Below are 57671 nucleotides of genomic sequence, written 5' to 3' on the forward strand. Positions count from 1 at the left end.
TTAATATATTGAGAGTTAATGATATGAAGCAATAACTAAACCTATAAAAAAATGCCTTTCACGAAAATGAAAGGCATTAATAGTTAAAACACTTAGTTTTCCAATCTAATATTATTGATCTAAAGTTAACTCATAAAAACTAACCTTGGCATAGTCACCAGCATCAATACCATTGTTTGTGCATTCCGATGAACCAACATTACACTGATTATAATTACCTGCTTTAAAATACATCCAAGAGTTTGCATAACCTTCGTCATACTCCTCTCCCTGATAGTGAGGTTTAGATAAATCAATAGAGAATGTTTTTACGACCTCATCTGCTTCACCAATATTTTTAATAAAGGTAAGGTTCATCATATTGCCTTCTACATTAACGTCGTAGGAGAATACTTCCCCTAATTTTATACCATCAATTGGGTCAACTGATCCTGCTCTTAAATTATATTGTCCAAACACATTATGATAGATATCTTTTCGTTTACTATAGTTATCACCAGTCGCGTTGATTTCATAACGCCAATATAACGAACCATGCTCATGTCCTGGTAATTTACGATAAGCAATTTTTAACGGCTCATTTTTCTGAGCATGAATTTGACCGATAACAGACGAGAAAGCACCATTCTTTTCAGCGTTACCGCTAGTGCTTACCCAATCTACAGATAAGGTTGCAGATAATTCACCACCTATAGAGCCATAATCTGCTGCATCAAGATTAGCAGCTATTGCAAAATTGTTTTTGGGATCTTTATAAGATTTAGCCAGCATTGCGCGTAATTCACTTCTGGCATTTTTGCTATTAGGCGTTGTCATTGCTTTATTTGGTGTAGCAAAAACCATTGCACCTGTTCTTGCATCTGTATAAAACCAATCGGGATGTGTATATGGATTAGTGGTACTACCCAATGTTTGAGCTGAAATTTCCATCACTTTACCTGCTCGGTTAGGCTTATCATCTTCCATTGGAATATTGATTTTCCATTTAGTCAGATCGAAATTTTGTGATGGTGCTTTATTTGGATCTAAATTAGCAATTAATGTCGCTGTATGTGCAGTCGCTGGTAAAGGTGTCGTCGAATTAGCTACTTTGCCTGTTTCATATGTGACTTGGTTATTCGACGTTGATTCGGTATTTGCACAGCCCACCAGCAAAGTGGCAACGATCGCACTTAAATATACTTTTTTCATTAGAGTACCCGCTTATCTTCATTGATCATTTTCATGGATAATACTAATCATAATAAGTCACTGATTATTGTCTTAATATGATTGGTAGATAGTTAACGGACGCCAATTTATAATAATATTGTATGATTAATTGTGATCTTCTTGGAATTAATAGAGTTAAGTTGTTAAGTATGAAATGATTTTGTTAACTAAATAACATTTGTGGCGAATACTGAAAACTAGCTATCAGCTTACGATTTTTGATCGGTATTAAAAAAGGAGCCTAAGCTCCTTACTCTATTATTGCTCGTTTACCTTAGTAAACTTTATGCTTTGTATAAACAAAGGTAAGCAGTTTGTACAACGACTTTCACATCGAAGCTTGAGTTTGCTTCGACTTCAAATGTTTCACCTGCTTTGTAGGTTTTCCATTCAGTTGTATCTACAAGACGCACTGTTAGGCTGCCACTTACTACTGTCATGTATTCGTAAGCACTAGTACCAAATGTGTACTCACCAACTTCCATTACACCTACTGTTGCAGGTAATGTTTCACTTTGGAATGCGATTGATTTAACGTTACCATCGAAATATTCATTTGCTTCAAAACTCATTTTAATCCCTTTTTATTTCATGTATTGGTGAATCATTGCGCACAGAGTATGGCGAAGCTGCACCTAAAACTCAACCCTCGAATTCAGATTGCAGCGTTTCTATTTGCTCCTGTGCATCCATCCAGAGCATCTCATTTTCCTCTAAAAGGTCTTTTACTTCGCCTTGTTCCTTTAACAAATCAGTTAGTTTCTTTTTGTTTTCTTGCTCATAGAGCTCGCTTTCGCTCAACTGTTGTTCTATTTCAGTTAAACGTTCAGAAGCAGTGTCCATGGCTTTTTCCGCTGTGCTTAATTGCTTTTTGAACGGCGTTAGTTTTTTACGAAACTCAGCTTCTAATCTTTTTTGATCTTTTCGGTTGGCACTCGCTGATACAACTTTTTCTTCTCCTTGCTCAGCTTGTTTTTCTATACGCTGTTGATCCGATAACCATTGATGATAATCATCTAGATCACCCGAAAACGGTTGTACTTTTTTATCATGCACCAAGTAAAGGTCATCAATCGTAGTGCGTAATAAATGTCTATCGTGTGATACAACCACCATTGCACCTTCGAATGCTTGTAGCGCAACCGTTAGAGCGTGACGCATCTCTAAATCTAAATGGTTAGTTGGTTCATCGAGTAACAGTAAATTAGGTTTTTGCCATACGAGTAAGGCTAAGACTAAACGCGCTTTTTCTCCACCTGAAAAGGGGCCAACAAGATCAAAGGCTTTATCACCTTGGAAACCAAAGCTACCTAAAAAGTTACGTAAAGGTAATTCTTTTTCATCTGGTGCTAGACGAGCCAAGTGTTGCATTGGACTTTCATCTAGATTTAGAAACTCTAATTGGTGCTGCGCAAAGTAACCTACTTTTGCATTAGTGTTGACCTCTAGCTTGCCTGATTTAGGTTTCATTTGATCAGAGAGCAATTTAATTAAGGTTGATTTACCTGCGCCATTACGTCCAAGTAAACCAATACGGCTACCAGGTACTAGATTTAGCTCGATTTTGTCTAGGATTAGTAAGTCATCATAACCAGCACTCACTTGGTCTAATGTTAACAACGGCATGGGTAAGGCTTCAGGCTCTCTGAATGAAAAGCTAAATTGGTTATCCACGTGTGCAGGTAAGATCTGCTCCATCTTCTCAAGAGCTTTAATACGACTTTGTGCTTGTTTGGCTTTATTCGCCTTATAACGGAAACGATCAATATAGCTCTGCATATGATCCATTTGCGCCTGTTGCTTTTCATAGGAAGATTGTTGCTGTACTAATTTTTCAGCACGTTGGCGTTCAAAGCTAGTATAGTTACCTGTGTATTCGAATAATTTGTTTTGTTCAATGTGAATAATTTTATCCACAATGCTATCGATAAAATCACGGTCATGAGAGATTAATATCAATGTGCCTTGATATTGATGTAACCATTTTTCTAACCAAATCACCGCATCTAAGTCTAAGTGGTTGGTCGGTTCATCGAGTAATAATAGATCTGATGGACAAAGTAGTGCTTGTGCTAAGTTAAGGCGCATACGCCAGCCACCTGAAAAGTCGCTAACAGGACGTCCTTGTGCTTGCTCGGTAAACCCTAAACCCGCTAACAATTCTGCAGCACGGGATTCAATGGTATAACCACCCGCATTATCTAAGAGAATATGCATCTCTGCGATTTTAGTCCCATCATCAGCCTCCTCAGCTTGCTTTAATCTAGCCTGTAACGCACGAAACTCATGGTCTCCGTCAATCACATATTGCAACGCATTCATGTCTAACGCAGGGGTTTCCTGTGCAACACTAGCTAAACGCCAATGATGTGGAATGGTCAATTCACCGGCATCAACTTGATGCTGTTGTTTAAGTAGCGTGAAGAAACTAGATTTCCCACAACCATTAGCACCGACTAAGCCAACTTTCTGTTTTGGGTTAATTGTTGCACTGGCATTTTCCAGTAGAGGTTTTCCGCCGCGGATAAATTCGATATTAGAAGCAACAATCATAAATTCAGAGTCTCAATGTCAATCAGATAAAATTAGAGCAAGATGATAACGAAATTTGTAATGTTCAGCCATCACTACTAGCCTTTACTTGATAATGCGTTACTTCAAGTTATTTTAGCAAGCTTTGCATCTGCAACTATCATCAGTATATGATGTCGTACTTTTGGTTAATTGTGATTGGACTATGTCAGTATCTAAAAATAAAAAACGCTTCATCGCCGGAGCAGAATGCCCACAATGTAAGACGATTGATAGTATTGCGTTGACATTAGAAAACGCAGTTGAGACATTAACGTGTGTTAGCTGTGGGTACACACAAACACAAACGCCTAACCAGGCTAAATCAGCAACACGTCAATTTGAACAAATAATTGGTGTTTTTGATCCATCTGAACCCGATAAAGAATAAAGAGAGAAAATAATGAAAATTGAAAAGAACTCAGTAGTTGCCATCCACTTTGGTGTGGCTGAAGTTGACGGTAATGCACTAGATAGCACAGAAAACGGTAGTCCTCTTGAGTTTATTCAAGGTGCACAATACTTAGTACCAGGTTTAGAAAAAGAGCTAGAAGGCAAAGAAGCCGGCTACAAGTTTGATGTAAAACTTGAAGCAGAAGATGCTTACGGTCCTTTCCAAGAAGCACTAGTACAAGAAGTACCTCGCTCTTTATTTGAAGGTGTTGATGAAATTGAAGTAGGCATGTCATTCCAAGCTGAAACAGATCAAGGCCCACGTACTGTTGAAGTAACTGCCGTTACTGCAGAAAATGTAAGTATTGATGCAAACCATCCTCTAGCAGGCATGGCTCTGCAATTTGTAGGTGAAGTAGTATCAGTTCGAGCTGCAACAGCTGAAGAGTTATCTCACGGCCATGTTCATGCTGCTGGCGGTTGTGGTTCAGAAGCACATAGCCATGATCATAAAGAAGAAAGTGATTGTTGTAACAGTGGTAGCTGTCAAACTCACTAATTAAAAGATTGCTATAGCCAATATTCATATAATTGGTATTAGACTGACAAAAAAACGCCGTAATCATTGTAATGACTACGGCGTTTTTTTATTGATGGAGACTACACATTGTAATTAACTGATGGCTGTGGATAAGGTGAAACCGCATCTTTGTATTTAGCCTGTATCACTGAAATAACCTCATTAAAATCAGTAATCCCCTTCAGTTCAACATTCAACGCTTCTACTTCGTGCGGTAATAGCTTTAATTTTGCAGCAAAGAAAAAGTTACGTCTTTGTTGAGAGTGGGACGATTGTTCCTGCTGATGTGAACTCCCCTTCCCCTGCTCATTATTCTGAATAATCTCTCGTGATTGATAAGCTGTATCTTCACGCTCTTGCTCACCACGTATTTTTGCGTAAGCATGTGCTTCTTCGGTTTTGGGAATAGCAGATTGCAGAAGATTTTCACGATGTAAGCCTTCTGCAGCCTGAGGGAAAGGGGCTGCAACAACAGGAGGAAGTTGAACATTTACATTAACCATAATGGTTAGGGTTAAACAGACACATCGATTAGTGAGCCAACCATGTCGTCTGCCGTAGTGATCACCTTAGCAGCTGATTGAGCTTGAATTTCCGCTAACTTCATATTCACTAATTCAGTAGTTACCGGACCCGACACATAGCTATGAGGATTAACTCCTTCTGGGTTTTGCACACTATTTTGATTACTGGTTGTTTGCTTAGCAATACGATCGCTGGATTCAGTAATTTGTTGTGACGCTTTGTTTAAGCTATTCACACCTGAAGAAAATGCTGAATTTATTTCCATAGATCCTCCCAATAAAAATGTAATAACCACACCATTATGGTTAATTTTTAATCAAAAATAAAGTTTATTCACGATTTTTAAGCATCAATGAACGATATTAAGACCTGGTTAAATAAAATAGGTTCACTAATAAAGGGGGCATGAGATGACTGTTGCAAAATAACCTGTTGATTCATTGGAGACAACTCAGATAATTTTGTTTTATTCGCCACAGACACTAAATTATCGTGTTCGCCTAATAGGCTCAAGGATGGCATAGTCAATTGACTAAACTCATCACGTAAATCCACTTCATCGAGTAATATTAATCCACCTAACAAAGCAGATGGTTTAGCTTCTATCTGATCTGACATGAGCTGCTTTATTGTTGTTATATCCGTTTTAACTGTCTCGCTGCCCATGGCTAATAGAGACAAAAAGCGATTCAAGGTTTTCTGTGGTTGTTTAGTTACACCCAATTTAAAGGCACTAAAAACCTCTTTTTTAACCCCTTGCCATGACGCCGCTTCTACAAATTTAAGTGCCGCACATACCTGTATTAACTTATCCACACGCTCTGGGTAATGATGAGCAATGTAAGTTGCAATTAATCCACCTAAAGACCAACCACACCAAACTGCTTTTTCGGGTAGATAAGCTAATAACGTTTCAGCAACATTCTCTAAACTATAAGTCTCTAACTCTGGTTCTCCAGCAAAGCCAGGTAGATTCACTAAATGCACGCAATAATGTTCACTTAATTGCTTAACAACAGGCTCCCAAATAGCACTACTGACACCCCAACCATGAATTAATACCAGATCTTGGCCTGTGCCAATAGTTTGATAGGTCAGCGGACCTGTCATTGCAATATTTTGTTCTATACTCACTCTTACCTCGTTAATCTGTAGGGGCTTATGTGCAATATTTTCTCGAGCGACTAATGCAACAAAGCCAAGCTTTATGTACAGCTTGTTTACCTAGCCATTGCCTTTTATGTGGGCTGCACAGTGCTAACCAATTAATCTGCCAATATTGTTATCAAGCAATATTAACAGAGCGTCCTTGTTGTTTACATTGTGGTTATGGTTTACCACAAACACAAAATGTTTGCGGAGAATGTTTGAAGCACCCCTTCAAATTTGATCAGTTAGTGGCTGTTTCAGGTTATCAAGCGCCCTTTCCAAGTTTAATCAAAAAGCTCAAATATAATCATCAGCTGATCTATGCAGACCTGTTAGGGCAACTTCTCGCAACCAGAGTTAAACAAAGTTACACAAACCAACAACTACAACAATTTGATTACCTAATCGCAGTGCCTTTACATAAAGCAAAACATCGAGCACGCGGTTTTAATCAAGCGCAGTTAATTGCACAAGTACTATTACAATACTTACCGCTGAACGCTCAAGTAGTGATGCCAATAAACCGCATAAAAGTAACCACTGCACAGGAAGGTTTAACGCGTACACAACGTAACTTAAACCTCAAGCAAGCGTTTTCCTTAGATAGTTCACAGCTTAATTTACAGGATAAACAGATTGTTTTAATTGATGATGTGGTAACAACTGGCGCAACTGTTAATAGCATTTGTGAATGTTTACTGAATGCAGGCGTTAGTAAAGTAGATGTGTGGTGCATTAGCAGAACTGAATTAGGAGACCGAGCTAACTAGCTGTATTCATAGGTTATCTTCTCTAGTGAAAGTATAAGCAGTTCTATCATATGCTTATTATTTTTAGCAATTTTACTGTTTTCATTATTATTATAGGGAATTGTCGTTATAATGCCCAAGTAAATTACTCAAGCATAAAGGTTTAACATGATCGAAATTACTCCAGTTGCACAAGCACACTTTGCAAAATTACTAGCGCCGCAAAAAGAAGGCACTAACATCCGAGTGTTTGTTATCAACCCGGGCACACCAAAAGCAGAATGTGGTGTATCTTACTGCCCACCAGAAGCAGTTGAAGAGAGCGATACACGTTTAAGCTTTGAAGGTTTTGATGCTTTAGTGGATGAAGTAAGCTTGCCTTTCTTAGAAGATGCATTTGTTGATCTAGTAGAAGAAGATACTGGTACACAGTTAACGCTAAAAGCGCCAAACGCTAAAATGCGTAAAGTGAATGATGATGCACCACTTATTGAACGTGTTGAGTACGTTATTCAAGTACAAATCAACCCGCAGCTTGCGAGCCACGGTGGTTTTATCAAACTAATCGAAGTGACTGAAGATCAAGTGGCTATCATCGAATTTGGTGGTGGTTGTAACGGTTGTTCACAAGTAGATTTAACCTTGAAAGAAGGTATCGAGAAAGAGCTATTAGAAGAGTTCTCGGGTGAGCTAAACGCAGTACGTGATGTAACTGAACATGCTCAAGGCGATCACTCTTTCTATAAATAGTCTGATTAGCTAATCTTAATACGGTTATCTGCAGAGTAGATAGCCGTATAATAAACACTTAAAACAGCCACTAAACACAACGCAAATAACATCTCTTTCCCCAAGGCAATAAACAACACTAAACAGGTTACACTAGCAATCATAGCTAAATACTTTCCTTTACCTGTTAATAACTTCACGCCTGCAATACCCGCCGCTAAGTAAATTAAGATAAATAAACCATTCGCATAAGCGATCAGATTATCTATTGCTAACTGCATTGAGTCTGCAACCAACAACATACTTAAACATAACACGACAGCAAAGCTTAATCCCCAGTAAGCAACCTTGTGTGAGTTAATAGATTGGAATGAACTGTGGATCTGTTGTTGTTTTGCCATACTTTGTAATAAACGAGAAAATCCTACAAAATATAAACTGACAGAGATAAAGCAGGTACAAAACCCTACTAGGTTCACTAATAGATAACCTTTACTGCCTAAGCTTGCTTCAACAAGGTGTACTACAGAGTTTAAGTTCTTCTCTTGATCACCATAAAACCCCATCTTCAATAAACTAATACTAATCAAGGCGTACACCACAAGCGCAATAGTGATACCGATAAAAATAGTTAATGGGAAATCACGTTCAGGATGCCTAAAGTCATCAGCAATATGGGTGATTGCTTCTATACCTAAAAAGCACCACAGAATAAAGGTAGCTGTTAATGCGACTTTACTTACACTAAATTCAGAAGTAGGTAAGGGTAAGTTTTGTTGTAACTGCACATCTACCGATGCAAATAATAAAGTACTAACAATCACCACACTTAATACGGATTGAATAATCGCAGCGGTCTTTAAGCCTAATAAATTAATTACAAATACTAAGCATAAAATACCAATCGCAATCATTAAGCGGTAATCAACAACCTCACTCAGTAATTTCATTTCAACTAACGCATTTTGTAAAAAGTTGGCTGCTGTAATAGTGATCACTGGAGTGCCCAATGCCACCACCCAAATAAATAACCAACTCACTAACCGCCCACTTCGTTCTCCAAATGCTTGCTGTACATAATAAGCAGTACCACCGGCATGAGGGTAAAACTTACCAAGCTGTGCAAAGGTGAAAACAATTGGGGCAATTAATACCCCCATAATCGCCCACGCTAATAATGACCAACTACCAGATACTTGTGAGGCAATAGCAGGAATAATAAAGACACCAGACCCCAATAAAGCAGACACCAAGATAGCAACGCCTTGCATTACCGATAATTTTTCTGATTTTGCCATTATTTACTCATCCTAGTTACACATTACATCTTGCGCACCGTTATAACCTAAGTAATAGAAAAGTTAAATAAAATAAAAATCAAAAGCTAAATCACTTAATATTTAAGATAACAAGAGAATCTTCTATATTTCTTACGCTCAGCATAATAAATTTGTAAAAAACGTGCTGTTTGTCAAAATAACGCGAGCATTTTATACACAAATACAGTAGAATGCGCCTCCCTCGCAAAATGATCCATCTAAAGCGAAGCAAAATATTCAGAGTAACACCTACTACGCGATTGATATCGCGAAAAGTTAATGGACCACGTTTAACAATTTTAGTTGTTAGGCTGATGTAGGTATAGGCTGAATTTAACGCACATTCGAGTAATGTGCAGCATTTTATAAACTCAAGAGGCCACTTATGTCAGAGTCAGAAAACCAAGTAGCAGGACCAACTTTCCAAGATTTAAACTTACCAGAGTCAATCGTAAAAGTTGTTACTGAAATGGGTTACGAATCACCATCTCCAATTCAAGCACAAACTATCCCGCACCTATTAAACGGTGAAGACGTATTAGGTCTTGCACAAACAGGTACAGGTAAAACAGCGGCATTCGCATTACCATTATTAGCTAATATCGATGTATCTAAAAACCATCCACAAGTATTGGTTTTAGCACCAACACGTGAATTAGCAATCCAAGTAGCAGAAGCATTCCAATCGTACTCACGTCATCTACGTGGTTTCCACGTTATGCCTATCTACGGTGGTCAAAGCTACAACATTCAGTTCAAACAATTAGCTCGTGGACCACAAGTTGTTGTTGGTACACCTGGTCGTATAATGGACCACCTGAAACGTAAAACGTTAGACCTTTCAAACCTGCAAGCATTAGTATTAGATGAAGCAGATGAAATGTTACGTATGGGTTTCATTGATGATGTAGAAACGATCATGAAAGAGATGCCAGAAAAGCGCCAAACAGCGCTTTTCTCAGCAACAATGCCTGATCAAATTAAACGCATTACTAAGCGTTACATGAACAACCCAACAGAAGTTAAGATCAAAGCAAAAACATCAACGGTTTCAAACATTGAACAAAAATGTTGGATCGTACGTGGTGTAAACAAGCTAGATGCATTAACACGTATGTTAGAAACTGAAGAGTTTGATGGTGTCATCATCTTTGCTCGTACTAAAACAGCAACAGTTGAATTAGCTGAACGTTTAGAAGCACGCGGTTACCGCAGTGCTGCACTAAACGGTGATATGAACCAACAAACACGTGAACGCGCAATTGCACGTCTTAAATCAGGTAGCCTAGACATTCTAGTAGCAACTGATGTTGCAGCACGTGGTCTAGACGTTGAGCGTATCAGCCTAGTAGTAAACTACGATATCCCAACAGATACTGAATCTTACGTTCACCGTATCGGTCGTACTGGTCGTGCTGGCCGTACTGGTAAAGCAATCTTATTTGCTGCACCACGTGAGCGTCGTTTATTACAAGCAATTGAACGTGCAACTCGCCAACCAATTACTATTATGGACTTACCAACACGTGATGAAGTAACACAAACACGTATTGATAACTTCCAAAAGCAATTGTTCTCTGTATGTGAAAGTGAAGACTTAACGTTCTTCCGTACATTGTTCGAACAAATTCAAAATAACACTGATCTTGATGATTTAGATCTTGCTGCTGCATTATTACTAATGGCGCAAAAAGAGAAACCATTGCAACCAGTAGAAGAAAAATTTGTTGAGCCACGTAGCAATGACCGTGAATTCTCTCGTGGTGATCGCCCTCGTCGTGACCGTAATGATCGTTCTCGTGGTGACCGTCCAGATCGTTCACGTAGCGAAGACAAACCACGTGGTCGTGGCCGCCCTACTGACGTTGAACTAGAAATGTTCCGTTTAGATGTAGGTCGTGAGCACGGTGTACAAGTTAAAAACATCGTAGGTGCAATCGCAAACGAAGCAAACATCAATAGTCGCTTCATTGGTGATATTCGTCTAAACAACGATCACTCAACGATTGAATTACCAAAAGGTATGCCAGCTGAAACACTAACGCATTTAAAAAATGTACAAGTGTGTAAACGCCCACTAAACCTTAAAAAATGCTAATCCATTAGGCATTAACGGAAAGGAGGCTTAGGCCTCCTTTTTTGTATCTGAAATTTGACCCGTCCTAAATAAGACTATCGCCTTAAGACAATAAAAAAGGCCGGGAACCTGAGTAACCGACCTTTCTAGACCATCATTAAGATGAGATTTATTTTTTCTTAACTGGGCGTTTCCAACCGTCGATATTTCGTTGCTTAGTACGTGAAATACATAATGCATTATCAGGTACATCATTAACCACTGTCGTTCCTGCACCTGTTGTCGCACCATGACCAATTGTCACTGGAGCAACAATTTGGCAATCACTTCCCACAAATACATCATTGCCAATGATAGTTTGATGCTTATTCGCACCATCATAATTACAAGTGATCACACCAGCACCCACATTAACACCACTACCTACTTGGCTATCACCAATGTAGCTTAGATGTCCGCACTTAGTGCCTTCGCCTAATGACGACTTCTTCACTTCAACAAAGTTACCAATATGTACTTCGTTTGCTATCTCTGTATCAGGGCGAATTCGAGCAAATGGACCAATTGATGCGTTTTCGCCAATGTTTGCACCTTCAATGATAGAGTTAGCTTTGATTTCTGTATTATCAGCAATAGTACAATTAGTTAAGATACAACCTGCGCCAATTTTAACGCCATAACCTAGACTGACTTTACCTTCGATAATAACGTTGATATCAATATCTACATCTTGACCGCAGGTTAACTCACCACGTAGGTCAAAACGGCTTGGGTCACGCAACATCACACCACTTAACAGTAGTTGATTTGCTTTATCAGCTTGATATGCACGCTCTAGGTTAGCCAGTTGCAAACGGTTATTTACCCCTTCCACTTCAAATGCATTTTCTGGTTGAACCGTTTCAATGGATAACCCTTCTTGATAAGCCATCTGGATAATATCCGTTAAGTAAAATTCACCCGCAGCATTGTTATTAGATAACGCTGGCAACCAACGATTTAACGCATCGGCATCAGCCACTAAAATACCCGTATTAACTTCATTAATGGCTAATTGCTCCGGGTTAGCATCTTTTTGCTCTACAATCCCAACTACTTGGCCATTAGCACGTTCGATACGACCGTAACCTGTTGGGTCATCTAATTTAATGGTTAATAAACCAATACCGCCAGCAGGTTGAATATCCACTAATTTGGCTAACGTTGTTTCAGATAATAAAGGCACATCACCGTAAACGATTAAAATTTTCTCGCCTGAGTTGAAGTGCGGTTGTGCCATTTGCATTGCATGGCCAGTTCCCAACTGCTCAGTTTGCTCAATCCAATTTAAACGAGCATCTTGAATATTTTGTTTCATGATGTCTCCACCATGACCATATATTAAGTGAATGTTATCAGCACCAATTCCTTTAACCGTATCAATAACATGTTGCACCATTGGCTTATCTGCAATTTTATGAAGTACTTTAGGTAGGAGAGAGCACATGCGTGTGCCTTTGCCAGCAGCAAGAATAACAACACTTAACGACATAATAGAAACCTTAATATCTGAAGAATAAAACATTATTTTAACGGAGTTTTAGATAAGAACGTATAAGAAAAGTAGTTGTTTAAGAGATTAGCCTCAGATAGAGGCTAATTTAAAGTAATCAACAAGAAAAATTAAGTACGTCTAACAGGAAAGGTCATACAGTGTGGTCCGCCGCCGGTTTTTAAAATTTCAGTGGAATTTAATTCAAATACAGTGAAACCTCTGTCTCTCAGTGCTTGATTCACCTTGATATTAGTGGCTAATGAAATCACCTTTTTATTACCTAATGCCTGCAGGTTACAAAAGTGCTTAAATACGCCGGCTTCTTCAATCTTAATTAAATCGTAACCTGCTTTATCCAAATACTCCTGAAAGGCTGTTGGCAAACCTTCGTAATAAGTGACTGCGGTTTTTTCACCAATAATATTAAAGATCATATCTAAATGCAGATACTCAGGTTTTGATTGCACCGATAGCACTTGATAACCCAGTGGAGCTAATTGTGCTCTAATGCTCTCAATACCTTGTTCGTTAGAACGTTGTAGCACGCCTATGGCTAAGGTTTTATCGTCTAATTGCCAAAAATCACCGCCTTCAACTACACCTTCCTCACAAGTTGCAATCAAAGGTACACCTAACTCTCTCATTTTGGCGGCGTATTTTTGTGACTCTTCCTGCCTTACTTTTTCTTTAAAGCGACCTAGGACATAACCTTCTTTTAAGTTAAAGCCAAAATCACGTGCAAACACTTGACTGTCTAAGGCTTTAGTTGCTTCTAGTAACTCTACTTTGACACCATTGCTTTCATAAATAGAGATAAGCTGCTGATGTTCTGCAGCACATTTTTCAAGGTCAATTTTTTGCCCTTGGTCTAGCCAGTCTTCGGCTATTTTATTAATAGGGTTCAGGTCAAGATGGGTAGGCGGGCATAGTAAAACTTGCTGCAATACACCAGTTGCCGATCTAACATAACATTGAGTCATAACACTCCCTTTATTTTGTACGTCGTTTCAGATGAACTCCTGCTAACATACAACGTACTGAACCACCTGCTAATTCAATGGTTGGAATTGAGATTGGCAGTAACATGGCTGATTTTTCAATGGTCGTAATTTGTGCTGCTTTTAATACGTCATAAGCTTTCTGCGATAAAGCCAAAACAGACTTACCATCAGCATTAGTTAGCTCTAGCGCATTACCTGCAAATTGATCAATTTGTTCAAAGCTTAAATCAATCACCTCTCGGCCACTCTCTTCAAGGCGTAACTTAATTTCAGCTCGGCGCTCATGGTCAACAATCATATCCAAACAAACCATCGCATAATCAGTACCAATCGCCATCATGACGTTGGTGTGGTAAATCGGCGTACCATTTTTATCTGCACTTTCAAAAGCCATCGGCTCATAACCAAACATGGTACAAAACCTTTCTAAACAAATGTCATTAGCACGGTTAGATTTAGCCGTATAAGCAACACGCTCAATATGGTCTAATACCATCGCACCAGTTCCTTCGAGGAAGATATCATCCCATTCAAGACCTGAAAAATCGACCACTGACTGAACACGATATTCACGCTTCAATAGTTCAATCACATCACTGCGGCGCTCTCTTCGTCTACTTGGTGAATACATAGAGTGAATCGCAATATTTCCACCTGAATGAGTTGAAAACCAATTATTGGGAAAAACACTATCTGGTGTTTCATTCTCTCCATAATCATTAAAGACATGGACTATCACGCCATTCGACTCTAATTTATCGACCATTAAGTCGAACTCTTTTTTAGCTAAACCGCTAATATCCTTATCATCATTGTTAGTGATATTTTGAAACGCATTATCACGCGATGTTTCAGGATTTGAATAGAAATTCCAAGGGCAGATCATCACTACCGCATTAGGAGATTGAACTAATGACATTAATTACCTCATAAAATACAACAACATCTACAGGGTTATAGAATGTTGGATAAGAACTTTTGTAACCTAGGATGATTCGCCACTGTGCCAAAGATGTTTTCAGGAATGTCATCAACAAGCAATGAACCGTCCTCCATAAACAACACACGATCCGCCACTTCGTTGGCAAAGCCCATTTCATGGGTTACTACGATCATGGTCATCCCTTCTGCTGCTAATGACTTCATTACATCTAACACTTCACCTACCATTTCAGGATCCAGTGCAGACGTTGGTTCATCAAATAACATCATGTCTGGTTTCATCGCTAAGGCTCTAGCAATTGCAACACGCTGTTGTTGACCGCCCGATAGTTGCGCAGGGTAAACATCCATTTTTTCGGCTAAGCCCACACGTTTTAATAATGTTTGAGCTTCAGCGTCCACTTCACTTTTAGGCAGTTTAGAGACCTTAAGTGGCGCTAACATGACATTTTCTTTAACCGTTAGATGTGGAAAAAGATTAAAAGATTGGAATACCATGCCGACATTTTCACGCAACTTATTAATATTGGTGCGATCGTCATACATATTCACACCATCCACGATGATATCGCCATCGGTAATGGTTTCTAATTGGTTTAAGGTTCTTAAAAATGTTGATTTACCTGAGCCAGATGGCCCGATAATCACCACTACTTCACCACGTTTAATATTAGTAGTGACCTTCTTTAAGGCATGACAATTATTCGGATAGATTTTATCGACATTAGCAGTGACTACCATGTCATGACCTTTATATGTATTAACCATTATTTGCTAACCTCTTTTCAATACGTTGAATTGCCCAAGATAAAGTTGATGTTAACAATAGGTATAAAGCAGCTACCGTAAACCACACCTCAAAAGTCGCAAAACTACCACTTACTACTTCACGCCCTGCTTTTGTTAAATCAGTAATAGAGATCACCGAGACCAATGAAGAGTCTTTTATTAAATTAATGAGCTGGCTAGCCATTGGTGGCAGTGTACGTTTAAAAGCTTGCGGTAAGATGACATACATCATCGCCTTCGGATAAGTCATCCCCAAAGAGCGTGCAGCCTCCATTTGTCCAGGTGAAATTGATTGAATACCTGAGCGTAAAATCTCAGCGACATAAGCCCCTGTGAATACTGATAAGGCGACAATACCGGCAGTAAAACGTTCTAAATCAAAGACGGTACCGAGGAAGAAATAAACAATAAAAATCTGAACTAATAGCGGTGTGCCACGAATCACCTCCACATATAACAGAGATAAATTTTTGCTAAATGGATTATTAGAAATACGCATTAATGCCGCGACTAACCCAATAAATAGTGAGAAAAACAAAGAGATAACGGATATTTCAAGAGTGGTTAACAAACCTTCTATTAACACTCCCATTCTGACACTTTCTTGTCGAGCTAATAAGTCGCCTTCAAAAATAATATCACCATCGGACACTAAAAGCGTATCAGCATTGCTGATCACTCTATCTGGTTCGCCGTTATCATAGGTAATGGTTAAGCTGCTGTTATTAATGCTAGCGCTACCATCTCCTTGGGCAATAATATCAACGGGAGAAGTATCAACAATATAGGGTAATACACGATGCCACTGCCAATTATAATTGATGGTTTGAGAAGCAGAATAAACTGCCGCAGCAAGTGCAAAAATAGTAATGACAAATAATATATGCCATTTAAGCCTGTGTGGTTGTTCTTTCATAATTTCACCTGGAAAAGGGGAAGGAAAATCAACGCTATAACGCTAATTTTTTTAAATAATTACAGATTAATTGTGTTAACGATGAGATCGCCCTTGATTTACAAAGGTAGATCTCATCATGAGGCAGTGATACTTATTTAATTTGGCTTAACCAAGCGTCACTGTTAAACCACTTGTCATAAATGCGTTGGTAAGAACCATCACCTTTAGATTGTTTTAAGAAGTTATTTAAGAAGTTCAGCATATCTGGATCACCCTGTCTTACTGCCCAACCCAATGGCTCATAAGTAAACGGTTCAAGAATTGCTGAGGTTTTGCCTTTAGTTTGTGCAGCGTAAATAGAGATGAAAGGCATGTCATAAACCATTGCATCCGCTTTACCATTAACAACTTCTAAAGCTGCATCCGTTTCTGTTTCAAAAGCATTATATTGTGCATTGCGTAACATCTTTTTCACTGACTCTTCACCAGAAGTACCTAACTTACTTGCAACAATGTAATCAGCGCTATTTAAGTCTTTATAACTCAGGATTTTGCCTTTATGTTTTGGATTTAATAGAATCGCTTGGCCAACAGTAATGTAAGGGTCAGCAAAATTAACACGCATATTGCGTTTAGCGGTAATTGTCATCCCCGCCATAATCACATGACACTTATTGGTTAATAGAGCAGGGATAATACCGTCCCATGCTGTATTTACTGGTACATACTTAACGCCCATTTGTTTGGCCATTAACTTACCAAGGTCAACATCAAAACCGATGTAATTACCATTTTTTGCTTTCATTTCAAATGGCATATAACCGGCATCAAAACAGGCTCTTAATTCCCCAGACTCGCTAATATCGTCTAATGTATTAGCATTTGCTGCACCGATAGATAAGGCTAAGAATGATGTTGCAGAAGCTAACTTGATCAGTTTGTTTTTCATGCTTGTAATTCCCTCTATTATTTCAACATGGATAAGTAAAATAGGCTGAATGCCATTGTGGTCTTGCTAAACAGATACTAAATAAGAGCAACAACCGCGCCAAAAAACAAAAACGACCTAATAATCAATAAAAACAGCCAAAAGAGACTTCACACCATTAAATATTACGACTAACGGTTAATAAAAAAACGACTTAACATAAAAATAATCACAGTAAATAAAATGCTTTTATTTTTATTATTTTACCATTGCTCAATAATGTAGCGGTCGCACCTTTAAAGTGCGTTTTTTATTCTTAACAATCGCTGTATTTGAATGTATGAATGGCAGAAACGTCATGCCTAATCCAACTATCGCCTAATCTCTCTGCTACTATTAGCTTAACGCCTGACTGCGCGCCAACATTAAACCAAACAAATCTTTAGGATTTTCCATCTCGGGTACTAAATCGATTTTTTCGCCTATGTTATGCTTTACCGCTTGCTCAAAGAGATAACGCAAAACAGAAAGGTCTTCTAAAGCAAATCCCACTGAATCAAAAATAGTGATTTGTTGTGGTTCGTCGCGTCCTTGCTCTTCCCCTTTAATAACTTTCCATAAAGGATGAACAGGATAATCCGCTGGCAACTGTTGGATATCCCCTTCAATACGGGTTTGTGGCTCATGCTCAATAAATATTTTCCCAGCCTTTAACACATCAATATGTAATTCAGTTTTACCTGGGCAATCTCCACCAACACCATTTATATGCATACCTGGTTCAATCATATCCAGCGTTAAAATAGTCGCATAGGCTTTATCTGCAGTCACCGTTGTCACGATATCAGCGCCTTTTACACACGCTTTCGCTGATGCTGCTTTAATCACAGTTAATGCTGGGTAAGCACTCAAATGCATAGCAACTTGATCAATGGCATCCGCATCGATATCAAATAACCTGACTTCTTGAATACCCACTAAACAATGTAAAGCAATCGCTTGAAAAGTACTTTGGGCACCACAACCAATCAACCCTAGGGTGCTCGAATCAGCTCTCGCTAACGCTTTTGTAGCCATCGCCGATGCTACTGCAGTGCGTAATCCAGTAGAGATAGTTAATTCACTTAATAAACGTGGAAAACCAGTGCTTACGTCCGATAAGGCACCAAATGCCATCACAGTAGATAAACCTTGTAACGGATTAGTTGGATGACCATTCACATACTTAAAACCATAATGAACTTGATCGGCAACGGGCATTAATTCAATAACACCAACGTCACTATGGGCAGCAGTTCTTGCTGACTTATCAAATTCAGGCCAATGACAAAAATCATCTTCCATATATGCTAATAATCCAAACATAAACTCACTAACACCTAATCTAGACACTAACTTACTTGCTGCATTCACATCCAAAAATAACGTCATGTTCATTTCCCCTTGTTTCACTACTGCTAACTGCATATTCAATGTAAAAATTTTAACAAGCCACTGAGCCAACAAAAAGACATAAAAATGTATTAATTTGCATCATAAAATAGCATTATGTATATATAAAATGACAATATGTAAGGTTTTGAGCGTCATGAATAAACTAGATCACACAGATAAGAAGTTACTGGCTCTGTTACGTAAAGATGCACGTATGCCGGTGGTTAATTTAAGTAAAGCGTTGGGTGTTTCTCGTGCAACGGTACAAAACCGTTTAAATAAGCTAGAACGAGAAGGCGTTATTCTTGGGTACACGGTTAAATTAAAACAAGAAGCACAGCAAGATGCCGTCAGGGTATTAATGAGCCTATTAGTAGAGGCAAAAGAGGAAGAAAAAATTATTGAGTCTTTGCGTGCTTTTCCAGAAATCGTATCGGTATACCACACTAATGGTCAATGGGATTTAATCGCAGATATTCAAGTTGATAGCATCTCTGTTTTGGGTGGGTTATTAGGCGAAATTCGTGCGGTGAAAGGTATCATACAAACTGAAACTAGCTTGCTGCTAGGTTTAGTCTTTTAATGAGCGCGATTTAATGGACTTTCACCAGCACATTTTGATATCAAATAAAGAAGCAACTATAAAAATAATTATTACTGTAAAAGACACCTACTTTTTTGCATAATCATTGAGACTAATGCATTCACCTTCAAACTAATGGGCAACCTCATGAAACAAACAATATTAAAAGAGATGTGTGTTGTAGCAGACATCGATGTAGAAAATGAAATTGAACGTCGCGTTAACTTTATTAAAAACACCTTAAAAAAAGCCTATTGTAAAACGCTGGTATTAGGTATCAGTGGTGGTGTTGATTCAAGCACTGCAGGTCGCTTATGCCAGCTTTCTGTAGACCAGCTAAACCAAGAAGAAAACACCAGTGACTATCAGTTTGTTGCCGTGCGTTTACCTTACGCAGTCCAAAAAGATGAAGATGAAGCGCAGCTTGCTGTGAGCTTTATTCAACCAACTAGTTGTGTCACAGTCAATGTTCAATCTGGTGCTGACGGCATTCATGAAACAACAGTCGCGGCACTACAGAACAGCCAAGTAAAACTCACTGACAATGCAAATTTCGACTTTGTGAAAGGCAATGTAAAAGCGCGTATGCGTATGATTGCACAATATGAAATTGCAGGTTTAACCAATGGTTTAGTGGTTGGGACTGACCATAGCGCAGAGAACATTACCGGTTTCTACACCAAACACGGTGATGGGGCTTGTGATTTAGCACCGCTATTTGGTTTAAGTAAACGTCAAGTTCGTGCTTTAGCAAGACACTTAGGTGCACCCAGTTTATTAGTGGAAAAAGCACCAACCGCTGACCTTGAAGAAAACCAACCACAACTTGAAGATGAAGTGGCGTTAGGGATGACTTACGATCAAATTGATGATTTCTTAGAAGGCAAAGACGTTGCCCCTGAAATCGAAGAGAAATTGATTGCGATTTACCTTCGTACACAGCATAAACGTCAACCAATCCCAACAATTTACGATTAAGTCTTGTCCTTTTAGCCTCTCCCGCTAAAACGACGATTTCCAAGTAACAATGACTTACCTTGATGGTTTAATAAAAATTAAGCAATCAAGGTAACTTTCTCGCTTTTTTTCCCTACAAACCATCAAATCACTAGCCTTGCTAATGCCTCTAATGATAGATTCTGTACTCGGTTAATGATTAATCGTTCTCTTTTAAACTATTAAATTTAAGGAAATATAGACCATGAAAAAAGTGGGTTTAGTTGGTTGGCGCGGTATGGTTGGATCTGTTCTTATGCAAAGAATGCGTGAAGAAAATGATTTTGCAACGATTGAGCCAGTATTTTTCACCACCTCACAAGTTGGTCTAGCATCTCCTGAAATTGGTAAACCAACCGACACATTAAAAGATGCGTCTTCAATTGAAGCGTTATCTGAAATGGATATTATTATTACCTGTCAAGGTGGGGATTACACTAACTCTGTTTACCCTGCACTACGTGACAGCGGTTGGGATGGTTACTGGATCGACGCAGCATCTTCATTACGTATGAAAGATGACAGCATCATCGTATTAGACCCAGTTAACAAAGATGTCATTCAACAAGGTTTAACTGACGGTATTAAAACTTACGTTGGTGGTAACTGTACAGTTTCTTTAATGCTATTAGCATTAGGTGGTTTATTTGAAGCTGACCTAATTGATTGGGTTGCTCCACAAACTTACCAAGCAGCCTCAGGTGCTGGTGCACGTAATATGCGTGAACTAATTAGCCAAATGGGTGCAATTGAAGCATCTGTTGCAGACAAACTAGCTGATCCAGCATCTGCTATTTTAGAAATTGACCAACAAGTGGCAGACTTCATCCGTAGTGATGCATTACCAACAGAACAGTTTGGTGCGCCGCTAGCTGGTAGCTTAATCCCATGGATTGACGTGCCTATGCCTTCTGGTCAATCTAAAGAAGAGTGGAAAGCACAAGTTGAAGCCAACAAAATTCTAGGCACTAGCGACAAGCAAACACCTATCGATGGTTTATGTGTACGTATCGGTGCGATGCGTTGTCACAGCCAAGCAATGACTATCAAACTGAAAAAAGATGTATCAGTAGAAGAGATTGAAAAAATCTTAGGTTCACACAACGAGTGGGTTAAAGTGGTACCTAACGAGCGTGAAGCAACGGTTTCTGAGCTATCTCCAGCTAAAGTAACAGGGACATTAAGCATTCCTGTAGGTCGTATCCGTAAACTCGCAATGGGTCCTGAATACATCAGTGCATTCACTGTTGGCGACCAACTACTATGGGGTGCTGCTGAGCCACTTCGTCGCATGCTTAACATCTTACAAGAAGCTTAATCTAAGCTTTCTTAGCTCGTTTATTAAGCTAGTTAGTAAAGTAATAAAAAAGGCCTCAATTGAGGCCTTTTTTGTGTCTGCTAAACAACTAGTTCAAATTAGCTTAAAACTACTCACCTCGTTTAGTACGAGATAATAAGTCCATCGCAGCCACATTCACCGCTTTACCTTGATATAAAACGTAATAGATTTGCTCACAAATTGGCATCTCTATACCAACACGTTTTGCCAAGTTATACACTTCTTCGGTATTACGATAACCTTCAACAACCTGACCGATCTCAACCTGCGCTTGATCGATCCCTTTGCCTTTGCCTAAGGCTAAACCAAAACGACGATTACGTGATTGATTATCGGTACAAGTAAGGACGAGATCACCTAATCCGGCCATTCCCATAAAAGAAGACTCAGAAGCACCTAACGCCACACCTAAGCGAGTTAACTCGGCTAAACCACGAGTAATTAAGGCTGTACGTGCATTAGCACCAAACCCTAAACCATCAGCTAAGCCGGCACCAATCGCAATCACATTCTTAACTGCGCCACCCAGTTGCACAGCAACAAAATCTGCAGAAACATAAGTTCTAAAGTTTTTGTTATTATGAAATAGATCAGCAATATCTTGTGTAAAGTCACGGTCAGATCCAGCAACAGCAATAGCGGTAGGTAAGCCTTTCGCTACTTCCATCGCAAAAGTAGGCCCTGAAATAACAGCCAGTGGATAATCATCACCGACAATATCACGAGCAACTTCTTGTAATAAACGCCCTGTTTCCGCTTCTAATCCCTTGGTGGCCCAAGCGATACGATGTTCAGGTCGAAGAAAAGGTTTAACCTGTGACAATACCGAGCCAAATACATGGCTAGGCACCACTAATAAAATAGTATCTGTCGCAGCAATACATTTGGCTAAATCACCTTCAGGGTGAAGCTTACTAGGGAAGGTAACCTTAGGCAAAAACACCTTGTTTTCACGATCTGACTGTAAACGTTCAATATGTTCACTGTTGTGACCCCAAATTAAAGTGTCATGCCCATTACGAGCCAGTGATAACGCCAGTGCAGTACCGTAAGATCCTGCACCTAATACCGAAATAGTCGCTTTCTCAGCCATTCATTACCTACCTAGAATATGTCAGCAGTGTATATTAAGAGTTTAGTTTTTCAGCTTCTGCTTGCTTACTTGCCATTGCTTGTTGAAACAAAGCATCAAAGTTAACCGGCGCTAAGTTTAACTGTGGGAAAGTACCACGCGTTACCATACTTGATACCGCTTCACGCGCATATGGGAATAAGATATTTGGGCAAAATGCATTTAGACAATGTGCTAATTGAGCACCTTCAAGGTCAGATACAGAGAAGATACCTGCTTGTTGTACTTCACATAAGAACGCTACATCTTCTTCAACTTTTGCAGTTGCAGTTAATGATAACGTTACTTCGTATACACCCTCTTCTAATTTCTGAGCTTGTGTATCGATATCCATTTTAACTTCTGGAGCCCACTCTTTTTTGAAAATTTCTGGTGAATTTGGGCATTCGAATGAGATGTCTTTTACGTAAACACGTTGGATATTGAATTCTACTTGCTTGTCTTCTTGTTCTGGCATGATCTTCCCTTAATCTTTAATTAAATTATGTTGTTATTGTTTAAGCTAATAGTGCATCTAACTTTTCAGCACGTTCTAATGCGTATAATTCATCACAACCACCGATAGGATCACCATCAATAATGATTTGTGGCACAGTCGTCCCACCAGTGATTTTCGTCATTTCCGGACGTAGTGAACGATCCGACACATCAATCTCTTGATATTCAGCCTGTTTACTATCCAATAATTGCTTTGCACGTTGGCAGTATGGGCAATAAGGCGTTGTGTACATTGTAATAGTAGCCATAATTTCTGTTACCTTTTAGTTGTTGGTAAATTTGCAGCTGTCCAGCCACTCATTCCTGAAAATAGGTTATTTACTTGCTCAAAACCAGCTTTAGCTAGTTTGTCACCGGCACCAGAAGAACGTGTTCCCGTTGCACATACCACTATAATGGGGCTCTGTTTGTGATTTTCAATAGCAGCAAACTTTCCTTCATTAATTTGTGACACGGTAATGTTTTTAGCATTCACAATATGCCCTTTCTTAAACTCGTCTGCATTACGCACATCTACAACGATTGCGTCTTGCTTATTAATTAATAAAGTAGCTTGTTGTGGATTAACATTGTTAATTTTACTTAATTTATTTTTGACTACGCTATGAATTAACATAACGGCAATAACTACCCATGCTGCAGATAACATAGGGTTATTACTAATAAAATCAATATACTCTTGCATAAGTTGTTTCTTCTTCTCTGTGGATAAATTCGCATCTGAGTATACCCTGTGAAAAACAGAATATCAGCCTTGAGATTTAGAATAATAAATGAAAACGACTTTTTTACGGTTATTTTGACTTGCTTTGATCTCACGTCGGGCTTTTTCAGTGACAAGACGCACAAATGTTGTAAAATCAAAGTGGAGATAATTTGGACATTATGCCAGGACATTAAAAGAGGTTTAAAATGACAATGACTAAAAAACCACTAGTTTTATTAATTCTAGATGGCTGGGGAAATCGCCCAGACACACCTGATAACGCAGTATCTAATGCTAAAACACCTGTACTAGACCAACTATGTAAAGACTACGCAAATGGTCTGATTTCTGCTTCAGGTATGGATGTAGGTTTACCAGAAGGTCAAATGGGTAACTCTGAAGTTGGCCATACTAACATCGGTGCAGGTCGTACTGTTTACCAAAACTTAACTAAAGTAACCAAAGCAATCCAAGATGGTGATTTCTTCGAAAATCCAGTATTTGCAGCAGCAGTTGATAAAGCAGTAGCAGCTGACAAAGCAGTACACATCATGGGCCTAGCTTCTGCAGGTGGTGTTCACTCACACGATGCGCATATCCTAGCAGCAATCGAACTAGCCGCTAAACGTGGTGCAACTAAAATTTATGTACACGCATTTTTAGATGGACGTGATACGCCACCACGCAGTGCAGAAGATACACTGACTAAATACGAAGAAAAATACAAAGAGCTAGGTGTAGGCCGTACGGTTTCTTTAGTAGGTCGTTACTTTGCAATGGACCGTGACAATCGTTGGGATCGTGTAGAAGAAGCCTACAACGTATTAACAGCAGCAAAAGGTGCATACACAGCAGATAGCGCACTAGCTGGTCTTGAAGCAGCTTACGCACGTGATGAAAACGATGAGTTCGTAAAAGCGACTGTGATCGGTGAAGCAGCACCAATGAACGAAGGTGATGCAGTATTATTCTTAAACTTCCGTGCTGACCGTGCACGTGAGCTAACTTACACATTCACAGATGAAAACTTCAGTGGTTTTGAGCGCGCAGTTGTGCCAAACATCCACTTTGCAACATTGACTGAATACGCTGCAGATATCAAAGCGCCAGCCGCTTACCCAAGTGAATCACTAACAAATACACTTGGTGAATGGTTAGCGAAGAAAGATAAAACACAACTGCGTATCTCTGAAACAGAAAAATACGCACACGTGACTTTCTTCTTTAACGGCGGTGTTGAAGATGAGTTTGAAGGTGAAAAACGTTCACTAATCAGCTCTCCTGCTGTAGCAACTTATGATCTACAACCAGAAATGAGCTCAGCTGAACTAACTGAAAAACTAGTTGGTGCAATTAAGAGTAATGAATACGATGTCATCATTTGTAACTACCCGAATGGCGACATGGTAGGTCACACTGGTGTATTTGAAGCAGCAGTTAAAGCATGTGAAGCAGTTGATAGCTGTATTGGTGAAGTAGTAAGCGCACTACAAGAAGTAGGCGGTGAATGTCTAATCACAGCTGACCACGGTAATGCAGAGCAAATGGTTGACCCTGATACAGGCGGCATCCACACTGCTCATACTAACTTACCAGTGCCATTTATCTACATGGGCCGTGAAGCGACTATCGCTGAAGGCGGACGTCTATGTGATATCGCACCAACTATGTTATCGCTAATGGGAATGGAAATTCCTGCAGAGATGACAGGTCAACCAATCATTACTGTTAAGTAACCTTGGTTATTGGATACTCTGCCTTGGGGCAGGGTATCTAGTTTACCTTTCTCAGCATAACGACATTTAATTTCATCTACCCCCTACACATTGATTTAGATTCGCATACAATAAGCGGCCATCTTAAATATTTTTATCTAACTTTATTAACATTTGTAAGTCGTATTCATAATTGATATTTTTAAGAAACTCCCTATTCACCCTATAAGGCCATAAATTACAGTGATGTTTAACTTATCTAACGGCAGAAAACTAAGTTACCTAACTTTCATCGCTCTTTTTATCACTGTCCTATTTAGCCAGACGGTTACCGCCGCTAACTTAAATACCATTCAACGCCAAATTAAAGAAAATAAACAAACTAAAGCGCAGCAAGAAAAGCAACAAAAGCAGTTAGAAAATGAACTAGAAAAAAGTGAAAAAGCCGTTGCTAGCATCGCCTTAACCGCAAACCAAACTAAAACAGACATCGAGCAACAACGCACTGTATTGGTGAACTTACAAAAAGAAACCAAACAGCTCAACGAAGAAAAATCCATTCAACAGTCATTATTACAACAGCAACTAGTCAGTGCTTATATGACAGGTGAAAATGACTTGGTAAAATTGATTTTGAATCAAGAAGATTTAAGTAAAGTCGTCCGTGCTAGAAGCTACTACAAGTACTTAAATGACGCTCGCTTGGAAAGTATTGAATCACTGCATGAAACAGAGCAAAAACTCCTTAAAAACCAAGAGTCTCAAACCAAGACATTAGCCTCATTAGAAACGCTTTACGAGCAACAAAAACAAAGACAAGCGAACTTAACGGCAGAAAAAAGTAAGCGAGACAAAGCCTTACAAGCATTAAGAAAAGACATTAATTATCAAGCTAACAAAATAGCAAAGCTCAATAATTCAGAAAAAGCACTCCGTGCGCGTATTAAAAAAGCCGCTGAAGAACGTAAAAGACAACAAGAAGCGGCAGCTAAATTAGCCGCTGCACAAGCCCTTAAAAATAAGAATATAGCAAAAGCCAAGGCACAAGCAGCAGCCAACGCAAAAGCCAAGGCCGCGGCAAACAAACAACAAAAAACCAACTCAAAATTAGCCAACTTAAAAGGCAAATTAAAATGGCCAATTGAAGGTAAAGTACTGCATCGCTTTGGTAGCGCACGCAGCAGCCAAGTAAAATGGAAAGGCATTGCAATCGCTACCAATGAGGGTGAAAAAGTACGCGCGGTGGCAACAGGTCGTGTATTATTCGCCGGTTACTTTAAAGGTTACGGCATGGTGATCGCACTTGACCATAGTGATAATTACATTACTTTATACGGCTACAACCAAACGCTTTTATATAAAGCAGGTGACGTCGTCTTAGAGGGTGATGCCATTGCATTAGCAGGCCACAGTGGTGGCCAAGAGAGAAATACTTTGTACTTTGAATTAAGCCATAAAGGCACCGCGGAAGACCCGTTACGTTGGTTATCGAGAAGATGATCACGTGCTAATCCAACTAAAAAAACTGAGTAAGTTATTGTTGTGTATCGGATTAATGACCTGCTCAACAAACTCTTTCGCTAATAACATTGGTAAAATTGCGATCATCATCGATGACATTGGTTATAATCGTCATAATCAAGCCTTCTTGAAACTACCGAGTGCAATCACCTTTGCGATTCTCCCTTTTACCCCTTATTCCACTAAGATTGCTAAGTTAGCACATCAACAAAATCGAGAAGTACTGCTACATATTCCAATGCAAGCGCATAGCCACAACCACCTGTTAGGCAAAGGTGCATTGATGGAGCAGATGACTAAACATGGCTTTCAACACACCTTAATTGATGCATTAAATGATATTCCCTATGCGATTGGGGTGAATAATCACATGGGCAGCAAGCTAACAGAAGAAGCAACGCCGATGCAGTGGACCATGGAATTATTATCACAACAGGGATTATTCTTTGTTGATAGCTTAACTAGTGCTAAAAGTGTTGCTGCTAAAACAGCTATTGCTGCGGGTTTACCTGCATTAAGAAGACACATCTTTTTAGATAACGTGCGCACCGCAGAAGCCATGGATAAACAGTTTGATCAAGCCGTTAAACATAGCTTAACAACACCTTATACCATCTTAATTGGTCACCCTTATCCAGAAACTCTAAGCTACTTATCACAACGTTTAGGTGCACCGAATAGAGACTTTCAACTGGTTAAACTCAGCCAACTGATACCTGAAAAACAGCGTATGATGTTAGACCAGAAAAAAGTACAATATGATCATCAACACTTGCTTTACTCCGAAGTAAGCCCTCTCAAAATACAATAAATATAATAGCGAGCACTGTATGCGATTATCCGTTTTTATTGCTGATACCTTATCAACACAACTTGTCATCGATTTACAAAAAATTTACGGCGACTATCTGCCTGCCACCTCATTAACCACAGAAGCAATCACTGAGCAATTAAATGACTCAGGATCTCGCTTATTTATGACTATGTTTAATGAGCGTCATATTGGTGCAGTTAAAGTACAAATATCAGACACAACGGCCACTCTATCCCAATTACAAATCAGAGACTTAACACGCCGTCGCGGTGTAGGTAAAAACCTATTAAGACAAGTTGAAAAACAACTAAAAACAGAAGGCGTAACACAGGTTGAATACGCGTTAACAGAAGTTGCCGAATCAGCACAACTAGCAACTCAAGCCTTTTTAGTGAACAGTGATTACCAAGTAAATGATGAGATAGCAGTTAAAGCTATTTAATATAATTGGTATAATTTCATATCAAAAACAAAAAAACACACCTAGGTGTGTTTTTTATAGCAAAATTAAGTAGTGTTAATTAACGCCCTGCTTCAGGGAAATCACCTAATAACATACTTAAAATATACTGCATTTTACTGCCGTTTGTAGTGACTTTATCTCTCTCTAAATCAGAAAAACCCCTCACAGCAGAACGCCAATAGATTTTTGTCGTTCTATTATCCATAGCACTTAATATTAATGAGCCTTTTTTATAACGCGGGTCAGCGCCTTTCTCACGAACGGTTCCAGGAATTAAACCAAAACGTTGCTCTACTTGGTTATTAGCAATCACATCATCGGCCGCAAATAAAAAACCAATCACCATTTCAGCTTGATCAGGATTGCTAACCAACTTGTAACCTTTGCTACTCATATACTTAGCAACTTGCTGACGTATATAAGGTGTTAACACCAACATAGTAGCTTCTTCTTTGGCTAAGACAAAGTTGTAATCATCATTCCAACTGTAGGTTGTAAAAGAGGGAAGCACTTTGCTCGGTTTGCCACTACTTACTAAGGTTAGCGGCTCAGGTTCGATAATCGGCTCCTCTTTAACGACAGGTGTACTAGTACACCCCGCTAAAACTAATTGCACCGCTACTAGCAGAAATAATAAATGCTTCTTCATCTCACTTCCTTACTCTTCGTGAACAAATGATGCTGCTTTTTGCATCACTTCAATACCAGAACCAGGGATATGCCCATTTTCACTTAAATGACGTCGCCATGCGCGTGCACCCGGTAAGCCTTGAAATAACCCCAACATATGACGAGCAATACGATTCAAATGTACACCTTGTGCTAACTGCCCTTCAATGTAGGGATACATTTTTTCTAATACCTCAAAACGAGTTAACGGTACTTTATCACAACCAAATAGTTGCTGATCAACCGTACTTAAAATATAAGGGTTAGCATAAACCTCACGCCCTAACATCACACCATCAAGGTGTTGCAGGTGAGTTTGACAGTCTTCTAAGGTTTTAATTCCACCATTGATTGCAATAGTTAGCTCAGGAAAATCACGCTTTAACTGATAAACTCGTTCATAATCTAACGGTGGAATGTCTCGATTTTGTTTTGGACTTAAACCGCTTAACCACGCTTTACGCGCATGCACAATAAACGTATCACACCCTTGCGCTTTGACATTTTCTACAAAATCACATAAAAATTCGTAAGAATCTAAATCATCAATACCAATACGAGTTTTCACTGTCACCGGTAAATCACAAGCATCACGCATCGCTTTAACCGCATCACCAACCAATGCGCCTTCGGCCATTAAACAAGCACCAAAACGACCGTTTTGCACACGATCAGAAGGGCAACCCACGTTTAAATTAATTTCATCAAACCCGCGCTCAGCCCCTGCTTTAGCAGCTTGCGCTAAATCTAAAGGTGCAGATCCACCTAATTGTAATGCCACTGGATGCTCCGCCGCATCTCTTTGTAAGTAATCGCCCTTACCGTAAAGGATCGCACCGGTGGTCACCATTTCAGTGTAAAGCAGTGTATTTTTACTCATTAAACGATGGAAGTAACGGCAGTATTGATCAGTCCAATCAAGCATCGGAGCAATAGAGAAACGGTTTGAAGGGAAATTTTGCATAAAACACCAAGATTAAAATGAAAGACGATCAATAAGCCAAATCAGAGTACTAACCCGTCCACATTAAAAATGTGATTGCGACTAACCTTCAACTGGCATTTCAAAAGAAGAATTATAACAGAAAATCATTACTTAAAAATGCCATTTAACAACTGTTTAAAGCTATCAAAAGATGACCAACACAATCATTAATAAGGGAGGAGCAATGAGCAAAAGCCCATCTTGCAATAATAGCTAGACACATAATTAATAAACTAAAGGATTAAAAACACAGTTAAATAGACAGCCTTCAAAGACATAAAAACACTTTAATGCGCATAAAAATGTAATTACACAAATCACTTGGAGTGAGGTGTAAAGGTAAAATCTGATAATCTTCCCTTTACTTGAAATAGTATAACCTTCATGCCAGAAGTAGTTTAGCTGCTTACTTGCCCGTCAAAGAAATAACCGAGATCTACAACGGAAAAACGAGCAGTACTATGCTCGTTTAAAGCCGATATTTTTAGTATTCAACTCAATAGATATGACCTAAAAGTAGTTTTTATATACTCAGTACAGTTACACCAATTGCATTAGTGATGCGCTCTTGCATTGCATAGGAAAAATTAACACTAGCAAGGTATGAGTTGCAGTAAGTAATTGTTCTACTTTCAAAAATCATCACGCAGATAAAGTTGATTTTAACCAGCAAAGCTGATCACTTATTTGATACATTTGGTATTAATCATCCCACTTAGGTGCAAGCCCATCAGGATCCACTTCTCTGCCGTTTCTTTCCATCTGATCAATTTTAGCGATATCTGCATCGCTTAGCACTAATTGCAATGCTTTTAGGTTACTCGCCAGATTATCTCGCTTGGTCGAAGAAGGGATCACTGCATAACCTTTAGATAACGCCCATGCTAGGGTAACTTGTGCGGGCGTGGCATTATAGTCATTCGCAATTTCTGAAATGACTGGATCTTTGAGCACCTTACCGTAAGCTAGAGTCATATACGAGGTCACCTGAATGTCGTTAGCCTGCATAAATGCAACAAGTTTACGGTTCTGAAGATATGGGCTTAATTCGATTTGATTAGTCGCAATCTTTTCTTTACCGACAACGTCCATAGCTTGTTGTAGCAAATCGATATTAAAGTTAGACACACCTATCGCTTTGGCTAGCCCTAATGTTTTGGCTTCCAGCAGTGCGGACATGTATTCTTTGAGGTTAGTGTCGCTACCGGGCCAATGGATCAGGGCCAAATCAACATAATCAGTATTCAGCTTTTTCAAGCTCTCTTTTAAGCTTGGAATGAGCCGCTCCGCGTTTATATTCTCAACCCAGACCTTGGTGGTAATGAATAATTCATCTCGAGATACCTCAGCTTGACTGATCACTTCTCCAATCTCAGCCTCGTTAGCATATATTTGTGCAGTATCAATAACTCGGTAGCCGACTTCTAATGCATTTCTGACCGAGTCTTTTACCACTTCACCTTCTAAACGGAATGTGCCGACACCAAATGAGGGTACTTTCATATTATCTCCTAGCTGTTTTTATTTATCATATAAACGATGAGACAACTTTACGCTCCGTTCTTTTTTCCGTAAAGTTAACAAAAATCAATTATATTTTGAGTAATAATCAACAATGAAAGCAACACTTGATGAGATGAAAACCTTCATGTCTGTGATCGATAGCGGCTCAATAAGTGCGGCAGCAAAATTGTTATCGCTCACAGTCTCCGCAGTGAGCCGCTCTATTTCAAGGCTGGAATCAAAACTGGAAACCACCCTTATTAACCGTACCACTCGAAAACTTGATGTGACCAATGAGGGGGTGATTTACCTCGCCAAAGTTAGGCACATACTCGAAGCAGTAGAAAACGCTGAAGAGCAATTGCAATGTCAAAAGTACAAACCCTCTGGTTTACTGAGAATTAACGCTGCGACACCATTCTTACTGCACGTGCTTACTCCACATATTGCTAAATATCAAAAACAGTATCCCGATGTTGAAATTATTCTCAATTCAAGTGAAGACAATATTGATCTTTTGGAAACAAAAACTGACATCGCATTTCGCATTGGCGAACTGCAAAGTTCGACATTACGTGCTACTTTTATCGGTCGCAGTAGGTTAAGAATTATAGCTAGTCCGATGTACCTTGCTGAGAATGGCACTCCTACTTCAATTGAACAATTACTTACCCACAAATTGCTGGGTTTTAATAATCACAACTCCCTTAAGGAGTGGCCTATTATGGATGCAAAAAATAAGCTACTTCGAATAATGGGCAGTATCAGGTCAGACAATGGAGAAACCATCCGTTCTCTAGCGCTTCATGGAGCAGGAATCGCTTGTTTATCTGATTTCATGACTTACTCCGACAGAAAACAAGGTCGTCTTATTGAGGTGATGAGCGATCATGTGCACGCTATTACACAACCGATTCATGCGGTTTATTACAAAAACGCTAGCACCTCAAGAAGAATCAGTTCATTTCTTGATTTTATAAAAAAAGAGGTGCGAACCAAAAATTTAGACTTTCTCTAACTGCTTCAGCTATTTTGTACAAAACAGTTTTGTCGTTTTGACGCTTTTTCCTGCTTTTTAAATCTCATAGCATCCGCAGCACAGTATTAACAATACAGCCACTGCTGAAACATTAGGATTCACTATGCACAAAGATTTAAGCAAGACCTTTACCATTGGAGTTGAACTTCCTCTAGACAACGATTGGACACGAGAAGGCCAAGCAAAACGTTTACGCCAACACAAACCCTTTGGCGTACCGGATATGAGCAAACATAAAGAACGAATCATGCTTGCTGATCAGTTAGGCTTCAAAGTCGCATGGGTGCGAGACGTGCCGCTCTATGATCCTGACTTTGGAGATGCCGCTCAAATTTATGAATCATTCTCTTATTTGGGGTATTTGTCAGCTTGTACAAACAATATTTTGCTGGGCACGGCGGCAATCGTTCTTCCCTTGAGGCAGCCCTGGATTGTCAAAAAGGCGGCCGCCACTATTAACGAGCTGAGTAATAACCGATTGATTTTAGGCGTTGCCAGTGGCGACAGACCGATTGAGTATCCGCTGTTTAATGTTGATTTCGATAGCCGTTCAAAATTATTTCGAGACAGCCTAGATATCCTAAAAGATAAAGAAGATAGCAAACTGAATGAAGGACAACATCTTCTCCCTGAATTCAAGAATATTCCAATATATGTGGCAGGTTTGGCGCAGCAGACTCCTGACTGGGTTGGCGAACATATGGATGGATGGCTGGCTTATCCAGGCACCGCTGAAGATCACCAACATCGCGTTAATCTTTGGCGCTCTGTCGCAGGCAGCAAACCTTACGTAAGCTTTATTCATCTTGATTTAGTCGATGATCCAGATGCGCCAATCGTTCGCCATCATTTCGGCGTACAGACCGGAGTAAAGGGATTGGTAGCTGAATTACAACGGATGAAACAAGCAGGCGTTAATCATATCGGCTTGCACTTTCGAAGAAATACACAACCTATTGAAGACTCACTAAAACAAATTGCCCGTGATGTACTGCCTCATTTCCAGCAATAGCAATTGACAATGCCGCCATTAACAAGAGGTGGCATTGTCAGTCATCGCCATGATAAAAAAGGCAGCGGTTCTTAATCAATTTTGACCACTGTCTTGCGTTTTGTTTTTTCACTGTGCTCCAGTGCTTGTGGTAGTTGATCAAAGGAGAAAACCACAGGTTCATCGATTATCAGTTGATTTGAGCTAATGAGTTCCATCAGCTGTTCACCAGCTTTCATCAGTTCAGTCCAGTCTTCACTGTCTCCGTAATCATGTAATGCCCCCAATGCAATCTCATGATAAGAGATGCTTCGTGTAAAAGGAGGATCAAGCGGCTTATCGATACGATCTTGAATAGCAACGATATGACCATTTGCTTTTAAATGCTTAACGAAGCGACTCGCACTATCCTGACCGACAGCATCAAATATGGCATGATAGTTAAGGGTTATTTCTTCAGGTGCTCTCAATAGATTGATAACTCCCAGCGCTTTCGACATCTCAACTGAGAGGCTTTTGGAAAGAACATCAACATTAAAACCGGCTTTCGATAATAACTGAATGATAATTTTGCTGACTGCACCAACCCCAACGATCAGGACACTGCGCCCTGCCTTAACCGGTATTTTACTAAAAGCTTGCCAGGCTGTCAGCATAGGACAAGGTAATGCCCCCGCCAAAGCAGAAGACATGCTTTCCGGTACCTTCATCACTCGCCCAGCATTTAAAACGCTAAAACGAGCAAAACTGCCCTGCTTTTTTAATGATTGATGAAAGGCGACTCTCTGGCCAAGTAAAGTATCACTCACGTCTTTGCCGACTTTTACAACTCTACCAACCCCATCGACTCCCGGCGTGTGCCCGTCTTCCCAGTTAAGCGGATTTGAATGAATGAATTTCCAATCAACTGGATTGATGCCTGCGATTTCATTTTCCAGCAAAATCTCGTTTGCATTAATCTCACAGTGACTGACACTTGATTGCTCAACTGAATGGAGAGAAGTGTTATAGGACCAAGCCGATATATGTTTGTTTTTCATAGTGATATATGCCTACCATAGGTGAATTGACGGTCATATTAGATGACCTTAAAAGCCCAATTGTAGGTGCGCTCTGAGTAAATAACAGTGCATCAATGACAAATAAATTTTGTAATATCTGCAAAAATCAAATACTTTTATATGGCAGATTACAAAGACAGCCTTGGCTGAATAAAATCAATAAATGCGGATATCCGTTTAGCAACGGAAGAAGACTTATAAAAGACCGCATTAATCTGTTCGCGATCGGTATTAAGCAGTTTTCCTTGCTCTAATAACGGCACCAACCTGCCAGCCGCGATATCTTTATTGACCATAAAACCCGATAAGCAGGCAATGCCATTGCCTGCAAGGGCCAGTTGCCGCACAGTTTCACCATTACTAGCGGTCAATGTTGGCTCAATATAATCACTTCCGGGTAATGGCCAGCGGTTTAATACTTTTGCGCCGGCAAAACCAAGCAGTTCATGACTCGATAAATCACTGACTTGTTTAGGCACGCCTCTTTTAGCCAGATACTCTGGTGATGCCACTATATATAATAAACTTTTCCCTAACGGCCGCGCATGTAACGTAGAGTCGTTTAATTTACCGATACGGATCGCCAAATCGGTTCTTTTTTCCAATAGATCTACAAAACCTTCATTGGAAGTGATCTCTAATTCAATATCTGGAAAGGCTTGTTTAAAAGAGTGAATCAGTGGCACCAGCTGATGGAATACAAAAGGACTTGCCGCGTCGATCCGTAACCTGCCCGCGGGCAGCTCTCCGCGAGAGACAAGTTCTTCTTCTGCCTGCTGAATCTGTAACAACCCGACACGTACTGAGTCAACAAATTGCCGTCCTTCATCGGTCAGTTCTATCCGCCTTGTGGTGCGGTTTAAAATAGTGACACCCAATTGTTTTTCGACTTTGCTCACCGCGCGAGACACTCTAGCGACCTGAATATCTAAGCTGTCAGCAGCAGCAGAAAAACCACCACTGTCGATCACTGTGAGTAAGATTGCTAAATCATCAGAACGTGTCAGCATGCCATTCACCTTTCATTATCAATAACTATATTTGCAATATTAACAAAAGTAATTTGTTAATAACACGATTTTTAACTACTTAAAAATCAATAATAATGCGCCCATCAAACGAAAACACAAATTGTGTTCCAATATCAAAATACAAAAAGAGGGAAAAAATATGCCTTTAGCATTATTTGCATTGACGCTCAGCGCCTTTGCGATCGGTACAACCGAATTTGTCATTGTGGGGTTAATCCCTACCATGGCACAAGATTTAAATGTTTCATTACCTTCAGCTGGACTGCTGGTCAGCCTTTATGCAATGGGTGTTGCTATCGGTGCACCTGTTTTAACTGCGCTGACTGGCAGCTGGAACCGTAAGCATGTATTGCTTTCAGTGATGGCACTGTTTGTCGCAGGCAACTTATTGGCATGGCAAGCTCCTGGATATGAAACCTTGATTACTGCTCGTATCCTAACAGGGTTGGCGCATGGTGTGTTCTTTTCAATAGGCACGACTATTGCGACAGGTTTAGTTTCAAAAGAAAAAGCCGCGAGTGCGATTGCGATCATGTTTACGGGTTTAACAGTCGCATTGGTGACGGGCGTTCCGCTGGGAACCTATATTGGCCAAACATTCGGCTGGCAGTCAACCTTTTTAGTCGTAGCACTACTCGGGTTAATTGCACTTATTGGCAGCGCGCTATTAGTACCAAATAACTTAAAGCAGGCAGCAGCAACTAAGATTTCAGCGCAATTGAAAGTACTCTCGGAACCTCGTTTATTATTGGTATACGCGATTACAGCTATTGGTTACGGTGGCTCCTTCATAGCATTTACTTACTTAGCACCTATTCTGGAACAGGTTTCTGGTTTTGATTCCAGCGCTATCGGTCTGATCATGTTGGTTTATGGTGTGTCGGTTGCTATTGGTAATATCTGGGGCGGTAAAATGGCGGATAAATTGGGTCCAATTAAAGCGCTAAGCGTTATTTTTACAGGTCTCGCTGCGGTGCTACTGGTGTTTAACTTCACTGCGGTTAACCCTATTGCAGCGGTAGCCACTATTTTAGTTTGGGGCGCATTTGCCTTCGGTAATGTCCCTGGCCTGCAAGTTTACGTTGTAAAACTGGCGGAAAAACATACACCTAACGCTGTTGATGTTGCATCTGGCCTTAACATTGCCGCATTTAACGTGGGTATTGCGCTAGGTGCTTGGGGAGGCGGTTTAATCGTCGAAGAAGCGGGACTGATGAATACTCCTTGGATTGGTGCGATTGTGGTGTTATTCGCTCTGGTATTAACACGCTTTAGTGGTTCATTAGACAAGAAAGCACAACACAAGGCATCAGTGACACGAACTGCTTAATGCTTAATGCTTAATGCTTAATGCTTAATAGAGTCTAACCGCATTATCATTAGAAGCGATATTTATAAAAATATCGCTTCTTTTTTCGCGTTTTTTTCATGCTTCAATAGAGAGATAATAATGGCAACTATTTTTATTACCGGTGCAAATCGTGGATTAGGTCTTGAATTCGTAAAGCAATATGCGCAACAAGGTCACCATGTCATTGCCTGTACTCGTCATTTTACGCAGGCAACAGAGCTATCTCAGTTAGCGACACTTCATTCCAATATTCAACTCCATGAACTGAATGTGATGGATGAGGAGCAGATCTCTGAGTTAACAACAGTATTTAAAAACCAACCCATAGATGTACTTATTCATAACGCTGGCGTGGGTGGATTTCAGTGTGAGGCCTTAGGAGGTATGGACCAAAAAGGCTGGCTAGAAGTATTAACCGTCAATACCGTTTCCCCGATGCTAATCACTCAAGCGCTATTAGCAAACATTCTAGCGAGTAAAGCGAAAACTATTATTGGCCTTACGTCTATTCTCGCTAGTATTGATGATAATAATTCTGGTGGCCGCTATAGTTACCGCGCATCCAAAGCGGCGCTTAATCAAATCATCAAATCGCTTGCTTGCGAACTCTCAGATGATGGCGTAAAAGCGGCAGTTATCCACCCTGGTTGGGTAAAGACAGCAATGGGCGGAGCCGATGGTAAAATAACGCCAGCGCAAAGTATAACAGGTATGATGAATGTGATTGAAAACCTGCAAAGCAAACATTCTGGATCTTTCTTTGTCTACGATGGGACACAGTTGCCATGGTAAGTGCAATTGCTAAATGATACAGGCTTGAAGTATTTAGGTTCATAGGGCATACCGACGCTAAAGGCAAAGAAATATTTACGCTGGTTATGGGATAAATAGAGTGTAAATTAAATTGTCTAGACAAAAAAATAGAGCAACGCTCTAAGGCAGGTTGTTTAGTTTTTATTGTGACTCAGATAAGGGTAATGTTAATCGGTTTAATATTTATAAAGAGTCCATCGACCAGATGGCTTTTGAATACCACCAACAACAGGTTCAATCATCAGACTGGGGTAAAACGACTCAAAGTGTCGACAGGTATTATCAAATCAGCAGTAAAAGCTATTCATTATGAGCAAAAATCAGGTTGCACTCACTCAGCAATTCCCATAAAAAAACGCCCTTGTAATCGTTATAAGGGCGTTTCAATAAAAAGTGTATTTGCTACTCTTTAAATGAGTAGCGACACTTGTTATTTAATTACTTTTTTTCAACTTCAGTTAACATGCCTTTCATTAAGCTCACACACCCAATCAGCAGAATCACTGTAAATGGAAGTGCTGCAATGATAGTAATCGATTGCAATGCTTGGATAGATTGCGTACCGCCAATCCATAACATCACCATTGCGATCAAACCTGAAATAATGGCCCAAACGATTTTTTGTTTCATCGGTACTTCTAACTTACCACCCGCTGTCATGCTATCGATAACGATAGAACCAGAGTCGAGGGTTGTCACAAAAAACACAACAATCAGCACGACTGCGATAACAGATAGGATGTCACCAATCGGGTAAGCATCTAACATGTAGAATAGGCTTAATGATACGTCAGTAATACCTTGCTCTGCGCCTAGTAAACCCACTTTATCGATGATTTGATCAATGGCAACACCACCAAATACTGACATCCATAAAGTGGTCACTAACGTAGGGATCACAAGGACACAAACAAGGAATTCACGGATTGTACGACCTTTAGAGATGCGCGCTACGAACATACCAAAGAAAGGAGCATAAGCTACCCACCAGGCCCAGTAGAACACAGTCCAACCATGCAACCATGAAGTATCATCACGACCTGACGCTTGGCTTAATGGCACGATGTTTTTCACATACCCCACCACGGCGGTTGCTATTGAATCAAGTACCGTAGTGAAGTTTAATACCGCAATTAACCCTAAGAAGACAAATGCGATTATCATATTGATGTTACTTAACAGCTTAACACCACCATCCATCCCACGCGTTACCGATAAAATCGCTAAGCCCATGATCAATACAATAATAAACTGTTGTAGATATAAGCTATTTTCAAAACCAAATACATGACTGATACCACTTGCTGCTTGTGAACCACCTAGGCCTAATGATGTTGCTAGACCAAACAAAGTCACAAGTACGGTCAATACATCAATCACATCCCCCATTTTCCCCCATACTCTATCGCCTAAGATCGGGTAAAACACAGAACGCATCGATAACGGTAAGCCTTTGTTATACACAAAGTAAGCAAGGCATAACGCTGTCATACCGTAGATTGCCCAGGCATGTAATCCCCAGTGAAACGCCGTTGCGCCTAATGCTAACTCACGCCCTTCAGGTGTAAAAGGTGCTGCATTTAACGGTGTGCCGTACCAATCCGTGTAGAACGCTGTTGGTTCTGCTACCCCCCAAAAGATTAAGCCAATGCCCATACCAGCAGCAAATAACATGGCAATCCAAGAAGTGGTTGAATAGTCGGTTGTTGCTTTATCACCACCTAAGCGAATTTTACCTAAGGGAGAAAATGCAATCCCGATAGCTAGCAACAGTAAAATATTCGCGCCCCACATAAATAGGTAGTCGAAATTAGATAAAACAGCGCCTTTAATTGAATCAATGGCTGCCTTTGCATCTGCTGGCTCAAGCATTAATAACGTGACGATAAAAAGAATTGATAACGCGACTGAAGCGGTGAAAACGGTGTTGTGGACATCAAAGCCCCACTTATTGATATTATCTTGGCCTACTTGGTAATCAGTAGAATCGATACTGTATTTTTTAGATTTAAATTTCATAACTTCTGATATTTAACTACTCATATTAGTGAATAGAAACACCAGCTCCGTATTAAATTAATATTTAATTAGTTATTCCGTACCATAAATACATGGTAACAAATGACTCTCGTTTTTTTATTTTTAGACTTTTATGCTTAATAATAAGCGCGACATTCTAGCATAAAAACACTTTTACCCCCCTATTATCACAACCTACTGATTTAATAGAAAATAAGCTATTGACACTAGTGCAAACCCCGCCATTCTCGGTTTTACCCTGACTAAATACCACCGCTAAAACTCCCTTGATTGTTACATATAGGTAAAAATGAATTGCAAATGTATAGCATTATCTTTTTTTTAAAAAAACATATACTGATTTCAATTGATTATAAAACCAACAATAAGGGATAAATATGACAGCAAAGTATATTGATGGAAAACTTATTTCCAAAACCGTTCGTTCCGAAGTCGCAGCACTGGTCAAAACACGTGCTGAAAATGGTTTATCGATTCCTGGCTTAGCTGTTGTGTTAGTTGGACAAGACCCAGCCTCTCAAGTTTATGTGAACAGTAAACGTAAAGCTTGTGAGGAAGTTGGCTTTACCTCTAAATCATTTGATCTACCAGAAACCACCAATGAAGCAGATCTGTTATCGCTAGTTGATACGCTCAATGACGATCCACAGATCAATGGTATTTTAGTACAACTGCCTTTACCAGAAGGCATCGACACCACTAAAATAATTGAACGCATTAAACCGGAAAAAGATGTTGATGGTTTTCACCCTTACAATGTAGGTCGCCTTTGTCAGCGTATTCCAACACTACGGTCTTGCACACCTAAAGGAATCATGACCTTATTTGAACGTTATAATATTCCACTCAAAGGTAAGCACGCAGTGATTGTAGGTGCTTCTAATATCGTAGGCCGCCCAATGAACATGGAGCTATTACTTGCGGGTTGTACCACCACAGTTTGCCATCGTTTCACACAAAACTTACAAGGTTTTGTAGAACAAGCTGATATTTTAGTGGTGGCCGTTGGCAAACCGGGCTTTATTCCAGGAGATTGGATAAAACCGGGTGCAGTCGTGATCGATGTAGGTATTAACCGCCTACCGACTGGTAAACTCGTCGGCGATGTGGAATTTGATATTGCAGCACAGAAAGCAAGTTTTATCACGCCAGTACCCGGCGGAGTTGGCCCAATGACAGTAGCCACCTTAATTGAGAACACACTACTAGCTTGCCAATAGCACCTTTGCTCTTCACACCATCGAGCTCACGATTCTACTCGATGGTTTTACTGCCTATCACAGCAATACCATTAAGATTTGGGTGGCGGAGCACAAGATTCTCTCACCACCAGCTCAGTGGCTAAAGGTTGTGGTAATGGAATGTCTTCTCCATTCAACCTCGAGACTAAATACTTAGCAGCAAGCATCCCCATCTGTTCTTGTGGCGTTCTGATCGTGGTTAATCTAGGCGTAATATTAGAAGCTAAAGCCATATCATCAAAACCAACAATCGAGACTTCTTCTGGTATTTTAATGCCCATATTTTTAGCTTCAAAAATGACCCCATAAGCGAATGGTTCAGAGCCACAAATAATGGCTGTCGGTTTATTTGCTCGCGACATCAATAAACGGAATGCTTCGCGCCCTTCTTCGATACCAAATTTAGATTGTAATAAGTTATCGTCAGATAAGCTCAAATTTTGCTTTTCTAACGCGGCTCTCACCCCTATCAAACGGTTTAATGCACGATCATTATTCTCAGTGAAGCCAGAGATCATCGCGAATTTAGTGTGCCCAAGATGTAATAGATAACGTGTAATGTCTCCAGCGGCGGCTTGATTATCGAAACCAATACACGGATGTTCAAAATTATCATCCACAGCCCATGTTAATACATAGGGAATAGACTTAGCTTGGAGTAACTCATAAATGTGTTTATCGCGAGATTGACCAACCAATATTAACGCATCCATCCCATGTGAGACCATTTGCGTAATATGTTCATACTCTTTTTCGATGTTGTAGTTATTGGACGCCAGCATCATATTATACCCTGCCGTCGAAATTTGATTTTGAAACACTTCAATGGTTCGCCCAAATAAACTACTATCCAAAGAGGGGATGACAGCTCCTATCATCCTCGAACGCTTTGAAGCTAATGTGCGAGCGGCGGCATGTGGAACATAATTTAACTGTTTGATCGCCGCATCTATTTTCTGCTTTGTTCTGTCACTCACAACAGCGGGATCATTTAAATACCGTGAGACGGTAACTGACGCAACACCCGCCGCAATGGCAACGTCTTTCATGGTCGGATCAGCCGACAAATTGTTATGCGCTTTCATACTATCCTCAATGATTTAATATGACTTATTAACAATGAGTGATTACGTTTACCCTCATAAGCCACAACTTAACTCTTCCTGAACTAATACTCTGTTGTGCTTCAACAGCATAAATAGATTATAACACAAAAATAATAACCTCCATTTTAATCATATCCCCTTATGGAACGGTTCATATAGAGATGAAAAAGAGTTAGCACCATAATTGATCGTGGTCAATTATGGCGCGTTTTTTGATTGAAACATCACCAAAATTGTGCGCGAAGAAATATTTTTATTAATTAGGATTTTATTTTTTAATCAGGTTTATCAGCTTAACGTCATATAAATCAGGCATTAAAAACATTTTTTTAATGATTTTAAAAAGTCGGCACCAAGCTTGCAAAACACTAAAAATGGAAGCGCATTCATTTTGATTTTAATTAAGCTGAATCATCATATTTGCCATGAACCTTACAAACATAATTAAGAAAATTGATACCCATACTTTAGGAGAGTGTTTATGAAATCGCATTACAAAGTTATCGTTATTGGTGGTGGTATTGGGGGATGTAGTACGCTTTACCATCTAACCCAGGAAGGATGTACTGACGTAGCCTTAATCGAACGTAATGAATTAACTTCTGGGACCACGTGGCATTCAGCGGCACAAGTAACAAACTTTGGTGCAACACAAACGATGGTTGGTTTAAAAAGCCACAGTATTCAGCTTTATAAGAAATTAGCAGCAGACCCAGAGAATCCAATTAACTATCACCACGCCTCAGGTGGTATTCGCCTTGCTTCAACACAAGAGCACCTTGATGGTTATAATCACTTCATTTCATTAGCGAAAGGAATGGGGGTTAACTTTGAACTATTAGACCCTGCTGAATGTGCTAAACGTCACCCGTTAATTGAAACACATGAATTAGTTGGTGGGCTTTGGGATCCGCTAGATGGCGATATCGACCCGGCACAATTAACACAGGCATTAGCGCGTGAAGCACGTAAGGCAGGTGCTGAAATTTTCCGTCATAATCCAGTAGAAGATATTCACCAAAAAGAAGATGGTACTTGGGTACTGCAGACTAAAAATGGTGAAGTGAGCTGTGACAAATTAGTTAATGCCGGTGGTTACCGTGTTAATGAGCTAGGCAAAATGCTGGGTATTGAATATCCGGTTATCTCAATGGAACACATGTACTTCTTAACGGAAACTATTCCAGAAATTGAAGCGTTCGGTAAGCGTGTCCCACTATTACGTGATCCACTTGATGACTTCTACAGCCGCCAAGAAAAAAATGGTTTATTAGTCGGTATATATGAACAACGTTGTAAAACATGGGGTATGGATGGCATTGATCCTAACTTCGTGAATGCACTTTGTCCTGATGACCTTGACCGTTGTTTAGATAACATGGAACGTGTATTTGAACGTATGCCATGCTTAGCAGAAACCGGTATTCACAGTATCGTAAACGGCCCGATCACTTACTCTGCAGATGGTAACCCGCTCGTTGGTAAAACCCCTGGTTTTGATAACTTATACTCAATCATCGGCTTACGCGCTGGTTTGGGTGAAGGTGGTGGTCACGGTAAGATCCTTGCTGAAATTATCGTACACGGTGAATCAGAATGGGACACATGGTGTATTGACCCGGCTCGATTTACATCGCATGCCAACACAGAGTTTACAGCATTAAAATCCATTGAAGATTACCAAAACGAATTCCGCTTCCACATGCCGCATGAAGCACGCCCTGCTGGCCGTTTAGCTAAAACAACGCCTATTTACACTACGTTAAAAATGCAACATGCAGAATTTGGTGTGGTCAATGGTTGGGAACGTGCAATGTTCTTCAAACCTGATGCTGATTACAAGTTTGAACATAGCTTCCGCTTCACTGACACTGACAAGAAAATCGTTGCTGCAGAAGTAAAAGGCGTCACTGAAAACGTCGGTATTATGGAAGTCAATGGCTTTAACCGTTTTGAAATTAAAGGGCCAAAAGCAGCAGAATGGCTAGACAGCTTAATGTGTTCAAATATTCCAAAGACAGTGGGCCGTATTGGTCTTTGTTACTTCCTAACTGAAAAAGGTAACGTATTAGGCGAAGCGACTATCGCTAAACTATCTGAAGATACATTCTGGTATGGCTCTGCTGCCGCAGCTGAATATAAAGATATGGATTGGTTACGTTCACACCTACCTAAAGAAGGTGTTGAAATTACTTCTCTAACAAATACTCACACAATTTTATCTGTAACCGGTCCTAAATCACGCGATTTAATCGCGAGCCTATCACCTCGTACAGATTGGTCTAACGAAGCTTTCCCATGGTTAACCACTAAACCGGTATACATCGGTCATGCACAAGCACAAGCATTACGCGTGAGCTTCAGTGGTGAATTAGGTTGGGAGCTACATGTTCCAAATGAACAATTATTACTCGCACATACGCTATTAACTGAAGCAGGTGTTGATTACGGTCTTATCCCATTCGGTTCAATGGCACTAGAGTCGATGCGTCTTGAGAAAGGCTACCGCCATTGGAAAGCAGACCTTATCACTGAGTTTGACCCCTTTGAAAGTGCATTAGATCGCTTCACTAAGATTGATAAAGAAGCTGACTTCCCAGGTAAAGCGGCATTGCTTGCTAAGCAAGGTCAACCAATGCGCAGAAAATTTGTCACCATCACTGTCGATTGTGATATTGCAGCAGCACATCCTGGCGACTCTATTTGTGTCGATGGAAAAGTAGTCGGCACGGTGACCTCTGCAGCTTATGGATACCGTGTAGAGAAGAACATTGTACTTGGCTTTATTGACCCAGAATACTCGGTCGAAGGAAGTGAAGTAGATGTAGAAATCATAGGGACAGCTTACCCAGCGATTGTTGTGAGTGATTGTCTTTACGATCCGAAGAACGAAAAAGTGAGAAGTAAGTAAATAAATAAAACTATAACCATGGAGAGTAATATGAAAAGGGTAACAAAATTATGCTTAGCAATATCACTAGGTTTAACAGGCGTTTCAGCACAAGCAGCTGACCTTGTTTTAGGGGTGCCAAGTTGGCCATCAGCAGGAGTTACTTCGAATGTGATTAAAATCGTACTAGAAGAGAACTTAGGCTTAGATGTGGGCATGCAAAGCGGCACTAACCCAATTATTTGGGAAGCGATGGACCGAGGTTCAATGCAACTTCATCCTGAAGTTTGGTTACCCAATCAACAAAATCTCTACCAGAAGTATGTGGTTGAAAATGGCACGGTTGTGAAAAACCAACATAGTGTAGAAGCAAAACAAGGGCTGTGTATTACTAAGGAGATGTCAGATAAATACGATATTAAATCGATTTACGACCTGACCGATCCTGATAAATCAGCCCTATTAGATAGCGATGGTGATGGTGAAGGTGAAATTTGGGCTGGTGAACCTGGCGCTGCTTCAACGACTGTCGAAATCATCCGCGCTAAAAGCTATGGCTATGACCAAACCATGAAGTTAGTACAAGTGGATATTCCAGTTAACTTTGCTTCTCTGGATGCTGCAGTACAAGCTAAGAAACCTTATGTTTTCTCTTGTTACACACCACATTATATCTTTGCTTTGTATGACATCGTGTTCTTAACAGAACCAAAACATAACGATGCAACATGGAAAACAGTCCAACCAACAGACGATCCGGATTGGTTAGCAAAATCTAATGCAGATTCAGGTTGGCCTGTTACTTATGTGCAAATGCACTATGCAAAATCATTGGAAAAAGATCAGCCAGAAGCAGCTGATATCCTGAAAAACTTCGCAATCACCTCAGACATTATGAGCGAGTGGAGTTATTCAGTAGTGGTTGATAAGAAATCACCAGCCGATGTTGCAGCGGAATGGGTTAAGAATAATCAAGATATAGTCAACGCTTGGTTAGGTCTATAACACCGAGTTAAACAGTGAGCAGCCCTTCTTTGGACTAATGAAGGGCATGCCCAAATGTTTCATATTTCTAAAAACCTTAACAACAGGTATGGCTTAGTATGACGACAGATGTAATTCAATTAGAAAATGTATGGAAAATATTTGGCGATAGAGCCGAAGAAGCAATGCAAGCAGTTAAAAGCGAAGGCTTAGATAAGGCCACTGTACTCGAACGTTTTGGTTGTGTAGTTGGTATTGCAGATGTTTCATTCAAAGTAGCACGAAGTGAAATATTTTGTATTATGGGCCTTTCGGGTAGCGGTAAGTCTACGCTTATTCGCCACCTTAACCGCTTAATTGAGCCTTCAGCAGGCTTGGTTAAAGTACTCGACCAAGATATGTCTGCATTAACTCCTAATGCGCTTCGAGAAACGCGTGCCAAAGATATCGGCATGGTGTTTCAACACATGGCATTATTACCACATCGTACCGTTGCTGATAATGTCGCTTTCCCATTGGAAGTACAAGGTTTACCTAAAGCAGAACGTTGGGAAACATCAATGCATGCTTTATCACTGGTTAATTTAACCGGTTATGAGTATCGACTGCCCCATCAACTATCAGGGGGGATGCAACAACGTGTGGGCTTAGCCAGAGCACTAGCCAGCGACCCTGAAGTATTATTAATGGATGAACCTTTTAGTGCACTCGATCCGTTAATCCGCCATGAACTACAAAACCAATTCGTACAACTAACTAAAAACTTACAAAAAACCACCGTATTCATTACCCATGACTTAGACGAAGCAATCCGCATCGGTGACCGTATTGCTATTATGAAAGATGGGTGTTTGATCCAAATAGGCACACCGGAAGAGATTGTGATGCAACCTGCTGATGATTATGTTGCAGACTTTGTAAAAGGTATTTCTAACCTCAAGTTAATCAATGCCCACTCTATTATGCTAGCCATTAACGATACGACATTACCTATTTCCATTGATAAAACAGCCGCACTGCGTGCAGATGAAAATACTAGCCTAGAAGCATTAATCGACCTCTCTGTCACCACTACATTACCTATCATAGTAACTAATGATGCGGGCCAAGATATAGGTGTGATCAGTAAAGATACCCTGCTTAAAGGCATTAAGGGAGAAGAATAAGATGAATACTCAACAAACAGCTTCGCTTAACCAAGTCGATTATACGCAACCCATTCAACACTTTACTCAACGTCAAAGTCGTTATTATCAAGGGCATTTTACTAAGATCCAAACGGACACTCGTTTGCATATCTCTTTTAACTTTTTTGCCGCTTTATTTGGCCCGCTATGGGCTGCTTCACGCAGTGTGTGGGGATTCTTTTGGGTGAGTGCTATTGCTATTTTAATCTCATCCATTTTACTTGGGCAAGGCATCTGGGGTGAAGCAGGAGGCGGTAAACTTGCTCAAGCAGACCGTTTATTTGCTAAGTCTCAAGAGATGGCCACTAAAGGGCAAGCCGCACTAAACAATGGAGAAGCCAACGCTAAGGCTTTCTTTCGTAACTCCGATAATCTAAGAAGAGCTGCAGAAAAAGCAGTGCTCGCTGCCGAAGAGAATGCTAAAGGCGCTAGTCAAAACGCTATTTATGGGGGCTTACTATTATTTATTATCTTCCTTATTCAAGGTTTTACCGCCAATGCTGTTTACGAGAAACAATATTGTCGCTGGCGACAAGACCCGGAGGTCGGCAGCGGTTTCCATATTAAAGCACTGATCTGTGGCATCGCTATTCTGGCCTTTATTTATCCATTAACGCTATACCGTTTTATTTCCGCAGAACAAATCAGCTGGTTAGTGGAGTTTCCTTCGGATAAAACTATTTTTAACACCACTGCCAATTGGCTTAATTCAATGTTCGACTTCCTGGCGCTTAATGGTGCGAACTTCTTTGATGCTATCACACAAGTAATTAACCTTTTCCTAGATGCAATTGAAACATTATTAGTAGGTACACCTTGGCCTGTGATCATGATGTTAATCGTGTTTACATCATGGCGCATCTCAGGCTACAAAGCCGCTTTTTATACTGCAATTGCCCTTTCTTACCTGGCGTTTTTTGGTTACTGGGAAAAGAGTATGGCGACCATCTCTTTATTAGGCGCTGCTGCGGTAATTTGTGTTGTTGTGGGTGTACCGCTGGGAGTGTTATGTGCCAAAAACAAAACTATTGATTCAATTACTAAACCTGCGCTGGATTTCATGCAAACCATGCCCGCTTTTGTTTACTTAATTCCAATCATTGCATTCTTCGGCACAGGCAAACCACCAGGTGTGTTAGCGACTATTATTTTCGGTATGCCGCCGGTAGTACGCTTAACAACATTAGGCATTCAACAAGTGCCCGCATCGATTGTAGAAGGTGCCCTAGCCTTTGGTTGTTCACGTAAAAAATTATTACTGGATGTGGAATTACCATTAGCAAAAGAGAGCATTTTGGCCGGTATTAACCAAACTATTTTAATGTGTTTATCAATGGTGGTTATCGCGTCATTGATCGGTGCAGAAGGCTTAGGAACCGACGTACTGCAAGCACTGCAGTTTGCCGCAAAAGGACAAGGTTTATTAGCAGGTTTAGCGATTCTATTTTGCGCGATTATGATTGACCGCATCATTCAAGGCTTATTTAAACCCAAAGAAAAAACAGAATAACCAGTCACCAAGATGACTACATTTTAATTAGCATTTATGCACAACAGATAGAAGGTAAGTTATGAAAATATTAATTATGGTAAAACGAGTAACCGATCCAAATGTGACGATTAGACCTAACACGGACAGTAGTAATGTTGACCTGACTAATGTCAAAATGGCAATGAACCCTTTCTGTGAAATTGCCACCGAAGAGGCTGTTCGTTTAAAAGAAGCAGGTATCGCTTCTGAAATTATCGTTCTGTCTATCGGTGATAAACAATCTCAAGATCAAATCAGAACGTCACTTGCAATGGGCGCTGACCGAGGTATTTTGATTGAAACAGACGCCACGTTAGAGCCACTTAATATCGCGAAGCTAGCCGCTAAAGTGATTGAAGAAGAAGAGATTGATCTCGTCTTACTGGGTAAACAGTCTAGTGACAAAGATAACAACCAAACAGGACAAATGTTAGCGGCCATCAAAGATTGGGGACAAGCAACATTTGCCTCTAAATTAGATATTAATAATGAAAAAGCGACAGTAACACGTGAAGTTGATACTGGCTTGCAAACCATTGAACTGACTTTACCGGCAGTCGTTACCTGTGACTTACGTTTAAACACTCCTCGTTTTGCTTCTTTACCTAATATTATGAAAGCAAAACGTAAACCGTTAGTGGTTAAGCCAATCGAAGAATTTGGTCTAGATTTAACACCTCGCTTTAAAATGTTAAATGTCGAGTCGCCACAAGTACGTGAAGCGGGTGATATTTTAGGCTCTGTTGATGAGCTACTTGAAAAACTAAAAACAACTGAAGGAGTACTGTAATGACTATTTTAATTATCGCAGAGCACGATAACAGCAGCCTAAAAGAGATCACTCTGAATACAATTACAGCAGCAACAGAAATTGGCGGCGATATCGATCTATTAATCGCAGGTGAAACATGTACTGCAGCAGCAGAGGCTGCAGCGAAAATCAGTGGCATCACACGTGTTTTAGTCGCTGATAAGCCTTGTTATAACGGACAACTAGCCGAAAATGTAGCAGCACTCATTATGTCGATAGCCAGTAACTATACCCATATACTTGCTCCATCAACAGCTAATGGCAAAAACGTATTGCCACGCGTCGCAGCAAAACTCGATGTGTCCCTTTTATCGGATGTTATTTCTGTCGAAAGTCCAGATACGTTCAAACGTTCTATTTATGCAGGTAATATTATTGCTACTTTACAATCGCTTGACCCAATTAAACTACTCACGATTCGCGGTACATCTTTTTCTCCTTCAGAACAAAATGGAAGCGCAACCATAGAGGCAGTAGATGGCGCCTTTGATGAAGCATTATCTCAATTTATTAATAACGATACAGTCGTCAATGAACGCCCTGAGTTAACCTCTGCAAAAATCGTTATTTCGGGTGGTCGTGGAATGCAAAATGGGGAGAACTTCTCCATGCTAGAAAAAGTGGCGGATAAGATTGGAGCGGCGGTAGGTGCGACACGTGCGGCAGTAGATGCAGGCTTTGTACCTAATGATATGCAAGTGGGTCAAACCGGTAAAATTGTTGCACCTGACTTATATATCGCAGTTGGTGTGTCTGGTGCCATCCAACATTTAGCGGGGATGAAAGAATCAAAAGTGATTGTTGCTATCAATAAAGATCCTGAAGCTCCTATTTTCCAAGTCGCTGATTATGGAATTGTTTCGGATCTATTCGATACACTACCTGAACTAGAAAATGCACTATAAGCGTTAACTATATTTACTCATTAATAAAGGAGACCAGCAATGCGTGAATCAATGGAATTTGATGTCGTTATCGTTGGTGCAGGACCGGCAGGTCTCTCTACGGCCTGTCGATTAATGCAACAATCACAGAAAGAAGAGCGAGAGCTGAGCGTTTGTGTCATAGAGAAAGGCTCAGAGGTAGGTGCTCATATTTTTTCTGGAGCAGTCTTTGAAACACGCGCATTAGACGAACTCTTTCCAGATTGGAAAGAGCGTGGCGCACCACTCAATACGCCAGTGACTAGCGATGAAATTTACCTATTAAAGAATGCAGAAAAGGCACAAAAATTACCTAATAGCTTAGTCCCTAAAACCATGCACAATGAAGGTAACTACATCATCAGTGTAGGTAACCTATGTCGCTGGTTAGCAGAACAAGCAGAAGAATTGGGCGTGGAAATTTTCCCTGGCTTTCCCGCAGCAGATATTTTGTATGGCGATGATGGCGAAGTGAAAGGCGTGATCACTGGTGATATGGGAATCGATGCAAAAGGAGAGGAAAAAGCGGACTACATGCCAGGCATGGAGTTACATGGTAAATACACCATTTTCTCTGAAGGGTGCCGTGGCCACTTAGGCAAACAATTAATTAAGCAATATAACCTTGATAGTGAATCAGATACCCAACATTACGGTATTGGACTTAAAGAGTTATGGGAAATCGATCCAAGTAAACATAAGCCAGGCTTAGTGGTACATGGTGCTGGCTGGCCATTAACGAAAGAAACAAGCGGTGGGTCGTTCCTTTATCACGCTGAAAACAATCAAGTAATGGTAGGTATTGTCATTGATTTGAGTTATTCAAACCCTTACATCAGTCCATTTGATGAACTGCAACGTATGAAGCACCACCCTATTTTTAAAGACACATTAGAAGGCGGCACGCGTATTTCCTACGGTGCACGTGCGATTGCTAAGGGTGGCTTGAACTCCTTACCTAAGATGCACTTCCCGGGAGGGTTATTAATTGGCTGTGATGCAGGGACATTAAACTTTGCCAAGATAAAAGGCACACATACGGCAATGAAAAGCGGCATATTAGCAGCAGAAAGTATTTTTGCAGCCCTGTCTAGTGAAACGCCTGTGAGCAATGAATTAAGTTCATTTACAGATGCCTTCAAAGCTTCTTGGTTGCATGAAGAGTTACATCAAACACGTAACTTTGGCCCCGCTATGCATAAGTTTGGTACTTACATGGGTGGTGCTTTCAACTACTTAGATCAAAACTGGTTCAAGGGAAAACTGCCTTTTACCCTGCATGATACTAAGCCAGACCATGAACAGCTGAAACCAGCTGCACAGTGTACTGATATTACTTACCCTAAACCTGATAATAAAATCAGCTTTGATAAGCTTTCTTCTGTGTTTATTTCTAATACAAACCACGAAGAAGATCAGCCTTGTCACCTTAAATTACAAAGCCAAACTATCCCTATAGAAAAAAATCTCGCTTTATTTGCAGGTCCAGAAGCACGCTTTTGCCCTGCAGGGGTGTATGAATTTGTTGAAGAACCAGAAAGCAAAGCACAACAACTGCAGATTAATGCGCAGAACTGTTTGCATTGTAAAACATGCGATATCAAAGACCCAACTCAAAATATTACTTGGCAAGTACCAGAGGGGTTAGGAGGGCCTAACTACCCGAATATGTAATGAAACTTAAGCGATGGTGAATACATTTTCAAGCATGTTTCACCTTCATCAACTAACAGTGTAATGCTTCTATTTGAAGCTAAAAATATATAAGGCATTAACAATGGCAACTGAAAAACCTAAAGAATTTATTTTTACCGCAACATGCTCAGCAAGCAGTAACATAGTCGCTTCTGTTACTTCATTTTTATCAGGGCGAGGCTGTTATTTAAGTGAACTATCTCAATTTGATGACCCTACTACCAAACGCTTCTTCATGCGTGCCGTCGGTTATATTGAATCGGGGGACCACACCTTTGAAGATCTCAGCAAAGAGTTTCCAGAAGTTGCCGAAAAATTCGATATGGATTGGAAATTAGAGCCCGCTGATAAACCGTGTAAAGTACTATTAATGGTGAGTAAATTCGATCACTGTTTAGCCGATCTTTTATATCGCTTACACAAAGGTGAAATCAATATGGAAGTGACTGCGATCGTCTCTAACCATAAAGACTTACGCCCTATGGCAGAGCGTGAAGGGATCCGTTTTATCTACTTACCTGTTACCAAAGAAAACAAACCAGAACAAGAAAAAGCGTTAATGGAAATTGTTGAAGAAACGGGCACAGAATTAGTCGTATTAGCACGTTATATGCAAATTTTATCTAATGAACTATGTGACAAATTAGCGGGTCGAGCGATTAATATTCATCACTCTTTCTTACCTGGTTTTAAAGGTGGAAAACCTTATCACCAAGCTCATGAACGTGGTGTGAAACTGATTGGAGCAACAGCTCACTATGTAACTTCAGACCTTGATGAAGGCCCTATCATCGAACAATCGGTGCAGAATGTTGATCACACCTTCTCACCAGAATCACTGGTTGCGGTTGGTCGTACAACAGAAACCGTGGCATTAGCAAAAGCGGTAAAACTACACACGCAAAGCCGTGCTTTTGTATACGGTAATAAAACGGTTATTTTCCGTTAAATCTACATAACGGTTGGTGTTATTAATGGTGGTTTAGACCTTAATAACACCAATTTATCGCTTCAAATAAACCTAGGTTTAACTCAGCAGCAGTTAATAATCGTTTTGATAATCAACCACGACTTCACCCCAGCTTAATGTTAGATCAGCAATGATATGCTGTGCGCTGAGCACCTTCTTTACGGGTAACTCTGCCATTGGTGCTAAGGCATGGTTAAACAACTCCAAGGCACCCGGTCCAGACCAAGCCTCCTTCACCACCACATCTTGCATATGATACTTAACTAGTTGTGTAATTAATGGTGTGTTATCCGCATTAGGAATGATTTTTAATAGGTAGCCTGGCTCACTTTCCATGCTCTGTTTTACTTGTTTAAGGTCCATAGCATGCCATTTGTAGGGCATAGTTGCTCTAGCAATTTCACATTGACCAAAAAAGACTCGACCTAAAACACAGTCTGAATCGTACAATAATTCTGGTTGTGCATATTTTTTAGGGAAGCCCCAAATTTCACGACCCGCAGCGATAGCCGGAAAGTTATTTAAATACATTTGATGGACATACTTCCCTGCTTGACCATCTAAAGTCACAGGAATTACTTGCCCAGACTCAGTGAATGAACCAAATCCTCTAAAGTCCTCCATCTTAATCACTTCAAACTTAACAATCGGCTGGTCAAATTGTAATGGTTCAGGAACAACAGCTTGCAATGCTTCACTGTCTGTCTCATAAATCACAATAAAGAATTCTCTATTAATACATCGGACTTTATCTGGTCCTACAGTTGGAGCTGTAGCTGGCATTGAGGTAAGTTTTTTGATCTGTTCAATATTCATTGTTTATGGGTCTGTCTTAGTATCGAAAATAAAGATCTATTGTTATGTGTTTGCTCGAAGCTGACAAAGGAATAAAAAGACAGGGGTATAACTTTATGGAATGCAAAAAAATACCGCGCTTACAAGGTAAGCGCGGTATTAAATCAATAACAGTTTTAAGCTTAAAGGTTAAGCATTCACTGTTTGTGTGTTCTCTGAACGGGCTTCAGCTGCATCATTAAGGTCACGACGTTTACGTTGTAATCTAATGATAATAAACAGCAATAATAGCGCTGGTATATAGAACCATTGTTTAGCAGGACGTACTACTGGCACACCGACATCAATAATGATTTGGTCAAAGTCGAAACCTACTTTTTCAGCAGTACTATCAAAACCAATACCATCTACCATGATTGAACCATCTTCCTGTGGAAGTAGTTCTAAACCATAATTTTCAAGGCGCTCCTGACCTGTTTCACCTTCACCAACCACCATTAACATGGTCAGTGTCACTGGGTCACCCACATCATTTTGGCCATTAACTAATACACGTAGCTCAGTACCTGGATCAACCTCCTCCATGACATTTACTAACTCAGTACCAGCGCGCTCATCGTAAGGTGGGATAACATAATCCATCCAGAAACCTGGGCGGAACAATGTAAATGCAATCACTAATAATGCCAATGACTCCCAACGCTTAGATTTAGCAATGAAGTAACCTTGTGTGCCCGCGGTAAATATCAACATTGCCATGGTGGCGGTAATAAATATCGCTATCCCTTCTAAGAAGGTCACATCCATTAACAGTAAGTCAGTATTAAAGATGAATAGGAATGGTAATAAAGCAGTACGCAATGAATAGAAGAAGGCCACAAAACCAGTCTTAATTGGGTCGCCTCCCGATACTGCAGCGGCGGCAAAGGATGCTAAACCTACTGGAGGCGTTACATCCGCCATGATACCGAAGTAGAACACAAACATGTGTACTGCAATCAGTGGCACGATTAATCCATTTTGTTGACCTAAGCTAACAATTACAGGCGCTAGTAAAGACGATACAACAATGTAGTTTGCAGTAGTTGGCAAGCCCATACCTAGAATAAGACTAAGGATACCTGTCCAAACCAAGATCAACATGATCTGTCCCATGGACAAGAACTCAACCAAGGCAGCCAGTTTTAAACCAATACCCGTTTGCGATACGGCACCAACGATAATACCTGCTGCCGCTGTTGCGATAGCAATACCGATCATGTTTCTTGCACCGGTGATCATGCCATCAACCAACTCATTAAAGCCTTGTTTGACCATGCCTGATGTTGATTTTTTACGGAACAAAGCAAATAGATGACGTTGCGTTAACAGGATCACAATCATCAAGGTTGTTGCATAGAATGCAGATAAACCCGGTGATTTACGTTCGATCATCAAGCACCAAATTAATACCACTACAGGTAGTAAGAAGTGTAATCCTGACTTCACCGTTGGACCTGTTTCAGGCAAACTAAGTACAGGAGAATTTGGATCGTCCATCACTAAATCAGGGTAAGCAGAGCTTATTTTCACTAATACCACATAAGTGACCGCAACCAATGCAGCAACTACCCAGAATAGTAAATCAGGCGCAACAAATGATTTCAGCAAGCTAACCACGAAGAATAAACCAAAGGCAGCAATCACTAAATTACCTAATACAATCGCACCGGTAGAAATCGTTTTTGCCAACTTATCTTCGCTAGATTTAGCTTTAATCTTTTTAAAGACAAAATATTGAATCGCAATCACCGCCAGTACTAAACCTAAACGAGCTTCTGTAGTTGCCAATGCAGCGTAAAGCTCAGATAAGTAAAATGCTCCGCCTGCTAACGCGATAATTGGTAACAGTGTCATTGCCCAAGAGATTAATACATCTTTAGCCGTTTTCACTTCGCCTTCACGGGTTAACCCTTTCATATTTAATTTCATCGCTTCTAAATGCACAATATAAACCAATGCAATGTAAGAGATGATAGCTGGTAAAAAGGCATGTTTAACCACGTCAAAGTAAGGAATATTCACATATTCAACCATTAAGAACGCCGCGGCACCCATTACTGGTGGCATGATTTGACCATTAACCGAAGAAGCCACTTCTACCGCACCCGCTTTTTCAGAAGAAAAACCAACACGCTTCATCATCGGAATAGTAAAAGTACCTGTAGTTACTACGTTAGCAATCGATGAACCAGAAATAAGCCCGGTCATACCTGAAGCAACCACCGCTGCTTTTGCTGGACCACCACGTAAGTGCCCCATTAATGAGAAAGCAACTTTAATAAAGTAGTTCCCTGCACCCGCACGGTCTAGCAATGCGCCAAACAGAACAAATAGGAATACAAGGTCAGTTGATACACCTAAAGCAATACCAAATACACCTTCAGAAAATAGCCATTGATGGTCCATAACACCACCAAATGTCGATCCTTTCCAAGCGATTAACTCAGGCGCATAAGGCCCTAAGAAGGTATAACCTAAGAAGATCATAGCGACGACCATTAATGGTGGGCCTAAGGCACGTCTAGTCGCTTCTAGTAAGGTTAGCATACCGACAATAGCAACACCGATATCCACTGGATTAGGTGCACTTGGGCGGTCACTTAGGCGAATACCAAAGATGCTATCCACTAACATAGAGTCAGCAATAAATGGATACAAAGCACAGAGGCTGGCAATGATCGCTAACCCCCAATCGGCCATTGGCACTTTACTACGTGAAGATGCTTTAAAAGCGGGATATGCAAGAAAGGCTAAAAAAATAGCAAAGCCTAAATGAATTGATCTTGCTTCTCCACTTGAGAATACACCCCACCCGAATAAAAAAGGTAAGGGAGAGGCGATCCAAACTTGGAATATAGACCAAGTTAACGCCACACCCGCCATCAACTTAACTATCTTTTGATTGGTTGGGTTTCTTCCTCCTGTATCGGTGGAAGCGACGAGATTTTGTAATTCCTCATCATTCATTAGTGTTTTTTCAGTCATCAGAAAATTCCTATTGGTACGCATGACAATGCGATCTGGTGTAACGAGAGATCTTTCTAAAAATGCGTAATTGATGCTTTAGATTATCTATATTGATATCCATCGTAATTGGCATTGGGTTGCCCTTTACAACTGAGATATACCAAAAACACTTAAATAAGTAGTTTTGGTATATCTGCTTTTTTTAAAACAAAAAAGCGGAAGTATAACTACTCCCGCTCTATTTAACTAAGGGTTAGATTACATCCAACCTTTTTCTTTGTAGTAACGAATCGCGCCTTCATGAAGTGGAGCAGATAGATTTTTAGTGATCATATCGCTTTCTTTCAGGTTAGCAAATGCAGGGTGCATCTTCTTGAAACGTTTGAAGTTTTCAAATACAGCTTTTACCATTTGGTAAACTGTTTCTGAATCTGTTTTAGTTGAGCTAA

At 40.1% G+C, this 57671-nt stretch carries 53 protein-coding genes (1 of these 53 running past the window's edge); 25 read left to right on the forward strand and 28 right to left on the reverse strand.

The annotated features are described in order from the left end of the window. Positions 1–111: 111 nt before the first annotated feature. The 3 genes from DS885_RS10735 to DS885_RS10745 form a co-directional block, all read right to left on the reverse strand. Positions 112–1191, reverse strand: a complete 1080-nt coding sequence (locus DS885_RS10735; RefSeq protein ID WP_113819432.1) for a polysaccharide lyase family 7 protein — start codon at positions 1189–1191, stop codon at positions 112–114. A gap of 305 nt (positions 1192–1496) precedes the next feature. Next, positions 1497–1784, reverse strand: coding sequence for a pyrimidine/purine nucleoside phosphorylase (ppnP, locus tag DS885_RS10740; protein WP_113819433.1), 288 nt, complete (start codon positions 1782–1784; stop codon positions 1497–1499). A gap of 70 nt (positions 1785–1854) precedes the next feature. Continuing rightward, entirely contained in the window at positions 1855–3765 is a 1911-nt protein-coding gene (locus tag DS885_RS10745) for an ABC transporter ATP-binding protein (protein WP_113819434.1), read from the reverse strand. Positions 3766–3949: 184 nt separating this feature from the next. Here DS885_RS10745 and DS885_RS10750 point away from each other — a divergent pair, with 184 nt between their 5' ends. Beyond that, complete coding sequence (locus tag DS885_RS10750) at positions 3950–4174, forward strand: YheV family putative zinc ribbon protein (RefSeq protein WP_113819435.1); 225 nt, start codon at positions 3950–3952, stop codon at positions 4172–4174. 12 nt (positions 4175–4186) lie between these two features. Next, positions 4187–4735, forward strand: coding sequence for a peptidylprolyl isomerase (slyD, locus tag DS885_RS10755; protein WP_113819436.1), 549 nt, complete (start codon positions 4187–4189; stop codon positions 4733–4735). Between the two features lie 101 nt (positions 4736–4836). On the opposite strand, the gene DS885_RS10760 is transcribed toward slyD, so the two are convergent. The 3 genes from DS885_RS10760 to bioH all read right to left on the reverse strand — a co-directional run bounded on the left by DS885_RS10760 (position 4837) and on the right by bioH (position 6415). Beyond that, positions 4837–5259, reverse strand: coding sequence for a hypothetical protein (locus DS885_RS10760; protein WP_113819437.1), 423 nt, complete (start codon positions 5257–5259; stop codon positions 4837–4839). A gap of 11 nt (positions 5260–5270) precedes the next feature. After that, complete coding sequence (locus DS885_RS10765) at positions 5271–5546, reverse strand: hypothetical protein (RefSeq protein WP_220149689.1); 276 nt, start codon at positions 5544–5546, stop codon at positions 5271–5273. Between the two features lie 77 nt (positions 5547–5623). Next, on the reverse strand, positions 5624–6415 hold the full coding sequence (gene bioH, locus DS885_RS10770; RefSeq protein WP_113819438.1) for a pimeloyl-ACP methyl ester esterase BioH: 792 nt from the start codon (positions 6413–6415) through the stop codon (positions 5624–5626). 29 nt (positions 6416–6444) lie between these two features. On the opposite strand from bioH, the gene DS885_RS10775 reads away from it, so the two are divergent. Together DS885_RS10775 and nfuA are read left to right on the forward strand one after the other, a co-directional pair. Next, on the forward strand, positions 6445–7200 hold the full coding sequence (locus DS885_RS10775; RefSeq protein ID WP_147232350.1) for a phosphoribosyltransferase family protein: 756 nt from the start codon (positions 6445–6447) through the stop codon (positions 7198–7200). Between the two features lie 147 nt (positions 7201–7347). Further along, positions 7348–7929: a Fe-S biogenesis protein NfuA gene (gene nfuA, locus DS885_RS10780; RefSeq protein ID WP_113819440.1), complete on the forward strand. Its 582-nt coding sequence runs from the start codon at positions 7348–7350 to the stop codon at positions 7927–7929. A gap of 5 nt (positions 7930–7934) precedes the next feature. Here the strand turns inward: nfuA and yjeH are convergent, their stop codons facing one another. Next, positions 7935–9206, reverse strand: coding sequence for an L-methionine/branched-chain amino acid transporter (yjeH, locus tag DS885_RS10785; RefSeq protein WP_113819441.1), 1272 nt, complete (start codon positions 9204–9206; stop codon positions 7935–7937). Between the two features lie 406 nt (positions 9207–9612). Here yjeH and DS885_RS10790 point away from each other — a divergent pair, with 406 nt between their 5' ends. Beyond that, positions 9613–11325, forward strand: a complete 1713-nt coding sequence (locus DS885_RS10790) for a DEAD/DEAH box helicase (RefSeq protein WP_113819442.1) — start codon at positions 9613–9615, stop codon at positions 11323–11325. A gap of 148 nt (positions 11326–11473) precedes the next feature. Here DS885_RS10790 and glmU read toward each other — a convergent pair whose 3' ends face one another. The 7 genes from glmU to DS885_RS10825 form a co-directional block, all read right to left on the reverse strand. Next, complete coding sequence (gene glmU / locus DS885_RS10795) at positions 11474–12835, reverse strand: bifunctional UDP-N-acetylglucosamine diphosphorylase/glucosamine-1-phosphate N-acetyltransferase GlmU (RefSeq protein WP_113819443.1); 1362 nt, start codon at positions 12833–12835, stop codon at positions 11474–11476. Positions 12836–12966: 131 nt separating this feature from the next. Further along, a complete protein-coding gene (locus DS885_RS10800; RefSeq protein ID WP_113819444.1) occupies positions 12967–13818 on the reverse strand; it encodes a dimethylarginine dimethylaminohydrolase family protein in 852 nt (283 codons plus the stop codon). 10 nt (positions 13819–13828) lie between these two features. Further along, positions 13829–14758, reverse strand: a complete 930-nt coding sequence (gene ctlX / locus DS885_RS10805) for a citrulline utilization hydrolase CtlX (protein ID WP_113819445.1) — start codon at positions 14756–14758, stop codon at positions 13829–13831. A gap of 35 nt (positions 14759–14793) precedes the next feature. After that, the gene (locus tag DS885_RS10810) at positions 14794–15522 is read right to left on the reverse strand and encodes an amino acid ABC transporter ATP-binding protein (RefSeq protein ID WP_113819488.1); all 729 of its coding nucleotides are present in this window, start codon (positions 15520–15522) and stop codon (positions 14794–14796) included. Between the two features lie 19 nt (positions 15523–15541). After that, positions 15542–16486 carry an amino acid ABC transporter permease gene (locus DS885_RS10815; RefSeq protein WP_113819446.1) on the reverse strand — a complete coding sequence of 315 codons (945 nt, stop codon included), beginning with the start codon at positions 16484–16486 and terminating at the stop codon, positions 15542–15544. A 133-nt stretch (positions 16487–16619) separates the two neighbouring features. After that, positions 16620–17417: a transporter substrate-binding domain-containing protein gene (locus DS885_RS10820; protein WP_113819447.1), complete on the reverse strand. Its 798-nt coding sequence runs from the start codon at positions 17415–17417 to the stop codon at positions 16620–16622. 375 nt (positions 17418–17792) lie between these two features. Continuing rightward, positions 17793–18827 (reverse strand): ornithine cyclodeaminase, encoded by a 1035-nt coding sequence (locus DS885_RS10825; RefSeq protein ID WP_113819448.1) that lies wholly within the window; start codon positions 18825–18827, stop codon positions 17793–17795. Positions 18828–18984: 157 nt separating this feature from the next. Here DS885_RS10825 and DS885_RS10830 point away from each other — a divergent pair, with 157 nt between their 5' ends. The 3 genes from DS885_RS10830 to asd all read left to right on the forward strand — a co-directional run bounded on the left by DS885_RS10830 (position 18985) and on the right by asd (position 21727). Beyond that, positions 18985–19413 carry an Lrp/AsnC family transcriptional regulator gene (locus tag DS885_RS10830; protein WP_113819449.1) on the forward strand — a complete coding sequence of 143 codons (429 nt, stop codon included), beginning with the start codon at positions 18985–18987 and terminating at the stop codon, positions 19411–19413. Between the two features lie 147 nt (positions 19414–19560). Further along, positions 19561–20391: an ammonia-dependent NAD(+) synthetase gene (gene nadE / locus DS885_RS10835; protein ID WP_113819450.1), complete on the forward strand. Its 831-nt coding sequence runs from the start codon at positions 19561–19563 to the stop codon at positions 20389–20391. A gap of 223 nt (positions 20392–20614) precedes the next feature. After that, positions 20615–21727, forward strand: a complete 1113-nt coding sequence (asd, locus tag DS885_RS10840) for an aspartate-semialdehyde dehydrogenase (RefSeq protein ID WP_113819451.1) — start codon at positions 20615–20617, stop codon at positions 21725–21727. Positions 21728–21836: 109 nt separating this feature from the next. On the opposite strand, the gene gpsA is transcribed toward asd, so the two are convergent. Genes gpsA through DS885_RS10860 form a run of 4 tightly spaced genes read right to left on the reverse strand, consistent with a single transcriptional unit; the run spans position 21837 to position 24063 of the window. Further along, the gene (gene gpsA, locus DS885_RS10845) at positions 21837–22841 is read right to left on the reverse strand and encodes an NAD(P)H-dependent glycerol-3-phosphate dehydrogenase (RefSeq protein ID WP_113819452.1); all 1005 of its coding nucleotides are present in this window, start codon (positions 22839–22841) and stop codon (positions 21837–21839) included. 34 nt (positions 22842–22875) lie between these two features. Continuing rightward, entirely contained in the window at positions 22876–23337 is a 462-nt protein-coding gene (secB, locus tag DS885_RS10850; protein ID WP_113819453.1) for a protein-export chaperone SecB, read from the reverse strand. A 40-nt stretch (positions 23338–23377) separates the two neighbouring features. Further along, positions 23378–23626, reverse strand: coding sequence for a glutaredoxin 3 (gene grxC, locus DS885_RS10855; RefSeq protein ID WP_113819454.1), 249 nt, complete (start codon positions 23624–23626; stop codon positions 23378–23380). Positions 23627–23634: 8 nt separating this feature from the next. Beyond that, positions 23635–24063 (reverse strand): rhodanese-like domain-containing protein, encoded by a 429-nt coding sequence (locus DS885_RS10860; RefSeq protein WP_113819455.1) that lies wholly within the window; start codon positions 24061–24063, stop codon positions 23635–23637. 227 nt (positions 24064–24290) lie between these two features. Here DS885_RS10860 and gpmM point away from each other — a divergent pair, with 227 nt between their 5' ends. The 4 genes from gpmM to panM all read left to right on the forward strand — a co-directional run bounded on the left by gpmM (position 24291) and on the right by panM (position 28576). Further along, positions 24291–25820 carry a 2,3-bisphosphoglycerate-independent phosphoglycerate mutase gene (gene gpmM / locus DS885_RS10865; protein ID WP_113819456.1) on the forward strand — a complete coding sequence of 510 codons (1530 nt, stop codon included), beginning with the start codon at positions 24291–24293 and terminating at the stop codon, positions 25818–25820. A 225-nt stretch (positions 25821–26045) separates the two neighbouring features. Further along, the gene (locus DS885_RS10870; RefSeq protein ID WP_113819457.1) at positions 26046–27299 is read left to right on the forward strand and encodes a murein hydrolase activator EnvC family protein; all 1254 of its coding nucleotides are present in this window, start codon (positions 26046–26048) and stop codon (positions 27297–27299) included. 4 nt (positions 27300–27303) lie between these two features. Next, positions 27304–28131: a divergent polysaccharide deacetylase family protein gene (locus tag DS885_RS10875; protein WP_147232351.1), complete on the forward strand. Its 828-nt coding sequence runs from the start codon at positions 27304–27306 to the stop codon at positions 28129–28131. 19 nt (positions 28132–28150) lie between these two features. Further along, positions 28151–28576: an aspartate 1-decarboxylase autocleavage activator PanM gene (panM, locus tag DS885_RS10880; RefSeq protein WP_113819459.1), complete on the forward strand. Its 426-nt coding sequence runs from the start codon at positions 28151–28153 to the stop codon at positions 28574–28576. A gap of 79 nt (positions 28577–28655) precedes the next feature. On the opposite strand, the gene DS885_RS10885 is transcribed toward panM, so the two are convergent. The 3 genes from DS885_RS10885 to dkgB all read right to left on the reverse strand — a co-directional run bounded on the left by DS885_RS10885 (position 28656) and on the right by dkgB (position 31754). Next, positions 28656–29246, reverse strand: coding sequence for a DUF4136 domain-containing protein (locus DS885_RS10885; protein WP_113819460.1), 591 nt, complete (start codon positions 29244–29246; stop codon positions 28656–28658). A 9-nt stretch (positions 29247–29255) separates the two neighbouring features. Continuing rightward, positions 29256–30230: a tRNA dihydrouridine(20/20a) synthase DusA gene (gene dusA, locus DS885_RS10890; RefSeq protein WP_113819461.1), complete on the reverse strand. Its 975-nt coding sequence runs from the start codon at positions 30228–30230 to the stop codon at positions 29256–29258. Between the two features lie 723 nt (positions 30231–30953). Beyond that, positions 30954–31754 (reverse strand): 2,5-didehydrogluconate reductase DkgB, encoded by an 801-nt coding sequence (dkgB, locus tag DS885_RS10895; protein ID WP_113819462.1) that lies wholly within the window; start codon positions 31752–31754, stop codon positions 30954–30956. A gap of 112 nt (positions 31755–31866) precedes the next feature. On the opposite strand from dkgB, the gene DS885_RS10900 reads away from it, so the two are divergent. Both DS885_RS10900 and DS885_RS10905 read left to right on the forward strand, forming a co-directional pair. Next, entirely contained in the window at positions 31867–32772 is a 906-nt protein-coding gene (locus DS885_RS10900) for a LysR family transcriptional regulator (RefSeq protein WP_113819463.1), read from the forward strand. 124 nt (positions 32773–32896) lie between these two features. Then, positions 32897–33805, forward strand: a complete 909-nt coding sequence (locus DS885_RS10905) for a TIGR03571 family LLM class oxidoreductase (protein WP_113819464.1) — start codon at positions 32897–32899, stop codon at positions 33803–33805. A gap of 71 nt (positions 33806–33876) precedes the next feature. Here the strand turns inward: DS885_RS10905 and DS885_RS10910 are convergent, their stop codons facing one another. Further along, complete coding sequence (locus tag DS885_RS10910; RefSeq protein ID WP_113819465.1) at positions 33877–34824, reverse strand: alcohol dehydrogenase catalytic domain-containing protein; 948 nt, start codon at positions 34822–34824, stop codon at positions 33877–33879. Positions 34825–34973: 149 nt separating this feature from the next. Next, positions 34974–35855 carry a LysR family transcriptional regulator gene (locus DS885_RS10915; protein WP_113819466.1) on the reverse strand — a complete coding sequence of 294 codons (882 nt, stop codon included), beginning with the start codon at positions 35853–35855 and terminating at the stop codon, positions 34974–34976. Between the two features lie 160 nt (positions 35856–36015). On the opposite strand from DS885_RS10915, the gene DS885_RS10920 reads away from it, so the two are divergent. Beyond that, positions 36016–37206 carry an MFS transporter gene (locus tag DS885_RS10920; protein WP_028868055.1) on the forward strand — a complete coding sequence of 397 codons (1191 nt, stop codon included), beginning with the start codon at positions 36016–36018 and terminating at the stop codon, positions 37204–37206. Between the two features lie 120 nt (positions 37207–37326). After that, on the forward strand, positions 37327–38019 hold the full coding sequence (locus DS885_RS10925; protein ID WP_113819467.1) for an SDR family oxidoreductase: 693 nt from the start codon (positions 37327–37329) through the stop codon (positions 38017–38019). A 459-nt stretch (positions 38020–38478) separates the two neighbouring features. Here the strand turns inward: DS885_RS10925 and DS885_RS10930 are convergent, their stop codons facing one another. After that, positions 38479–40059, reverse strand: coding sequence for a BCCT family transporter (locus DS885_RS10930; protein WP_113819468.1), 1581 nt, complete (start codon positions 40057–40059; stop codon positions 38479–38481). Between the two features lie 398 nt (positions 40060–40457). On the opposite strand from DS885_RS10930, the gene folD reads away from it, so the two are divergent. Continuing rightward, entirely contained in the window at positions 40458–41300 is an 843-nt protein-coding gene (folD, locus tag DS885_RS10935; protein WP_113819469.1) for a bifunctional methylenetetrahydrofolate dehydrogenase/methenyltetrahydrofolate cyclohydrolase FolD, read from the forward strand. Between the two features lie 71 nt (positions 41301–41371). On the opposite strand, the gene DS885_RS10940 is transcribed toward folD, so the two are convergent. After that, positions 41372–42406, reverse strand: a complete 1035-nt coding sequence (locus DS885_RS10940) for a LacI family DNA-binding transcriptional regulator (protein ID WP_113819470.1) — start codon at positions 42404–42406, stop codon at positions 41372–41374. A gap of 502 nt (positions 42407–42908) precedes the next feature. Here DS885_RS10940 and DS885_RS10945 point away from each other — a divergent pair. The 8 genes from DS885_RS10945 to purU all read left to right on the forward strand — a co-directional run bounded on the left by DS885_RS10945 (position 42909) and on the right by purU (position 53397). Next, on the forward strand, positions 42909–45338 hold the full coding sequence (locus DS885_RS10945) for a GcvT family protein (RefSeq protein WP_113819471.1): 2430 nt from the start codon (positions 42909–42911) through the stop codon (positions 45336–45338). 30 nt (positions 45339–45368) lie between these two features. Then, on the forward strand, positions 45369–46322 hold the full coding sequence (locus tag DS885_RS10950; RefSeq protein WP_113819472.1) for an ABC transporter substrate-binding protein: 954 nt from the start codon (positions 45369–45371) through the stop codon (positions 46320–46322). 98 nt (positions 46323–46420) lie between these two features. Continuing rightward, a complete protein-coding gene (locus DS885_RS10955; RefSeq protein WP_113819473.1) occupies positions 46421–47467 on the forward strand; it encodes a quaternary amine ABC transporter ATP-binding protein in 1047 nt (348 codons plus the stop codon). A gap of 1 nt (position 47468) precedes the next feature. Next, positions 47469–48998, forward strand: coding sequence for an ABC transporter permease (locus DS885_RS10960; RefSeq protein ID WP_113819474.1), 1530 nt, complete (start codon positions 47469–47471; stop codon positions 48996–48998). Positions 48999–49059: 61 nt separating this feature from the next. Further along, entirely contained in the window at positions 49060–49809 is a 750-nt protein-coding gene (locus tag DS885_RS10965) for an electron transfer flavoprotein subunit beta/FixA family protein (protein ID WP_113819475.1), read from the forward strand. Next, complete coding sequence (locus DS885_RS10970) at positions 49809–50735, forward strand: electron transfer flavoprotein subunit alpha/FixB family protein (RefSeq protein WP_113819476.1); 927 nt, start codon at positions 49809–49811, stop codon at positions 50733–50735. The genes DS885_RS10965 and DS885_RS10970 overlap by 1 nt, the downstream gene beginning before the upstream one ends. A 51-nt stretch (positions 50736–50786) precedes the next feature. After that, the gene (locus DS885_RS10975; protein WP_113819489.1) at positions 50787–52427 is read left to right on the forward strand and encodes an electron transfer flavoprotein-ubiquinone oxidoreductase; all 1641 of its coding nucleotides are present in this window, start codon (positions 50787–50789) and stop codon (positions 52425–52427) included. A 103-nt stretch (positions 52428–52530) separates the two neighbouring features. After that, a complete protein-coding gene (purU, locus tag DS885_RS10980; RefSeq protein WP_113819477.1) occupies positions 52531–53397 on the forward strand; it encodes a formyltetrahydrofolate deformylase in 867 nt (288 codons plus the stop codon). A 93-nt stretch (positions 53398–53490) separates the two neighbouring features. On the opposite strand, the gene DS885_RS10985 is transcribed toward purU, so the two are convergent. The 3 genes from DS885_RS10985 to DS885_RS10995 form a co-directional block, all read right to left on the reverse strand. Next, positions 53491–54234, reverse strand: coding sequence for an acetoacetate decarboxylase (locus DS885_RS10985; protein ID WP_113819478.1), 744 nt, complete (start codon positions 54232–54234; stop codon positions 53491–53493). Between the two features lie 168 nt (positions 54235–54402). After that, on the reverse strand, positions 54403–57240 hold the full coding sequence (locus tag DS885_RS10990; RefSeq protein WP_220149691.1) for a TRAP transporter permease: 2838 nt from the start codon (positions 57238–57240) through the stop codon (positions 54403–54405). Between the two features lie 240 nt (positions 57241–57480). Then, positions 57481–57671: the 3' end of a TAXI family TRAP transporter solute-binding subunit gene (locus DS885_RS10995; protein WP_113819479.1), read on the reverse strand. It continues 775 nt past the right edge of the window; 191 of the gene's 966 nt are visible here — the last part of the coding sequence; its start codon lies off the right edge, out of view — the gene reads right to left on this strand; the stop codon is at positions 57481–57483.

The organism is Psychromonas sp. B3M02, assembly GCF_003318165.1.
Classification (GTDB): domain Bacteria; phylum Pseudomonadota; class Gammaproteobacteria; order Enterobacterales; family Psychromonadaceae; genus Psychromonas.

Coding starts and splice junctions, on each gene's coding strand:
- DS885_RS10915 (WP_113819466.1), bottom strand. CDS start 35,855: ATGCTGACACGTTCTGATGATTTAGCAATCTTACTCACAGTGATCGAC.
- gpsA (WP_113819452.1), bottom strand. CDS start 22,841: ATGGCTGAGAAAGCGACTATTTCGGTATTAGGTGCAGGATCTTACGGT.
- DS885_RS10920 (WP_028868055.1), top strand. CDS start 36,016: ATGCCTTTAGCATTATTTGCATTGACGCTCAGCGCCTTTGCGATCGGT.
- DS885_RS10945 (WP_113819471.1), top strand. CDS start 42,909: ATGAAATCGCATTACAAAGTTATCGTTATTGGTGGTGGTATTGGGGGA.
- DS885_RS10905 (WP_113819464.1), top strand. CDS start 32,897: ATGCACAAAGATTTAAGCAAGACCTTTACCATTGGAGTTGAACTTCCT.
- gpmM (WP_113819456.1), top strand. CDS start 24,291: ATGACAATGACTAAAAAACCACTAGTTTTATTAATTCTAGATGGCTGG.
- DS885_RS10825 (WP_113819448.1), bottom strand. CDS start 18,827: ATGACGTTATTTTTGGATGTGAATGCAGCAAGTAAGTTAGTGTCTAGA.
- DS885_RS10910 (WP_113819465.1), bottom strand. CDS start 34,824: ATGAAAAACAAACATATATCGGCTTGGTCCTATAACACTTCTCTCCAT.
- asd (WP_113819451.1), top strand. CDS start 20,615: ATGAAAAAAGTGGGTTTAGTTGGTTGGCGCGGTATGGTTGGATCTGTT.
- DS885_RS10985 (WP_113819478.1), bottom strand. CDS start 54,234: ATGAATATTGAACAGATCAAAAAACTTACCTCAATGCCAGCTACAGCT.
- DS885_RS10860 (WP_113819455.1), bottom strand. CDS start 24,063: ATGCAAGAGTATATTGATTTTATTAGTAATAACCCTATGTTATCTGCA.
- grxC (WP_113819454.1), bottom strand. CDS start 23,626: ATGGCTACTATTACAATGTACACAACGCCTTATTGCCCATACTGCCAA.
- DS885_RS10765 (WP_220149689.1), bottom strand. CDS start 5,546: ATGGAAATAAATTCAGCATTTTCTTCAGGTGTGAATAGCTTAAACAAA.
- secB (WP_113819453.1), bottom strand. CDS start 23,337: ATGCCAGAACAAGAAGACAAGCAAGTAGAATTCAATATCCAACGTGTT.
- DS885_RS10970 (WP_113819476.1), top strand. CDS start 49,809: ATGACTATTTTAATTATCGCAGAGCACGATAACAGCAGCCTAAAAGAG.
- DS885_RS10820 (WP_113819447.1), bottom strand. CDS start 17,417: ATGAAAAACAAACTGATCAAGTTAGCTTCTGCAACATCATTCTTAGCC.
- nfuA (WP_113819440.1), top strand. CDS start 7,348: ATGATCGAAATTACTCCAGTTGCACAAGCACACTTTGCAAAATTACTA.
- ctlX (WP_113819445.1), bottom strand. CDS start 14,758: ATGTCATTAGTTCAATCTCCTAATGCGGTAGTGATGATCTGCCCTTGG.
- DS885_RS10735 (WP_113819432.1), bottom strand. CDS start 1,191: ATGAAAAAAGTATATTTAAGTGCGATCGTTGCCACTTTGCTGGTGGGC.
- folD (WP_113819469.1), top strand. CDS start 40,458: ATGACAGCAAAGTATATTGATGGAAAACTTATTTCCAAAACCGTTCGT.
- DS885_RS10930 (WP_113819468.1), bottom strand. CDS start 40,059: ATGAAATTTAAATCTAAAAAATACAGTATCGATTCTACTGATTACCAA.
- DS885_RS10900 (WP_113819463.1), top strand. CDS start 31,867: ATGAAAGCAACACTTGATGAGATGAAAACCTTCATGTCTGTGATCGAT.
- DS885_RS10870 (WP_113819457.1), top strand. CDS start 26,046: ATGTTTAACTTATCTAACGGCAGAAAACTAAGTTACCTAACTTTCATC.
- dkgB (WP_113819462.1), bottom strand. CDS start 31,754: ATGAAAGTACCCTCATTTGGTGTCGGCACATTCCGTTTAGAAGGTGAA.
- nadE (WP_113819450.1), top strand. CDS start 19,561: ATGAAACAAACAATATTAAAAGAGATGTGTGTTGTAGCAGACATCGAT.
- dusA (WP_113819461.1), bottom strand. CDS start 30,230: ATGCAAAATTTCCCTTCAAACCGTTTCTCTATTGCTCCGATGCTTGAT.
- ppnP (WP_113819433.1), bottom strand. CDS start 1,784: ATGAGTTTTGAAGCAAATGAATATTTCGATGGTAACGTTAAATCAATC.
- DS885_RS10990 (WP_220149691.1), bottom strand. CDS start 57,240: ATGACTGAAAAAACACTAATGAATGATGAGGAATTACAAAATCTCGTC.
- panM (WP_113819459.1), top strand. CDS start 28,151: ATGCGATTATCCGTTTTTATTGCTGATACCTTATCAACACAACTTGTC.
- DS885_RS10965 (WP_113819475.1), top strand. CDS start 49,060: ATGAAAATATTAATTATGGTAAAACGAGTAACCGATCCAAATGTGACG.
- DS885_RS10800 (WP_113819444.1), bottom strand. CDS start 13,818: ATGACTCAATGTTATGTTAGATCGGCAACTGGTGTATTGCAGCAAGTT.
- purU (WP_113819477.1), top strand. CDS start 52,531: ATGGCAACTGAAAAACCTAAAGAATTTATTTTTACCGCAACATGCTCA.
- DS885_RS10750 (WP_113819435.1), top strand. CDS start 3,950: ATGTCAGTATCTAAAAATAAAAAACGCTTCATCGCCGGAGCAGAATGC.
- DS885_RS10960 (WP_113819474.1), top strand. CDS start 47,469: ATGAATACTCAACAAACAGCTTCGCTTAACCAAGTCGATTATACGCAA.
- DS885_RS10790 (WP_113819442.1), top strand. CDS start 9,613: ATGTCAGAGTCAGAAAACCAAGTAGCAGGACCAACTTTCCAAGATTTA.
- DS885_RS10885 (WP_113819460.1), bottom strand. CDS start 29,246: ATGAAGAAGCATTTATTATTTCTGCTAGTAGCGGTGCAATTAGTTTTA.
- DS885_RS10975 (WP_113819489.1), top strand. CDS start 50,787: ATGGAATTTGATGTCGTTATCGTTGGTGCAGGACCGGCAGGTCTCTCT.
- DS885_RS10940 (WP_113819470.1), bottom strand. CDS start 42,406: ATGAAAGCGCATAACAATTTGTCGGCTGATCCGACCATGAAAGACGTT.
- DS885_RS10760 (WP_113819437.1), bottom strand. CDS start 5,259: ATGGTTAATGTAAATGTTCAACTTCCTCCTGTTGTTGCAGCCCCTTTC.
- DS885_RS10830 (WP_113819449.1), top strand. CDS start 18,985: ATGAATAAACTAGATCACACAGATAAGAAGTTACTGGCTCTGTTACGT.
- DS885_RS10815 (WP_113819446.1), bottom strand. CDS start 16,486: ATGAAAGAACAACCACACAGGCTTAAATGGCATATATTATTTGTCATT.
- DS885_RS10810 (WP_113819488.1), bottom strand. CDS start 15,522: ATGGTAGTCACTGCTAATGTCGATAAAATCTATCCGAATAATTGTCAT.
- DS885_RS10950 (WP_113819472.1), top strand. CDS start 45,369: ATGAAAAGGGTAACAAAATTATGCTTAGCAATATCACTAGGTTTAACA.
- DS885_RS10745 (WP_113819434.1), bottom strand. CDS start 3,765: ATGATTGTTGCTTCTAATATCGAATTTATCCGCGGCGGAAAACCTCTA.
- DS885_RS10925 (WP_113819467.1), top strand. CDS start 37,327: ATGGCAACTATTTTTATTACCGGTGCAAATCGTGGATTAGGTCTTGAA.
- yjeH (WP_113819441.1), bottom strand. CDS start 9,206: ATGGCAAAATCAGAAAAATTATCGGTAATGCAAGGCGTTGCTATCTTG.
- glmU (WP_113819443.1), bottom strand. CDS start 12,835: ATGTCGTTAAGTGTTGTTATTCTTGCTGCTGGCAAAGGCACACGCATG.
- slyD (WP_113819436.1), top strand. CDS start 4,187: ATGAAAATTGAAAAGAACTCAGTAGTTGCCATCCACTTTGGTGTGGCT.
- DS885_RS10955 (WP_113819473.1), top strand. CDS start 46,421: ATGACGACAGATGTAATTCAATTAGAAAATGTATGGAAAATATTTGGC.